Origin of the sequence: Paenibacillus thiaminolyticus (assembly GCF_007066085.1) — a bacterium.
GTDB lineage: Bacteria > Bacillota > Bacilli > Paenibacillales > Paenibacillaceae > Paenibacillus_B > Paenibacillus_B thiaminolyticus.
On sequence record NZ_CP041405.1, the window covers coordinates 1,441,789 to 1,499,459 of the forward strand.

The 57,671-nt window shown below is 53.4% G+C and carries 46 protein-coding genes (2 of these 46 only partly in view); 14 read left to right on the plus strand and 32 right to left on the minus strand.

All coding sequences use genetic code 11. The features are described 5' to 3' along the window. From FLT43_RS06490 to FLT43_RS06520, 7 genes are all read right to left on the minus strand, one after another. Positions 1–145, minus strand: the 5' portion of a protein-coding gene (locus FLT43_RS06490; RefSeq protein ID WP_087442478.1) for a helix-turn-helix domain-containing protein. The gene continues 1,574 nt to the left of window position 1, outside the view; the window shows 145 of its 1,719 coding nt (coding positions 1–145); the start codon lies at positions 143–145; its stop codon lies off the left edge, out of view. Between the two features lie 24 nt (positions 146–169). Next, positions 170–1,963 carry a cache domain-containing sensor histidine kinase gene (locus FLT43_RS06495; RefSeq protein ID WP_087442477.1) on the minus strand — a complete coding sequence of 598 codons (1,794 nt, stop codon included), beginning with the start codon at positions 1,961–1,963 and terminating at the stop codon, positions 170–172. A gap of 265 nt (positions 1,964–2,228) precedes the next feature. Further along, complete coding sequence (locus FLT43_RS06500) at positions 2,229–3,014, minus strand: response regulator transcription factor (RefSeq protein WP_087442476.1); 786 nt, start codon at positions 3,012–3,014, stop codon at positions 2,229–2,231. Further along, positions 3,007–4,665, minus strand: a complete 1,659-nt coding sequence (locus tag FLT43_RS06505) for a sensor histidine kinase (protein ID WP_164776482.1) — start codon at positions 4,663–4,665, stop codon at positions 3,007–3,009. Before FLT43_RS06505 ends, FLT43_RS06500 begins: the two co-directional genes overlap by 8 nt. A gap of 120 nt (positions 4,666–4,785) precedes the next feature. Beyond that, complete coding sequence (locus FLT43_RS06510; RefSeq protein ID WP_087442474.1) at positions 4,786–6,450, minus strand: ABC transporter permease; 1,665 nt, start codon at positions 6,448–6,450, stop codon at positions 4,786–4,788. After that, positions 6,437–7,546, minus strand: a complete 1,110-nt coding sequence (locus FLT43_RS06515; RefSeq protein WP_087442473.1) for an ABC transporter ATP-binding protein — start codon at positions 7,544–7,546, stop codon at positions 6,437–6,439. Before FLT43_RS06515 ends, FLT43_RS06510 begins: the two co-directional genes overlap by 14 nt. A gap of 42 nt (positions 7,547–7,588) precedes the next feature. Next, complete coding sequence (locus FLT43_RS06520) at positions 7,589–8,644, minus strand: ABC transporter substrate-binding protein (protein WP_087442472.1); 1,056 nt, start codon at positions 8,642–8,644, stop codon at positions 7,589–7,591. 380 nt (positions 8,645–9,024) lie between these two features. Here FLT43_RS06520 and FLT43_RS06525 point away from each other — a divergent pair, with 380 nt between their 5' ends. The 10 genes from FLT43_RS06525 (at position 9,025) to FLT43_RS06565 (ending at position 17,720) form a co-directional block, all read left to right on the plus strand. Next, positions 9,025–9,669, plus strand: a complete 645-nt coding sequence (locus FLT43_RS06525) for a helix-turn-helix transcriptional regulator (RefSeq protein WP_087442471.1) — start codon at positions 9,025–9,027, stop codon at positions 9,667–9,669. 24 nt (positions 9,670–9,693) lie between these two features. Then, positions 9,694–10,854: an alanine racemase gene (locus FLT43_RS06530; RefSeq protein WP_087442470.1), complete on the plus strand. Its 1,161-nt coding sequence runs from the start codon at positions 9,694–9,696 to the stop codon at positions 10,852–10,854. Positions 10,855–10,912: 58 nt separating this feature from the next. Beyond that, positions 10,913–11,383 carry a RidA family protein gene (locus FLT43_RS06535; RefSeq protein WP_087442667.1) on the plus strand — a complete coding sequence of 157 codons (471 nt, stop codon included), beginning with the start codon at positions 10,913–10,915 and terminating at the stop codon, positions 11,381–11,383. A 350-nt stretch (positions 11,384–11,733) separates the two neighbouring features. Beyond that, positions 11,734–13,173: a Na+/H+ antiporter NhaC gene (gene nhaC, locus FLT43_RS06540; RefSeq protein ID WP_087442469.1), complete on the plus strand. Its 1,440-nt coding sequence runs from the start codon at positions 11,734–11,736 to the stop codon at positions 13,171–13,173. Positions 13,174–13,269: 96 nt separating this feature from the next. Continuing rightward, complete coding sequence (locus tag FLT43_RS06545; RefSeq protein WP_087442468.1) at positions 13,270–13,629, plus strand: hypothetical protein; 360 nt, start codon at positions 13,270–13,272, stop codon at positions 13,627–13,629. Between the two features lie 54 nt (positions 13,630–13,683). Beyond that, positions 13,684–13,848 carry a hypothetical protein gene (locus FLT43_RS29250; protein ID WP_164776484.1) on the plus strand — a complete coding sequence of 55 codons (165 nt, stop codon included), beginning with the start codon at positions 13,684–13,686 and terminating at the stop codon, positions 13,846–13,848. A 227-nt stretch (positions 13,849–14,075) separates the two neighbouring features. Then, the gene (kduI, locus tag FLT43_RS06550; protein ID WP_087442467.1) at positions 14,076–14,909 is read left to right on the plus strand and encodes a 5-dehydro-4-deoxy-D-glucuronate isomerase; all 834 of its coding nucleotides are present in this window, start codon (positions 14,076–14,078) and stop codon (positions 14,907–14,909) included. A gap of 28 nt (positions 14,910–14,937) precedes the next feature. Continuing rightward, positions 14,938–15,690: a DeoR/GlpR family DNA-binding transcription regulator gene (locus FLT43_RS06555; RefSeq protein ID WP_087442466.1), complete on the plus strand. Its 753-nt coding sequence runs from the start codon at positions 14,938–14,940 to the stop codon at positions 15,688–15,690. A 69-nt stretch (positions 15,691–15,759) separates the two neighbouring features. Further along, complete coding sequence (kduD, locus tag FLT43_RS06560; protein WP_087442465.1) at positions 15,760–16,518, plus strand: 2-dehydro-3-deoxy-D-gluconate 5-dehydrogenase KduD; 759 nt, start codon at positions 15,760–15,762, stop codon at positions 16,516–16,518. 62 nt (positions 16,519–16,580) lie between these two features. Then, positions 16,581–17,720, plus strand: a complete 1,140-nt coding sequence (locus FLT43_RS06565) for a glycoside hydrolase family 88 protein (protein ID WP_087442464.1) — start codon at positions 16,581–16,583, stop codon at positions 17,718–17,720. 235 nt (positions 17,721–17,955) lie between these two features. Here the strand turns inward: FLT43_RS06565 and FLT43_RS06570 are convergent, their stop codons facing one another. Then, positions 17,956–18,828 (minus strand): AraC family transcriptional regulator, encoded by an 873-nt coding sequence (locus FLT43_RS06570; RefSeq protein WP_087442463.1) that lies wholly within the window; start codon positions 18,826–18,828, stop codon positions 17,956–17,958. A 174-nt stretch (positions 18,829–19,002) separates the two neighbouring features. On the opposite strand from FLT43_RS06570, the gene melA reads away from it, so the two are divergent. Further along, complete coding sequence (gene melA / locus FLT43_RS06575; protein ID WP_087442462.1) at positions 19,003–20,301, plus strand: alpha-glucosidase/alpha-galactosidase; 1,299 nt, start codon at positions 19,003–19,005, stop codon at positions 20,299–20,301. Between the two features lie 100 nt (positions 20,302–20,401). Here melA and FLT43_RS06580 read toward each other — a convergent pair whose 3' ends face one another. Next, entirely contained in the window at positions 20,402–21,454 is a 1,053-nt protein-coding gene (locus FLT43_RS06580) for a YeiH family protein (protein WP_087442666.1), read from the minus strand. Between the two features lie 421 nt (positions 21,455–21,875). Between FLT43_RS06580 and FLT43_RS06585 the strand changes: the two genes are divergently transcribed. Beyond that, the gene (locus FLT43_RS06585; protein ID WP_087442461.1) at positions 21,876–22,760 is read left to right on the plus strand and encodes a LysR family transcriptional regulator; all 885 of its coding nucleotides are present in this window, start codon (positions 21,876–21,878) and stop codon (positions 22,758–22,760) included. Positions 22,761–22,928: 168 nt separating this feature from the next. Here the strand turns inward: FLT43_RS06585 and FLT43_RS06590 are convergent, their stop codons facing one another. Beyond that, positions 22,929–23,648 (minus strand): TerC family protein, encoded by a 720-nt coding sequence (locus tag FLT43_RS06590; RefSeq protein ID WP_087442460.1) that lies wholly within the window; start codon positions 23,646–23,648, stop codon positions 22,929–22,931. Between the two features lie 371 nt (positions 23,649–24,019). On the opposite strand from FLT43_RS06590, the gene msrB reads away from it, so the two are divergent. After that, a complete protein-coding gene (gene msrB, locus FLT43_RS06595) occupies positions 24,020–24,994 on the plus strand; it encodes a peptide-methionine (R)-S-oxide reductase MsrB (protein ID WP_087442459.1) in 975 nt (324 codons plus the stop codon). Positions 24,995–25,112: 118 nt separating this feature from the next. Here the strand turns inward: msrB and FLT43_RS06600 are convergent, their stop codons facing one another. The 14 genes from FLT43_RS06600 to FLT43_RS06665 all read right to left on the minus strand — a co-directional run bounded on the left by FLT43_RS06600 (position 25,113) and on the right by FLT43_RS06665 (position 43,873). Continuing rightward, the gene (locus FLT43_RS06600; RefSeq protein WP_244194185.1) at positions 25,113–26,207 is read right to left on the minus strand and encodes a DUF4261 domain-containing protein; all 1,095 of its coding nucleotides are present in this window, start codon (positions 26,205–26,207) and stop codon (positions 25,113–25,115) included. A gap of 151 nt (positions 26,208–26,358) precedes the next feature. After that, positions 26,359–27,396 (minus strand): Gfo/Idh/MocA family protein, encoded by a 1,038-nt coding sequence (locus FLT43_RS06605; protein WP_087442458.1) that lies wholly within the window; start codon positions 27,394–27,396, stop codon positions 26,359–26,361. 1,197 nt (positions 27,397–28,593) lie between these two features. Continuing rightward, positions 28,594–29,169 carry a hypothetical protein gene (locus tag FLT43_RS06610; RefSeq protein WP_087442456.1) on the minus strand — a complete coding sequence of 192 codons (576 nt, stop codon included), beginning with the start codon at positions 29,167–29,169 and terminating at the stop codon, positions 28,594–28,596. 505 nt (positions 29,170–29,674) lie between these two features. Then, positions 29,675–30,172 (minus strand): signal peptidase I, encoded by a 498-nt coding sequence (gene lepB / locus FLT43_RS06615; RefSeq protein WP_087442455.1) that lies wholly within the window; start codon positions 30,170–30,172, stop codon positions 29,675–29,677. 55 nt (positions 30,173–30,227) lie between these two features. Further along, positions 30,228–30,818, minus strand: coding sequence for a hypothetical protein (locus FLT43_RS06620; RefSeq protein ID WP_087442454.1), 591 nt, complete (start codon positions 30,816–30,818; stop codon positions 30,228–30,230). Between the two features lie 91 nt (positions 30,819–30,909). Next, a complete protein-coding gene (locus FLT43_RS06625; protein WP_087442664.1) occupies positions 30,910–32,646 on the minus strand; it encodes a sensor histidine kinase in 1,737 nt (578 codons plus the stop codon). Positions 32,647–32,661: 15 nt separating this feature from the next. Beyond that, entirely contained in the window at positions 32,662–34,242 is a 1,581-nt protein-coding gene (locus FLT43_RS06630) for a response regulator (protein ID WP_087442453.1), read from the minus strand. Between the two features lie 173 nt (positions 34,243–34,415). After that, entirely contained in the window at positions 34,416–36,104 is a 1,689-nt protein-coding gene (locus FLT43_RS06635; RefSeq protein WP_087442452.1) for an extracellular solute-binding protein, read from the minus strand. A gap of 88 nt (positions 36,105–36,192) precedes the next feature. Continuing rightward, positions 36,193–37,089: a carbohydrate ABC transporter permease gene (locus FLT43_RS06640; protein ID WP_087442451.1), complete on the minus strand. Its 897-nt coding sequence runs from the start codon at positions 37,087–37,089 to the stop codon at positions 36,193–36,195. A gap of 31 nt (positions 37,090–37,120) precedes the next feature. Beyond that, entirely contained in the window at positions 37,121–38,089 is a 969-nt protein-coding gene (locus FLT43_RS06645; protein WP_087442450.1) for an ABC transporter permease, read from the minus strand. A 462-nt stretch (positions 38,090–38,551) separates the two neighbouring features. Further along, positions 38,552–38,932, minus strand: a complete 381-nt coding sequence (locus FLT43_RS06650) for an ATP-binding cassette domain-containing protein (RefSeq protein WP_164776485.1) — start codon at positions 38,930–38,932, stop codon at positions 38,552–38,554. A gap of 162 nt (positions 38,933–39,094) precedes the next feature. Further along, the gene (locus FLT43_RS06655) at positions 39,095–40,330 is read right to left on the minus strand and encodes a metallophosphoesterase family protein (RefSeq protein ID WP_087442448.1); all 1,236 of its coding nucleotides are present in this window, start codon (positions 40,328–40,330) and stop codon (positions 39,095–39,097) included. A 917-nt stretch (positions 40,331–41,247) separates the two neighbouring features. Next, on the minus strand, positions 41,248–43,134 hold the full coding sequence (locus tag FLT43_RS06660; RefSeq protein WP_087442447.1) for an ABC transporter permease: 1,887 nt from the start codon (positions 43,132–43,134) through the stop codon (positions 41,248–41,250). Continuing rightward, positions 43,109–43,873 carry an ABC transporter ATP-binding protein gene (locus FLT43_RS06665; protein ID WP_087442446.1) on the minus strand — a complete coding sequence of 255 codons (765 nt, stop codon included), beginning with the start codon at positions 43,871–43,873 and terminating at the stop codon, positions 43,109–43,111. The genes FLT43_RS06660 and FLT43_RS06665 overlap by 26 nt, the downstream gene beginning before the upstream one ends. Before the next feature lie 578 nt (positions 43,874–44,451). On the opposite strand from FLT43_RS06665, the gene FLT43_RS06675 reads away from it, so the two are divergent. Continuing rightward, positions 44,452–46,626 carry a HelD family protein gene (locus FLT43_RS06675; protein WP_087442445.1) on the plus strand — a complete coding sequence of 725 codons (2,175 nt, stop codon included), beginning with the start codon at positions 44,452–44,454 and terminating at the stop codon, positions 46,624–46,626. Positions 46,627–46,748: 122 nt separating this feature from the next. On the opposite strand, the gene FLT43_RS06680 is transcribed toward FLT43_RS06675, so the two are convergent. The 8 genes from FLT43_RS06680 to FLT43_RS06715 all read right to left on the minus strand — a co-directional run. Further along, complete coding sequence (locus tag FLT43_RS06680; RefSeq protein ID WP_244951372.1) at positions 46,749–48,047, minus strand: sensor histidine kinase; 1,299 nt, start codon at positions 48,045–48,047, stop codon at positions 46,749–46,751. Positions 48,048–48,069: 22 nt separating this feature from the next. Then, on the minus strand, positions 48,070–49,713 hold the full coding sequence (locus tag FLT43_RS06685) for a hydroxysqualene dehydroxylase (RefSeq protein ID WP_087442444.1): 1,644 nt from the start codon (positions 49,711–49,713) through the stop codon (positions 48,070–48,072). Positions 49,714–50,336: 623 nt separating this feature from the next. Continuing rightward, positions 50,337–52,706 carry an ABC transporter permease gene (locus FLT43_RS06690; RefSeq protein ID WP_087442443.1) on the minus strand — a complete coding sequence of 790 codons (2,370 nt, stop codon included), beginning with the start codon at positions 52,704–52,706 and terminating at the stop codon, positions 50,337–50,339. A gap of 24 nt (positions 52,707–52,730) precedes the next feature. Continuing rightward, positions 52,731–53,435: an ABC transporter ATP-binding protein gene (locus tag FLT43_RS06695; protein WP_087442442.1), complete on the minus strand. Its 705-nt coding sequence runs from the start codon at positions 53,433–53,435 to the stop codon at positions 52,731–52,733. A 4-nt stretch (positions 53,436–53,439) separates the two neighbouring features. Further along, a complete protein-coding gene (locus FLT43_RS06700; protein WP_087442441.1) occupies positions 53,440–54,693 on the minus strand; it encodes an MFS transporter in 1,254 nt (417 codons plus the stop codon). A gap of 22 nt (positions 54,694–54,715) precedes the next feature. Next, positions 54,716–55,966, minus strand: a complete 1,251-nt coding sequence (locus FLT43_RS06705; RefSeq protein WP_087442440.1) for an MFS transporter — start codon at positions 55,964–55,966, stop codon at positions 54,716–54,718. Positions 55,967–55,983: 17 nt separating this feature from the next. Next, positions 55,984–56,793, minus strand: coding sequence for a methyltransferase domain-containing protein (locus tag FLT43_RS06710; protein ID WP_087442439.1), 810 nt, complete (start codon positions 56,791–56,793; stop codon positions 55,984–55,986). Positions 56,794–56,807: 14 nt separating this feature from the next. Further along, positions 56,808–57,671, minus strand: the 3' end of a protein-coding gene (locus tag FLT43_RS06715; RefSeq protein ID WP_087442438.1) for a non-ribosomal peptide synthetase. 4,899 nt of this gene lie beyond the right edge of the window; the window shows 864 of its 5,763 coding nt (coding positions 4,900–5,763); its start codon lies beyond the right edge, outside the window; it ends in the stop codon at positions 56,808–56,810.

Sequence of the window (57,671 nt, forward strand, 5' to 3'; positions counted from 1 at the left end):
GCGGCTTCTCCGTTCCGATTACCTCCATCGCCTCCTCGGCGGAGGCGCAGGGCGGCAGCACCTCGAAGCCAAGCTCGTTCCATGGAATGACCTGGGCCAGCCCCGTCCGGATGATGACTTCATCGTCAACAATCAATACTTTCACGGATATCTCCCCTTTGCGCGTAATTCATCTCGTGCTTCGGTCCGCCGGGATGGAAAAGGAGACCGCTGTCCCTTCCCCTGGCTGGCTCTCAATATGCAGCTCCGCTCCGGTTCCGTAATGGAGAAGCAAGCGGCGCTGAACGTTGAACAGACCATATCCGCTGCCTCCCGAACGGGATGCTTCGGCATTCGCTGCGGCCGGCTCCGGGGCGCATAGCCGCTCCCTGACCCGCTCCAGCTCTTCCGGGCCGATACCGCCGCCGTTATCCTGCACCGTGAAGCGGACCCGGCCGCTGTCAACCATGACAATCGCAATGAGCAGGCGGCCTCCCGATGCCGGATAGGCCGGAAGCAGACCATGGGTGATAGCGTTTTCAACGAGAGGCTGCAGCAGCAGCTTGAGCATCCTAAATGCCTTCAGCTCCTCCGGCAAATGAATGCGATAATCGAAACGTCCGGGATAACGTACCGATTGGATCTCCAAGTAATTCGCCACATGCGCGGTCTCCTGCTCCAGCGAACAGGTCTCCAGGCCCCGGTTCAGGCTGAAGCGCAGGAAATCTCCAAGCGCGCCGACGAGACTGGCAATGCGGCCGTTCCCTTCCATGTAGGCCATCCATTGAACCGATGACAAGGTGTTGTACAAAAAATGCGGATGGATTTGCGCCTGGAGGGCCAGCAGATCCGCTTCCTTTTTCCGGGCCTCGTTCTCCTTCACCTGCTCGGTCAGGCGGCGGATATTGTCGCTCAATTGGTTGTAGCTGTGCACAAGCATTCCGATCTCGTCGCTGGACGTCTGGGGCAGCGGCCGGAACGGCCGTTCCGGCTGCACGGCGCCGATCGATCGGGCGAGCCGGATGATTGGCTTCGTCACCCGCTTGACGACATAAGCGGCCACGGCGGCAATCACCGCAATCACAATCGCCACCGTCACGGCCGTGAATTGGAGCAGATAGCTGTTCTGGGCGCTGAAAGTCTGATAGGGTATGAGCGCATATACGCTCCACGGGGCGATCGGCACGGACATCGACACGACAAAGTGGCGATCGCGGCCCTCGCCCATCTCCGAGAAGCGCGCGGCGCCGCCAGGCGCCTCCTGCCCGGCAAGGGCCCTCAGCTTCACGGGCCACTGCTCAGCCGCGTCCGGATCGGCGTTGGCGGCGACGATATTGCCGTCCGCATCCAGCAAGAACAGGCTGCCCCCGCCATCCACCGCCGCCTCGCGCAGCCGCTCGGCAAGCGCGTCACCGTCAATGCCGATCGACAGCATGCCGAGCTTGTCGAAATTATTCATATTGCGGATCGGACGCACAAGCGAGACGGTCCGCTTCTGGCCCAGCGTCGTGTCGCTGAGCGCCGGCGGCGACCACCAGACCGGGTGTTCCTGCCAATACGCCTCGTCGGACGGGGCCTGCCCGAACAGATGAGAGGACAGCACCGTCGTATTGGACAGCTCCGGGTTGCCGTTCAGCGGGATGATGCGGATGTCTGCGATGTAGCTTTTGGAAAAGGCAAGGTTCGTCAAAAAACCGACCATGCGCAAATAATCGTTGGCGCTTGCCCGGTCCTTAGCCAAATATTGCTGGACATCATGCTGTCCGATCAAAAATACCGACATGTTCTCCACGTCCTGGGCGATCGTCTCCAAAATAGCGCTGATCTGCCGCAACGTATTGACGCTGGCCTGCTTGCTCTTCTCTTCGCTAATCGACCATGCCGTCCGGTAGGAGACGTAGCCGAGCAGCAGCACAGGGATGATGATGCAGGCGATCAGCAGGATCGATAATTTGCGGTGCAGCGATCGGGTCATCCAGCGCATAACATTCCCCCTCTCTCGGGTTAAGCTCAGCAATAGATGCGATTCACAGCTGCAGTCAGAGCTTGACGAAATCAATGGCGAGATAATATGGAAAAGCATCTGCCAATCCATAAAAGGAAAGGCAGATGCCCGTTCAGTATATCAACGATGTGAACGATTTGCCAAGCCGAATATCTGTACCGATCCCGGATTCATTGGGACGAGCAGCGGAAGACGGCCGGCTGGCACGGAGTGCAATAGAAATGAAGGTTGTCACACAGGGGGACTACATCGATTGCTCCAAAAAGCTTGTTGGAGAGTGCCCAATATATTTCTTGAACACCTGACTAAAATATTTATAATCTTGGAAACCAACCCGTTCCGCGATTTCATAGACTAAGAGATCCCCTTGCTTCAGCAATTCAATGGCCTTGAGCATCCTGTATCTGTTAAGAAAATCATTGAACGTATAGCTTGTTTCCTCTTTAAATTTGGAGTATAGATACACCGTTGAAATGTGAAGGCTGGCGCTAAGATCATTGACAGAAATTTTTTGTGAATAATGCAGCTTGATATATTCAATCATGCTGTCTACATATTTCGTTTTATTGCTTCGAACTTCAAGGTATTGAATATCCAATAATTCATTGTACAAACTTAGCTCTTCAAAGGACTTTTTCTCGTTATGGCGCTGTCGTTTTAATTGTATTTTGGCGATAATCTTGACCATCGCCGCATTTAATTTGTCGAAGTCAATCGGCTTCAACAGATATTCGCTTACGGATAGCGAAATCGCTTGCTGGGCATATTCGAACTCGCTATATCCGGAGATAATGATTGCTTCATAGTCATGCTCTGCTTTACTTTGCTTTAACATTTGGATTCCATCCTGAAAAGGCATTCTCACGTCGGTAATGACAATATCCGGCTGCAGCTCCTTGATTTTGGCCAAGCCCTCGATTCCGTCGGCCGCTCTTCCAACAACGATACAATTCAGCTTCGGCCAGTCCACCATATAGGTCAGACCATTTCGAATAATATCCTCATCTTCAACGATTAATACCTTATACATTGCTCACATCTCCTATATAAGGGATTCTCGCGATCACTGTTGTCCCGGCGCCTTGTGTGCTTCGTATGGAAAGCCCGTAAGCCGGTCCGTATAAAAGCTGCATCACTCGATGGGAGTTGTATAATCCGACATGCTCTGGCATGGCATCCTTATCGTCTAATAACCTTCGTATATAATCGAGCCTGTCCTCCTCCATCCCTTGTCCGTCATCCTCGACTGCGATTTCAATGTCATCCCCGACTTGTCTAATCGTAATCCGGATCAGTAAATGCTTCGTATGCTCAATTCCATGCTTGATGCTGTTTTCAATGATGGGCTGCAATAATAATTTCGGTATTTTATAGTCCAAAAGGGCCGGATCGATATCCGTTTCATAATCTAATCTTGTATTAAATCTCATTTTTTGCAGCCGCAAATAGTCTTCCATGTAGCCTATATCGGTGTGGAGCGCGACCTCTCCATTGCCATAATGGATATAATATCTCATTAAATTAGCAAACATCACTACAATATTGGATGCGTTCTTGGCATCAAATACCATCTCATACCTCAGCATTTCCAACACATTAAACACAAAATGCGGATTAAACTGATTTTCTAAATGCTTAATCTCCATTTTTCTCTTTCTCTCAGCGATTTCATCATTATGCTTCATCAACAGCTGTATCTTGGACATCATGTTATTGAATTCATCATAAATGGTTTGAAATTCATCGAAGGTTCTCGCTTCAAGCCTGTAGTCCATGTTCCCCTGCTTATATTGATCCACGGCGGAGATGAAGGAATCAAAGGATTGCAGATTACGCTTCATGAGCTTCGGCACGACTAAATGGATCAAGGCGAGCAGAATCAGGCCTGAACCCAATAAAATGACGATTCCTATCACCAGAAACTGCTTGAAACTGTTCATGGAGGTCATCGTCAGAATATGAAAGTTCCCATTCCCTGCTTCATTCGCCGTCATATAGTAATAGGAATCATGAAAAGCGATTATTTTTTGATCGGTCCCGTACGGAATCGTTGATTTGCCCATGCCGTTTCTTAACGATTCATGAGAGGTATAGATAATGTTGTCAAAGCGATCCGCCACCACCACCATATCCGCATCCCGGGTATGAATGCAGGCGCCCAGGTCAGCGAGAAAAAACAGGAGATAACCGCGTACTTCATCGCCGCTCGTTATCGGCTTGGCCAACAAGTACGGTGAGTTCCGAAATTGCTCGAAGGATATTTTATTTATGCCGCCGTAAACTCCCTTTTCCTGTTCCTGAAGCTTCAACAACAAATCCTTGAGCACATAACTATTGGATAAAATCTCTTGGTCGCTTTGATAAAAATTCGTGGAGACGATATGCTGATTGTGATCCAAAAGAACAAAGTTTGCTTTAATTTTTCTATCCTTAACAAACCGGTAAAGGAATTGATTCGCTTCAATGAGTACGTTTTTCTTTTCGAAAACAGATCGTATCGTTTTGTCCTCGGCCAGCCTGTCCAGTCCCTCCGAGTATTGCTGAACCTCTTTCTCTATGAGCTGGCTAAGCCCCGCATTATACGATCGATTCGTCTGAACGATGGTTTCCCTAAACGTGAGAAGCAAGGAAAGGATAAACAATGCAAAAATCAATAACACAAGAATGGCCCCGGAACGCACAAACGTCTTCCTGATATAGTCTTTGAACTTATTGGATTTTTGCATCATTCACATCACCTGACGTTTCTTAGAATGATCATTTCTCTCCACCCTATCTGCTGTATGGCTTGCTATGGGTTGCTATACACTAATGTCTTTCTTCCCTGTCAGCTTAAAGAACAGGATCAGCGAGAGGATCGAGGTCAGCGTTAAGATGGTCGAATAAGCTGATGCGTTTCCATAGTTACCTCGAATCACCTCTGTATATACAGATACTGTTAGCGTTTGGGTCTTGCTCGTGTACAGGATGATCGATGCGCTTAATTCACTAATGACGGTAATCCAGCTCATTATCGCGCCGGCGATAACGCCCGGCATCATCATGGGCACAATCACCCTTGTAAACGCTTTCGACTCAGATGCCCCCAAGCTGATGGCCGCTTCTTCGATACTGGGACTGATCTGGCTGATAATCGCCGTACTTGAACGAATCGTATACGGCATTCTCCGAATCGCAAAAGCCATAATCATAATGAACATCGTCCCGCTTAACAGAAGCGGCGATTGACTGAACGCAAAGAGAAAGGCAATCCCCAGCACCGAGCCCGGAATGATAAACGGAAACATCGAGATCGTATCCAAGGTGGAGGTCAGGGCATTTCTTTTTCTTACTGTCAAATAGGAAATCATGATACCGCAAACCACAATAATCAGGATCGCCGCGATACCAATCAGGTACGTATTGAAAATAACCGAAGTATCTTTGTTAAATAGGATGTCCCGGTAGCTGTTCAACGAAAATCCGGACGTAAATACCTGGCCTCCCCTCGTGGCCAGGAAGGAGGTAAAGATAACCACGCATTGCGGGAGGATGGCCAAGAGAACCGTAAAGTAGACCGCTCCGTGCGCTATTATATTTTTCATACCATGACTTTGCTCAGGAACCATCGGCTTTAATGCGCTCATCGAATAGGAGTAGTATCTGGCAAGAATACGCTGAACCATAAATAAGCAGATGGTTAACAAAATAATAAGGACACACAGCGCGGCGGCAAATCCGTCATCTCCCCCCACCTCGCTCATAAATTGAGTATAAATGAGGACGGGCATGGTTCTGAATCCTTCCCCAATCAGCATCGGCGTCCCGAAGTCCGCAATGACACGCATAAAGACCAATAACGCGCTCGCCAAGACCGTAGGCATAATTAACGGAATAATAATTTTGAACACGCGCTGTACCGCCGAATACCCGAGACTCTCAGCGGCTTCATTCAGTGAATTGTCCAGATTCTGCAAGGCCCCCGAAATATAAATATAGATCAAAGGAAAGGATTGCAGCGTCATGACGAGCACGATGCCCGGAAAGCCGTAAATTCCATTCAGTTGAACATGGAACAAATCATTTATGAATTGCGTAATCACGCCATTCCTGCCGAGCAATTGAATCCAGGCGTAAGCCCCGATAAATGGCGGCGACAGATACGAAATAATAATTAAAATTTGGAGGTATTTGCTTCCCCTAATTTTCACTTTCCTCATGACATAGGCGATGGGCAAGCCGATGGCTACAGACAGCGCCGTCGTTACGAGCGTGACTTTAAAGCTGTTCACTAAGGTGATCCAGTAAAATTTTCGCTCAAAAAATTTGCTAAAGTAACTTAGAGTCAGTTCACCCGTGTGAGGATCAAAGATACTTTTTTTCAGGACCAGGACCAGCGGAAACAGAATAAAGAGAAGGAAAACAGCTAAAATGAGGATGGAAGAAAGGTTCCAGACGCTAAATAACCGCTTCTTATTTGCCGCCATATTCGCCACCCGCTTTGATCAAACTTTCCTGGTTTTCGATATCAAAAATATTAATTTTGTTCGCTTTCACGCGCAGATAGATTTCGCTTCCGTTCGCAATAATGTCCGAGATATCGGCATCCTGGATCACTTCTACCGTCTCGCCGTGCGCCAGCTCGGCAAAATAATGCGTATTTACGCCCAAAAACATGCTGCTTCTCACAACTGCTTTAAGACCTTGTTGATCCGAACCGATAACAAACTCCTGTGGTCTTACGGATACGAAAACCTGTGTCCCGTCTGCCAGATGATCGGACAGGTTATGCATGCTCTCTCTATAGCGATTTCCGAAGTTGATCCACTTTTGCCCATCCTCTATTTCTACCTTTGCTTTTATTAAATTGGAAGTCCCGATAAACTTCGATACGAACACATTGGCCGGACGTTCATAGATCTGCTTCGGAGTGCCGATTTGCTGAATCACGCCGCCGTTCATGACCGCAATTCGATCCGAGATCGCCAATGCTTCCTCCTGATCATGAGTGACGTATACCGTGGTAATGCCTACCCGCTGCTGGATGCTTTTGATCGCGTTTCTCATTTCAATTCTTAATTTGGCATCCAGATTGGACAGCGGCTCGTCCATAAGCAGTACTTGAGGATGAATGACCAAGGCTCTGGCTAAGGCCACGCGCTGCTGCTGTCCGCCAGACAGCTTGTCCGGCATTCTATCTTTATATTCTTCTATTTTAACCACGTTTAAAATATCCTGAATTCTATTTTCGATTTCAGCTTTGGGCAGCTTCCTATGCTTCAAGCCAAAAGCGACATTGTCCTTCACAGACATATGCGGAAAGATGGCGTAATTTTGAAAAACCATTCCCATGTTGCGCTTATTGACGGGAATATGGTTTACGACCTGGTCGTCAATTTTAATGACTCCATCATCAATCGAGTTAAAACCGATGATCATACGGAGTAACGTTGTTTTCCCGCATCCCGAGGGTCCCAAAAGGGTAAAGAGTTCACCTTCCTTTATATTAAGCGATAAGCCGTTGATGATAGTTTTATCCTCAAAGCGTTTGACTACGTTGTCAACCTGAATTCCAACGCTCAATCTGCTCCCCTCCTCAATCCCTTGCTTCATCCAACACACAAGTTAATCTAGCGATCTTTCAAGCAGTTCGTTGAACTTAGCCGTAATCTCATCCTTATGATCGGATACCCAGCTTTCATCAAAATTTTGGGCTAAGACAATCTGTTCTGTCGGCACCATGTAAGAAGCAAGCTCTGCTCCTTCTCTAAGCGGTCTGACCGTAAGCTCACTACCTACTAAATTTTGGATTTTTTCAGACAGCATATAATCTACAAATTTTTGGGCGTTTTCAAGATTCTTTGCCCCTTTGATAATCTGGACCGATTCACCCGGGAACACGGCCCCTTCCTTCGGGAAGACAATATCTACGGGCGCCCCATTCTTCATATAACTGGCCACAGGATCCTCCCAAGTCAAGCCGATGGGATACTCGCCATCAGCCACACTTTTGTGCAGTTGTCCGGAGCTGGAGGACATTTTTCCATCCAGATTGGCAATAAACTTTTCAACAAATTCCCAAGCTTGCTCAGACATCGGATCGCCATTCCCCATGGCATATAGCATAGCGGTCAGCGACTGGAAAGCAGAGCTGGAAGCCGCCGGATCACCGAATGCGATTTTCCCCTTCAACTCGGGATTTAACAGATCCTCAAACCCTTCCACCTTGATATCCCCAATTAAATTGGTATTCACGATAAAAACGGTTGGATCCGCAAATGCCGGGGAAAAATAACCAGTCTTATTTCTGAATTCCTCAATCATATTCTTATCCTCGGGAGAAACGTATTGCTCGAACAAATCTGCTTTACTTTTGAGCATCGTTTCATCTGCCGCCCACAGAATGTCGCCCACCGGATTGTTTTTCTCGGACTCGACACGCTTTACCAGCTCTCCGGTACCTGCTACGATAACTTCGACTTTAATTCCGGTATCTTGTTCAAAGTTAGGGATAACGGCATTGTTCAAGCTTTCACTGCGCGCCGTATAGACGGTCAAAACATTTCCGTCCTTTACTTTACTAGAATCTTTGCTAGAGCTATCCTGTGACGAGCATCCGGCAAAAAGACTGACCAATAGAGCTCCGGCAGCAACGATAGTAAACGCTTTCAATTTCTTCATTCGTTCTTTCCCCCTCTTGTTATGATGAGAATAGTTGTAATTCGTATCATCATTATAGGAGCTATCCGTTGCATCGGGTATCCAATAATCCTAAATATATATCCTAAAATACTCAACCTCCGAAATAGAAAAGCATCTGCTAATCCTCTGTTATTGCAAGCACGAACAAGTTCAGAAGGAATAGACAGATGCAGCCTCAGTATAGCAATGAAATGATGAACCTGCCAGATTTAGAACTATGCCAAATTTTACTGCAAACCCAAGTCCAAATTATTTGTTAGGTCACCAAACTTTTTGTGTGAACATGGAATAAATTGTGTTACGATAGAGGCAGCCTCGTGAACGTTTCCTGCGGGGCGATGCTTGGAAGGAGGAACGATGTGGAGTCGGTACAAGACGAATTTCCTTTTTTACACATGCTGGTCAAGGGCCTCGCCGCCCAATTCGGCGATCAATGCGAGGTCGTGCTGCATGATCTGACGCTGCCCTATGACCGGACCATCGTCGCCATCGCGAACGGGCACATCACCGGACGGAAGGTCGGCGATCCCGGCACCAACCTCGGGCTGGAGCTGCTGCGCGGCAGCACCGAGGACGGCAATAAGTTCAATTACATCACGCAGACGCGGGACGGCCGCCTGCTGCGTTCAACGTCGCTGTATATGCGCAACCGCGAAGGGCGTATCATCGGGTCGCTATGCATCAATTATGATATTACGGAGTTGACATTGGCGGAGAAAGCGCTTAAGTCGCTAACAATGACCGGACTGCAGCCGAAAGTGAAGGAATCGTTCGTCTCCAATGTGAACGATCTGCTCGATACGCTGATCCAGGAGGCGCAAGAACGAATCGACAAGCCGGTGGCCGTCATGACGAAGGAGGACAAAATGCGCATGATCGCTCTGCTGGAGGAGAAGGGCGCCTTCCTCATCAAAAAGTCGGGCGAGAAAATTTGTGCTTATTTGGGCATCTCGAAGTATACGCTGTATAACTATTTAGATGAAGTGAAGAACTCATCGAACTAACGTGACGTAAGGAGGCTAGCACGCATGTCCAACGAGATTACACGCCGCGAACGGCGAATTGCGTCCGCCTGGAGCGCCCGTGCCGGAGAGCTTCGCGAGGCGGAAACTCCCTTTTTGCTCATCGATGCGGAACGCACGAAGCAGAACATCCGCCATATGGCAGACATCGCCGCCAAGAATGGCGTCCAGCTGCGTCCCCATGCCAAGACGCACAAAATGCCGCATATCGCCCGTCTGCAGCAGCAGCATGGCGCCGTCGGCATTACGGTGGCCAAGGTATCCGAGGCCGAAGTGATGGTGAAGAACGGCATTCGCGACATCTTCATCGCTTATCCTCTTGTCGTGCCATCCAAGATTCGGCGCGCTCTCGCCTTGACGGCCGACGCCCGCATTATCGCGGGCGTGGACAGCGCGGCCGGAGCGCGCGCCCTGGAGGCGGAGGCCCGGCAATTCGGCGGCGTCCTGGAGGTGCGTCTGGAGATCGATACCGGACTGAAGCGATCCGGGGTACGCACGGCGAATATCAAGGCGGTGGCGGAAGCGATCGCCGGTTGTCCGCATTTGCGCTTGACTGGCATCTATACGTTCCGCGGCGCGCTGATCCACGGGGAGACGACGCTGGATGTCCGCAGCGCCGGTGTCGACGAAGGCATGCGGATGGCCGGCATCGCCGAAGGGCTGCGCGAAGCCGGCTATGACATTCAGGATGTCAGCGTCGGGTCGACCCCGACGGGCGCGTATGCGGCTGCCGTGCCGGGCGTGACGGAGATTCGGCCGGGCACGTACGTATTCCAGGATCGGATGCAGGCCGCCTTCGGCGGCTGTAGTCTCAAGGATTGCGCGGGAGCCGTCGTCGTCACGGTCGTGAGCTGCCCCGAGGAGGATACCGTCATCGTCGACGGCGGGAGCAAAGCGTTCGCGACCGACGTTCAGCCGAATACCGCGCCTCTCTATCTGCGCGGCTTCGGGCATGTGCTCGAAGCGCCCGAAGCGGTGCTGGAACGGCTGACGGAAGAGCATGGCATGATACGGATCGCGCCGGGACACGGCCTGGAGGCCGGAGATCGGCTGCACATCGTGCCGAATCATATTTGCAGTACGTTGAACTTATACAATTCGGTCCAGTATATCACCCCTGACGGGGTAACGCCGGTGTCTGTCGAGGCGCGCGGCTGCAGCTGGTAACGGGAGAAGGAGCAAGCACTCATGCTTGCGTCATCATATGGAAGGAGAAATGAACGATATGGGACAAATCGAACAACGTTTGCAGCAATTGGGGATTGAACTGCCGGTAATCGGGGAACCGAGGTTCTCCTATATTCCATCCCGGCGCACGGGGAATCTTGTCTATACGTCCGGCATGGACTGCCGGATTAACGGTGTCTTGATGTATGAAGGCAAGCTCGGAACCGATCTGACGATCGAACAAGGCCAGGAAGCGGCGCGCCAAGTCATTATCAATGCGCTCGCCGTCATCAGGCATGAGCTGGGCACGCTGGATAATGTATCGAAGGTGATCAAAATGCTCGCCTTCGTGAACAGCGCTCCGGGCTTCGCGGATCAGCCCTATGTCATTAACGGGGCTTCCGACCTGCTGATCGAAGTATTCGGCGATGCGGGCCGCCATGCCCGCTCCGCTATCGGAACGAGCGGCCTGCCGTTCCATACACCGGTGGAGATCGAGCTTATCGTAGAAGTGAAAGACGGAGCATAATCAGGATAGACGCCAAAGATTAGGCGGCGCGTTCTTCGGAACGTGCTGCTTGTCTAGTGCCGGGCCGGACCTTTTCCTTACCGCTGGAAGAAATTATCCGCTGATATTCACTCGTTCATGCCGTTAACAGGAGAGTTCGTTGAGCAGCTGCCCTTCTTTTATGGAAATAAATTCCGTTGACCATCCGGACAACCCCCGATAAAGTAGGTTATGTATTCTTATTTTGCTTTATTGCGGTCAAGCGTGTAAGCGACCATGCGAAAATGCGTTCTCGCACGATAATGCCATTGCCTTTTCGTAGCGATCATACGCTAAGCTTGTTCTGCCTATCAATCGAGGAGTTGTCAATTATGAATTCATCAACGAACACTGCCGAGCAGGAGATGCTTCGGTTCGGGCAGAGCGTTACAATCTTCATTGCCATTCTGCTTATTCTTATCGTTCCGATTCTCGGATGGCGGGTAGAGCCGCATATTCCGCTGATTGCCGCCTCGGTCGCGGCGGGAGGACTCCTGCTGCTGTTCGGACGGTCTTGGGACGAAGTGGAGCGAGCCTTCGTTCGCGGATTGCAGGCATCGGTCCAGCCTGCGCTCCTGCTGACGCTGATCGGCATTCTTATCGGGGTCTGGATGATGAGCGGAACGGTGGCGACCTTGCTCTTCTACGGCACGTCCCTGTTCCAGCCGCAATGGTTCACCCTGAGCGCGCTGATGCTCACCGTAATTGTCTCGATGTTCGTCGGGAGCTCGCTTACGACGGTCGGCACGTTCGGGGTCGCCCTTGTCGGCATGGCCGCCTCCATGGGTGTCCATCCCGCAATCGCGGCGGGAGCGGTCGTGTCCGGCGCCTGCTTCGGAGACAAAATGTCCCCGTTGTCCGACACGACCAACTTCGCCTCTGCGGTTACCCGGGTATCGATCCCCGATCATATCCGCAACATGACGAAGACGACCGTGCCGGCATTCATTCTTACTTGTATCGCCTTCGCCTTGATCGGCTCCTCTTCCGCGCCCGATATGGAGGCGTTGGAAGCATTACAGCGCGATATCGGACAGAGCTTCCATATTACGCCGTGGGCGCTGCTCCCGCTGGCCGTCGTGCTCATCGCTGCGTTCAAGCGGGTGCCTGTCGCGCTGACGATGCTGCTGGGCATCGGCTCCGGCCTGGCCGTGGCCGCGCTGCTTCAGCATGCGTTCGATATCCGGCAGTGGATCAGCGTGATGCACTATGGATTCTCGGGCAGCTTCGCCCTGGAGGATACCGCCCGCATTATGAACCGGGGCGGCTTGCAATCGATGGCCGGCACGATCGCGCTCATCGCCATCGCGTTCGGCATGGGCGGGCTGCTGCAGCATGGCGGAGTCATTCCAGCCTTGTTCCGGCGCCTCATCGCCCCAATTCGGAAGAAGGAATCGCTCGTCATCGCAAGCGGTCTGAGCTCCATCGGCGTGAATGTCATTACCGGCGAGCAGTACATGTCCATCCTGCTTCCGGGCCAACTATTCGCCGACGAGTATGACAAGCGGAGCATTCCGCGGAAGACGCTGTCACGGACACTGGAGGATTGCGGCACGCTGGTCAATCCGTTAATCCCGTGGGGCGTCAGCGGCGCGATGATGACCGGCGCCATCGGATTGCCGGTGCTGGACTACGCGCCCTATGCTTTCTTTCTCTGGCTGTCGCCGCTCGTCACCTTCGCCTTCGTGCTGCTGCCGGGGCTGAAGGGCGGCGCGCTCGGCCTCGGGCCCGCCACATCGGCGCGTGGAGATGCCAAGAATGCCGGACTGTAGGCCGGATGTTGTCCCTTCCATGACAATATGGTAATCTCATAGCAGAGAGCGCCCGGGGCCATACGAAGGTGGCGGGGCATGGAGAGGAGGACGGCAGTGATTCAGCATAAGTACCCATCGTGGATCCGCTACGCGGTTATCATCATCTCGGTAATCGCCCTGTTCGCCTCTTCCCTGCTGCCCTCCGCGCCCGAGGAACCGTTGCAGTTGGATGACAGAAGCGCCTATTATCAGCATGACCGGCATTACCAGTCCGTTGTCGGCTCTCTTCACCATTATGTGGTGAAGATCCATAAGTTCGTGACGTGGAAGATTCTGTTCATGCTCTACCTGCTTCTGCTTCTCGCCAGAAGCGCCGTTCCGCGCTTCCGGTTCCGCGTGCCGTATCTGATTTTGCACCGCAGGCTTCTCTTGCGGCCGTTGAAGTACACCTCGCGCTTCGTCTTCGCCGATTAGATTGCGAGCGTCCGAATCCGGACCTGCAGCCTAAGCGGCGAGGAGGTGTGGCAGATGAAGGCAACCGGTTCAGATCAAGCCAAGCCTGCGGCGAACAGCGGCAAGCAAGGCCAGCCAATGAAGACCGATATGAAGGTCATTAATCGGGATGTCCGTAATATCCTGGTGTTCACGGCGGCATCGCTCGTGCTCATTGTCGCCCTATACTATTTGATGTAGTTGGCAGCATTGGCCCTAATACCTTTGCCCGTCGGGGGTTCATCCCCTGCGGGCAAAGGTTTTTTTGTGTCTCCGTTCTATTCAAGGTTCATTTTTCGCTAAAACGAACATATAATCTGCTATTAAATAAACCAATATGAACATTTAATTGAACTAAAATGAACATTGAGCTATACTATGAACGATAGCTCTCATCATTTTACTTATCTTAAGGAGGAAATCGTATCATGGAAATCCGTTACGCTTGTCATCCCGAAGGCGCGAAAGGCTATGACACTTCCCGTCTGCGCGAGGAATTTCTTATCGAGAAGCTGTTCATCGACAATGAGATTCAAATGGTGTACAGTCATGTTGACCGATACATTACCGGGGGCGTTCTGCCGACGACGAAGACGGTGAAGCTGGAGGCGGACGCGAAAGAAATGGGCGCCGATTATTTCCTGGAGCGGCGGGAGATCGGAATTATTAATGTCGGCGGAGAGGGTGTCATCACCGTGGACGGCGTTGCCTATGACATGGAGCCGCGCGACTGTCTCTATATCGGCATGGGAAGCAAGGATGTGACATTCGCCAGCAAAGAGGCTGCCCGCCCGGCGCGCTTCTACTTCAACTCGACGCCGGCGCACAAAACGTATCCGACGGAGAAGGTCGCCATCAGCAAGGCAACGCCGCAGCATCTCGGCAGTCTGTCGAGCTCCAACGAGCGCACCATTTATAAATATATCCATAGAGACGGCGTGCAAAGCTGCCAGCTCGTCATGGGCATGACGCTGCTGAAGCCGAACAATATGTGGAATACGATGCCTTGCCATACCCATAATCGCCGCTCCGAAGTCTATTTCTATTTCGACATGCCGGAGGACGGTGTCGTCTTCCATTTGATGGGCGAGCCGCAAGAGACGCGCCATGTCGTCGTTCGGAACGAGCAAGCCATTATTTCCCCTAGCTGGTCGATACATAGCGGCGTCGGCACGAGCAACTATACGTTCATCTGGGGCATGGCCGGGGAGAACCAGACATTCGAAGACATGGATATGGTCGGTATGAAGGATTTGAAGTAAAGGATACGATGTAAAGGATTTGAAGAAAATGTCCAATGTAAAACGCCATCAACAAATTATGGAGCTTCTCATTCAGCAGGGTGAAGTCAAAGTGAACGAACTGAGCGAGCAGCTGGAAGTGACCGGCAAGACGATCCGCGCCGATCTCGAAGCGCTTGAAGCGCAAGGCCTGCTTACCCGCGTTCACGGCGGCGCCGTGTTGAAGAATATGTCCGATCTCGGGCTGCTGCCGGTGCAGGCGCCGAACCGCCGGCATCTGAGCGAGAAGGCCGAGATTGCAGAGAAAGCCGTACGCCTCATCGAGCCCGACGACATCATTGCGCTTGATGGCGGAAGCACGACGCTGGAAATGGCGAAACGTCTGGATCATGAATCGTTAACGGTCGTGACCAACGATTTGTTCATCATCGCCGAGCTGATCCGGAAGCCCGACATCCGCCTCGTCGTTCCCGGCGGGTACCGCAACCGCAATCTGCTCGTCAGCAGCGAGGCGGTGCAGTTGGTCCGCAAGCTTAATATCCAGAAAGCGTTCGTCTCTTCCACCGGAATTCATACCGATAACGGCCTGACGATCTACACGAGCGAGCTGTATGATCTGAAGCGCGCCTGGATCGAGACGGCCAAGCATTCCTACGGAGTCGTCGATCATACCAAGTTCGGCAAATCGGCGCTTCTGACCTTCGCCTCCTTATCGGACATGACCGCCGTCATCACCGACGGCGGCCTGAACGAGGAAGCGAAGGCGACCTATATAGCGGCAGGAGTCCCGGACATCTTGTGAGCGTGCAGCCGGGACCTGTCCTCTAGTCAACCATCGATCGAATATGTCAGTTACCAAGGAGGAAGGGGTATGGAATCCATCTTCGATTTACGGGGCCGCACCGCCGTCGTCACGGGCGGGGGCATCGGCCTCGGTTACGGCATCGCCGAGGGTCTGGCCCGTGCGGGCGCTGATCTGATTCTCGTCTCTCACAACGTTCGCGAGGAGCCGCTGCAGAAGCTGCAGGATCTCGGGATCAAGGCCGCCTTCATTCAGGCCGATCTGCAAGATCTGAACGGAATTGAAAGCGTTGTCGCACAATGCCTGGAGGCTGCCGGAGGCAAGGTCGATATCTTGGTGAACAATTCCGGCATTATCCGCCGGACGCCCGCAGCGGACCATCCGTTATCGGACTGGCATGAGGTGCTGCAATTAAATCTGCATGCCGTCTTCTATTTGTGCCAGTCCTTCGGCAAGCTGATGATTCAGCGCGGTTCCGGCAAAATCATCAACATCGCCTCAATGCTCTCCTTCCAGGGCGGCATCAATGTGCCCGGGTATACCGCAGCGAAGCATGGGGTCGCCGGCATCACGAAGGCGCTCGCGAATGAATGGGCGAAGCACGGCGTCAACGTCAACGCGATCGCTCCAGGTTATATGGCGACCGACAACACGCAGCAGCTCCGCGACGACGAGAAGCGCAGCGCGGAGATTCTGGGCCGGATTCCGGCTGGACGCTGGGGGACGCCGGAGGATTTGGCCGGTCCTGCCGTGTTCCTCGCCTCCTCCGCCTCGGATTACGTGAATGGTCATATTTTGTGCGTGGACGGCGGCTGGATGAACCGCTAATAGAGGTTGTTCAAGTAGCCCGCTTTTAATCATGTTCCTATACGAGAAAGGGGCAATGAACGATGAAAACGCTATGGGCGCAAGCCATTGATGACGCGGTATCGAAGACGAGAGCCAATATCGGGCGCTTCGGGGAGCGGTTCCCCCATGTCGGCCGGGATGGGGGAGCATATCTTTTGAACGATAATACGGACTGGACCGACGGCTTCTGGAGCGGCATCTTGTGGCTCTGCTATGAGTATACGAAGGATGAGGCCTTCGGCGAGGCGGCCCGCCGAACGGTGCGAAGCTTCGATGAGCGGCTGCGGCGGGATATTGCACTTGATCATCACGACATCGGATTTCTGTATTCGCTCTCTTCCAAGGCGCAGTGGATTATCGAGCAGGATCCGGCGGCGCGTGACTTGACTATCCGTGCGGCGGATAAGCTCTTGAACCGCTGGCGAGAGAAGGGACGCTATATTCAGGCGTGGGGTCCGAAGGGCGATCCGAACAACGGCGGCCGCATCATCATCGACTGTCTGATGAATCTGCCGCTCCTGTTCTGGGCGACGGAAATGACCGGAGACAACCGTTATGCCGAAGTGGCGCGCATTCATGCCGAGCTAAGCAGACGCTATCTCGTGCGCGGCGATGATTCCTCGTACCATACGTTTCATTTCGAGCCCGAGAGCGGCCAGCCAATCGGCGGGTCGACGCATCAAGGGTTCACGAACGGATCGACCTGGACGCGCGGCCAGGCCTGGGGCATATACGGCTTCGCCCTCGCCTACCGCTACACGCACGACGATCATTTCCTGGAGACATCCCGGCGCATGGCCCGCTACTTCCTGGAACGGCTGCCGGAGGATCATGTCGTCTACTGGGATTTCGATGTGACGGCAGAAGACTCGACCCCAAGGGACAGCTCCGCCTCCGCGATTACCGCCGCCGGGCTGCAGGAGCTGCTGGCGCATCTGCCGGCCGATCACCCGGAGCGCGCCTGGCTGGAGAGCGGCCTGGAGAAGATGATGGAAGCGCTCGTCCGCCGCTACTCGACGATGCAGCTCCCGGAGGAAGACGGCTTGCTCCGGCGCGGCTCCTATGCCGTGCGGCTCGGCCACAGCCCGGACGACTATGTCATCTGGGGCGATTATTATTACTTGGAGGCCTTGATGCGCCTCGAACGCGGCGTGCCCGGCTACTGGTATAACCGCGCCTGACGTGCTTAACTGATTGCTCACTCGACAACAGTTATTATGTGAAATATCTTCAACTGCTCCAGTTACGCGGCTATTTGCAGAATGATGTGGCGGCAAGGATAGTGCTCAAGTACAAGCACTATCCTTTTTGTCATTGCGGTATCCGGCCATCGGCGGTATCGCCTTGAACCTTACAGGGGTCCCGCCCCATCGCCGCCTTGGCACCGGTAACCCCGGTTACGCGCGGAACTACTCTTTACCGATAAGCGCATTCGGTGACCTGGTTCCTTTGCATTTCCGCACGGTGGGCGGTTGGGGAGCGCTTGTACCATTTTTTATACAGCTTCGAAAAATACAAGGCATCCTCATAGCCGACGGAAGCGGCAATCTGCTCCATCGTCAGCTTCGTCGTCAGCAACAGCGTCCGCGCCCGCTCCATCCGGATGCGCAGCAGAAATTGCATCGGGGATTCCCCCATCTGCTTGCGGAACATTTTCGATAAATAGGTCCGGTGGTAGCCGAGCTTTTGCGCCAGCTCGTCGATCGATATCGATTTGTCATGCTGCAGCGTCAGCCATCGGGCTGCCTGTTCCACCTGCCGTTCGATATCGGTTCGGGTGTCTTCCTTCCCGGAACGCAGCGAGGCGCCTGCGGCCCGCGCATATTCAGACAGGATCAGGCGAAAATACCCCTCCGCCTCCATATCCCCCGCATGGCCGCCGCGGTGAAGCGCTTTCGTTACATTGCGAAGCAGCGCGTTCAAGCGATGGTGGCGGTAGCCCTGCAAGACAGGCACATGCGGCCCGACCCCGATCTCAGCCAGAATCCGGTCTGCCTCTTGTCCGCGAAATCCGACCCAGCTATATTGCCACGGTTCCTCGCCATCCGATTCATACCGCACCATTTCCCCCGGAAAAATAAAGAAGCTGTCGCCGCTGCGAAGCTGGTACTCCTGCCCGCGAATGACGAAGGTGCCCTTCCCGGACAAAATACTGTGCACCAAATAGTATTCATGCACCGTGGGACCGATGCGGTGATGGGGCTCGGTCTTCGCCTGCCCGCTGAAAAGAATCGTCAATTCCCCGCGAGACGGGTACTCGTTAATCGTGATATGCGCTGTCTCCGCCATCGGCATATCCTCCTCATCAGAATACAATATTCCATACTGTCGACCAAAATAACCATACTCATCTCTTGTCAAATCAGATATATTGATTGTAACGCATCTGCGTGCAAGTTGCATCAGACCATGAAAAAATTATTTAAGATCTTATTCCCACTCCATCGAAAGGATGATCTTGTAATGGGTAAAATTACGTTTCTCGGTGCCGGAAGCACGGTATTCGCCAAAAATGTGTTAGGCGACTGCATGCTGACGCCTGCGCTGCAATCGTTCGAGCTGGCCTTGTTCGACATCGATCACGAACGCCTCCGGGATTCCGAGCGGATGTTGAATAATCTGGTCACATCGCTCGGGAGCAAGTGCCGGGTCGTCGCTTATCACGACCGTAAGGAGGCGCTTCGGGGCGCCAAGTATGTCGTCAACGCGATTCAAGTCGGCGGGTATGATCCATGTACAATTACCGATTTCGAGATTCCGAAAAAATACGGCTTGCGCCAAACGATCGCCGATACGGTCGGCATCGGCGGAATTTTCCGCAATCTGCGCACCATCCCGGTCATGCTCGACTTCGCAAGAGACATGCAGGAGGTCTGTCCGGATGCTTGGTTCCTCAATTATACGAATCCGATGGCGGTATTGACTAACGTTATGATTACGCATGGCGGCGTGAAGACGGTTGGCCTGTGCCACAGCGTGCAGGTATGCATGCCCTGGCTGTTCGACCATCTCGGCATGGATTCTACGGGGGTACAGGCGAAAATCGCCGGCATCAACCATATGGCCTGGCTATTGGAAGTGACGAAGGACGGTCAAGATCTGTATCCGGAGATTAAGCGCCGGGCGGCGGAGAAGCAGAAGGAAAAGCATCATGATATGGTACGCTACGAGCTGATGTTCAAGTTCGGCTATTATGTCACCGAGTCATCCGAGCATAATGCCGAATATCATCCGTATTTCATCAAGCGGGCCTATCCGGAATTGATCGACAAGCTGAACATTCCGCTGGATGAATACCCGCGCCGCTGCGTGAATCAGATCGCCAACTGGAAGGAGATGCGCGACAAGTTGGTGAACGATACGAGGCTAGAGCATGCCCGTTCGCATGAATATGCTTCCTATATCTTCGAAGCAATGGAGACGGGGGTGCCGTTCAAGATTGGCGGCAACGTCATGAATACGGGACTGATTCCGAATCTTCCGGCGGAAGCCTGTGTCGAGGTGCCTTGTCTCGTCGATCGCAGCGGCGTGACGCCAACCTATGTCGGCAATCTGCCGCCGCAGTTGGCCGCGCTGAACCGGACCAATATCAACACGCAGCTCCTGACGATTGAAGCGGCTATCACTGGCAAGAAGGAGCATATTTATCATGCTGCGATGCTCGATCCGCATACATCCGCTGAGCTCAGCCTCGACGATATCGTAGCGCTATGCGACGATATGATTGAAGCGCATGGCAGCTGGCTGCCAGCGTTCCGCTAACCCTGCGGCCCGTCTGCAACGGCGCAGACGAACAGACAGACCGTATCTCCTTCGGCGAGGAGATACGGTCTGTTGTCGTCCGCCGCCCGTTCAAGCGGCATTAGGCCAGCCCGAGCAGATGGACCAGGGCGAAGCCGAGACCCGACAGCAGCACCGAACCGATAAGCCCAGCCGCGAACGAGGTCAGGCCAAGCCGGCGGAATGCGACCAGATCGACGTTCAGGCCAAGACCGGCCATCGCCATCGCGATCAGCATATAAGCCAGCGTCACAATGCCGGAAGCGATATCGGCCGAGATGATGCCCAATGAATTGATGCCGCTCACGATCAGGAAGCCAAGGATGAACCAAGGAATCGGTATCGTGCGCCAGGACAGCTTCGTGCTGTTCCCCTTCTCCCGCTGCTCGGCCCGATTCGCCCAGATGCCGATGAGGATCGCTACCGGAACGAGAAGCGCCACCCGGGTTAGCTTCACGATGACTGCCATATCGACCGCGCCGTCGCCTCCAGGCGCTGCGGCCGCAATGACATGCGCAATCTCATGCAGCGTTGCGCCCGCGAAGATGCCGTACCCATTCTGCGTCAGCCCGAGCACCGGATACAAAAAGGTATATAAAAGCGTAAAGATCGTGCCCAATATCGCGACCATGGCCGCGCCAATGGCCGTCTCCTCGTCCTTGGCCTTAATCTGCGGCGAAATCGCGACAACTGCAGCCGCCCCGCAAATGGCCGTGCCGCATGCCGTCAGAATGCCAAGCCGCTTCTCGACCTTGAACAGCCTTGCCAATCCATAGACGACACTAATGGCGAATATAATGACAATGACCGCAATCAGAAATACTTTTGGCCCCGCCTGGACAATATCCATCAGATTCAGTCTCATCCCGAGCAGGATAATCCCGAGCCGAAGCAGCTTCTTGCTTGAAAAGTTCGTGCCCGCCACAATCTGATCGGGCACGCCGATCGTGGCACGCCACAGAATGCCGATCAAGATAGCGATAACAAGCTGACCCATAATGCTAAGGAACGGAAGCCCGGCTAAATACTTGGCAGCCAGCGCGATGACAAGCGTCAACCCGATTCCAAGCGCAAATCCAAGTCTGTTCCGCTGCTTGCGGGCCTTACTTGCGCCAAGTCCTTCTCCCTGACTCATGTTTTTCCCCCAATTCTGTCTATTTGCATTCTCACATTGCAGCGTTGAGGCGATAAAGCATCGTACCGCAGCATAGTCCAGCACTTTCCTGCAGCTCCTTCCTGCAGCTCCTTCCTGCAGCTCCCGATATGAGGATGGCGCCTCCTGCTCTCTGCTCACCTTTTCAATGCCCGTCAGTCCCGAACTTCTTCCCGCCCGCCTGCATGTGAATCCTGATTCCATAATCAACTATAAGACGAAATGAGCTTAATGTGAAATACCAATATGCTATCTGCACGATTAGGAAAACTTATGCTTGCCTGAACGGCGGCATCCGGATTGTTCCATTCGGGATAAAGGGATACAATGGGAGAGGATACAAGCAAGCGATTCCATCAACAGAATTGTCTGCCCAACTTGATGGGTACCGGAGGATTCGTACATGATTGTCGACACGTTGAAAGTTTATGTAACCGTTGTGGAGCAGTGCAATTTTTCCAGAGCCGCCAAACTACTCAATCTGTCCCAGCCGGGCGTAAGCATGCATATCCGGAACCTGGAGAACGAATTCGGCATCAAGCTGATTCATCGCTCTCCCCGGCATGTGAAGACGACGGACGCCGGACATATCCTATACCAGCGGGCCAAGCAAATGCTTGCTCTGTATGATAACGCCAAGGAAGAAATCCATCTGTTGCGGGATGAAGTGACCGGTTCGCTGAAGGTGGGAGCCAGCTTCACGATCGGGGAGTATATTTTGCCGCGGCTGATCGCGGATTTTGCCCGTCAATATCCGCAGGTCGATATCCAGGTGATGATTGCCAACACGGAAGAAATCGCGCAAGCCGTGCGGGCGAATGAGCTCGATATCGGGCTCGTCGAAGGCAAGGTCGATTATGCCGATATTTTGGTGGATCATCCGTTCATGGAGGACGAGATGATTCTCGTCGCCCCCCCGGATCACGAGCTGACGGCGCTGCTGAAGCTGGAGGCGTCCATGCTTCAGGATCAAATTTGGATTCTGCGCGAGAGCGGTTCGGGAACCCGCTCCTACAGCGAGCAATTTATTCGCGATCTCGGCGTGGAGCCGAAGCGCACCTATGTGTTCAACAGCAGCCAAGGGGTAAAGGAGGCCGTTCTCGCCGGTCTTGGCATCGCTCTGCTCTCCCGTTGGGTCATTCATAAGGAATTGGAAGCAGGCGAACTGCGCCGCATTCATGTTAAGGGAGGCCGCGTCATTCGCCCGTTCTTCATCCTGCAGGATACGAAGGCAGCGTCGACCATGGCTATGAAAATGCTGATTCAGCAGGTTCGGCAGCTGTCCTGAACGATTCATGCGGGAGGAATGGCACCACTCGGCGCCTCCCTTCATAGAATATCACTGGACACTCTGTATAGGGATTTAGGCATCACTCCCTATCGCGGCTCTCCGTGTATGTTCCTCCATGACACCAGCCGAAGGCAGAGCCTTCGGCTGGTGTCATGCCCCAGACGATTACTCGCCCTGGGCACGGTGATGATGGAATTCCGGATGATCGTCCGCTTCCTGTGCTCGCTGCGCCCGATTCCGCTTTATGATAAGCCCTGCAGCGACGACACCCAGCACGACGATCGCCTCGAATCCGTATTTGATGAACGGATTGGTGAAGTACGGGGCGACAAATTTTTCAGCCACGAGCATTTTCGAGGCGGTCCAAGCCAGCACGGCGGAGCCCAGTACGATAATAACCGGATAACGCTCGATAAATTTAAGTACAATCGTACTTCCCCAGACAACAATCGGAAGCGAGATCATCAATCCGAGAACGACCAGGAACGGATGTCCCTTGGCGGCGCCCGCCACAGCCAGCACATTATCGAGCCCCATAGCCGCGTCAGCGACGATGATGGTGCCAACGGCCGCCCCGATGCTGCTGCCGGCCTTAATGTTATGCTCCTTCTCTTCAATCATCAGCTTCACTGCTATCCAGAGCAGAAGAAGACCGCCGAACAATTGAAGTCCGGGAACCATCAGCAGGTAGACGACCAGCAAGGTGGCGATCGCCCGAATCACAATCGCTCCGCCAGTCCCCAAAATAATTACTTTTTTCTGATCCTGCTTCGGAACATTGCGTGCGGCAAGGCCAATAACGATGGCATTGTCCCCTGCCAGCACGAGGTCGATGACTACGATCGACAACAATGCCGTCCAGAATTCAATTGAGAATAGTTCCACAATGACTGCCTCCCAAACTGTAGTATGCTTGATGCTACGAAAAATAAAACAAGCCGTCACCACGAGGCGACGGCTCTAAATGATCAAAAAAGACCTTCACCATCGCAACCCGTGGCAAAGGTCTCGCAAACAACGTGTACGTTGCCAGTACCGCCGGGGACGAGGCGACTCGATCCCGTAATGACGACGAATACTGTGCTAGCTACTCCCCTTTGTGGAGTATCGTTTTCGATACATTCATACTAGCACGGATCGGCAGCATATACAACCCTCATCTTTCAGGGGGGGGCCGCCCATTTTTGCGTGCCGCCTTTGTTGTCTCACGGCCTCCATTTGGTTATGATATGGCTATGCAAAGGAGTTGATATCCAATGAGCGACCATACTCAACCTTCTCTGGAAAAAGCGACATTCGCAGGCGGCTGCTTCTGGTGCATGGTGACTCCGTTCGAGGAGCTGCCCGGGATCCGCTCGATCGTCTCCGGATATACCGGCGGCCATACGGAAGATCCGACCTATGAAGAAGTGTGCACCGACCGGACCGGCCATGCGGAGGCCGTGCAGATTACGTTCGATCCCGCCGTATTTCCTTATAAGAAGCTGCTGGAGCTGTTCTGGCAGCAGATCGATCCGACCGATCCGGGCGGACAATTCTACGATCGGGGCTCCTCATACCGGACTGCGATCTTCTACCATAACGAGAAGCAGCGGGAGGAAGCGGAGCAATCCAAGCGAGAGCTGGAGCGCAGCGGCCGCTTCGACAAGCCGCTCGCAACCGAGATTGTCCCGGCGTCCGCCTTCTACCCTGCTGAGGAGCACCACCAGGACTATCATCGGAAGCAGCCGGCCCATTACAAGCGGTACCGTACGGGCTCCGGGCGCGATGCCTTCATCGCCAAGCATTGGAGCGTAAGCGAGCAGGACAAGGCCCGGCTGAAGGAAGAGCTCACCCCGATGCAGTTCCATGTCACACAAAATAATGGAACAGAGCCCCCGTTCCAGAACGAATTCTGGAATCATACGGGAGACGGCATCTATGTCGACATCGTCTCGGGCGAACCTCTGTTCAGCTCGAGCGACAAATATGATGCAGGGTGCGGATGGCCAAGCTTCACGAGACCGCTTCGCTCTTATCATATCGAAGAGAAGCTTGACCTCTCCCACGGCATGGTCCGCACCGAAGTGCGCAGCCGCTACGGCGACTCTCATCTCGGGCATGTGTTCGACGACGGTCCCGGCCCGAACGGACTGCGCTACTGCATCAATTCCGCCGCCCTGCGCTTCATTCCGAAGGAGAAGCTGGAAGAGGAAGGCTATGGCGAATATGCCGACTTATTTGCCGATTGATGGACTTGCCGGCCCTTGGTCCAGCGCGACAGAGCGCTTCGGATCAAGGGCCGGCGGCCGCTTGGCTGAAGCAGTGGCGGCCGATCTGAAGTCATTACGGCACTTTTAAGACGCCAGGCTATTCCGGACGTTGCTCCCGGCCATGATGCTGGATGCCCGCATAGTGCTCCGGGCCGGGGTTCAGATCAAGCACATACCGCATCGGCCCCGCCAAAGCAAGCTGATGCTCGCACTGCCAGCGAATCTCCTCCGAGCCAACCGTCTCGCCGTCTTGGATAATATCCCCGTGATCGTGCAAATAGTACCCGATATCGCTAACCCACGAGGCCACTTCATTCGCCTCCATCCCCCTAAAATGACACTGGACATCGGGCAAGCCGAGCGCCGCCAGGCCGCAGGTATCCATAATCATCTCGTCTCTGCCATGCACGTGATAGAAGCGGAGATTCATCGCCCCGTATAAGTGCTGGCCGGCTTCGAGAGCGGCCGCATAGGCTTGGGGATGAACGATCTTGTCGCTGGCCTGGAAATAGATCGCTTCACAAGGCGCCGTCTCCAGCAAAGCCCGAAGCGCACCGCCAATGAGCTGCAGCCGCTGCTTATACTCCAGGCCGCGCGCGCAGAAATCGGTCAGCAGCAGGGAGTGGCGGCAGCCGGCAACGGCTTCTCTCGCTTCCGGCCAATGCCAGGCTTGCTGCAGCGCCGTCTCGAAGGCTGCCTCCTCCACCGGCTTATCCGAAGTCAAGATACATGTCTGTGCCGGCAGCGCTCCCTCCTGATACTCAATCATGTGATTCAGATGGAAGAAGTGCATGATGCCGCCTGCTTCCGTAACTTCGCTCTCATTAGACTCCCATACTGCCAGCGACTCCTCCGGCTCCCCAGTTCCTTCCTCGTCCTCCGCGCAGTGAATCTCTCCAGTATACTGCTGCATTTTGCCGTACAGCATCTCCCGGTCCAGCTCTGGCTTATCCTTGTACAGCACTTGAATGGCGTAAACATCGGCAAATCCGGATTGATCTAGCTCATCTTGATCATGTTGCTCATGTTGTTCATCCTGCCCATGTTGATCATCTTGCCCATCTTGCTCATCGTGCTCTTGTTGATCATCGTACTCTTGTTGATCATCGTACTCTTGTTGATCATCTTGTTCATGTTGCTCTCCAAGCCCATTCATTGCTTCTTCGTTCCGAGTCTCTCCCTTGTTTGTCATGCCCCACACTCCTTATGAATTCGAATCGTCGAGCCGTGCCGTGCTTCCCTTTCCGGCCTTTCGGGGGCACTGCTTCCTGGCCTATGCTCCCGGGCACAGCTTCCTGGCCAAGGCTTCCCGGGGCCTGCTTCTCGGCACCGCTACCGCTCTATTACAGTTCCCGATAGGAAGCGTATTCCTGGAGCAGCGGGGCCATCCGCACCGTCGCTTGCCGGCGGGAGCTTTCCATGGCGCCGAACACCATCGCCATGCTCTTCACGTTGTCGGCGGCGCAAGTCTCTGCCGGCCGGCCTTCGGCCATCGCAGCGAAGATATCATCGAGGCAGCCGGCATGCCCCTCCCGGCCGCTCCAATCCATCGATGCCTCCGTCCGCATTGCTTCCCCGGCATCATTGAACGATTCGGCTTCGATCCGGTCTTCGCCGTCCCATATCGCGGTGCCCCGGCTTCCCGCAACTCGCCAAGCCGCCTCCCATGACGTCGGGAATCCTTGGGCGCTCCAGGAGCCGCGGTAGTTGAACAAGGACCCGTCACTCATCTCGAAGGTGCAGACAGCGCTGGCATGACCTTTATACCAGGAGCCGGGAAGATTCCACTCATGACAGGTAACGGATACCGGATCGGCCCCGGTGATGAAGCGCGCTTGATCGAACGTATGGATGGCCATGTCCAGAATCAGCGGACTCGCCATCTGCTCCCGGAAGCCTCCGAACCGGGGCGCCAGGAAGAAATCCGCCCCGACGAAGCCCATCGGGCCGATGACGCCCGACTGCACCAGGTCGCGGAACGCCCGAATCCGGCGCAAGTAACGGCGGTTCTGCATTATAGACAGGGACAACCCTGTCTTCCGAGACAGCTCGGCTAACTCTATCGCCGCGGTGAGGCTGGATGCCATCGGCTTTTCCGCTATCACATGACAGCCCATCTCCAATGCCGTTCCCGAGGTTGCGCGATGCGCATCCGGCGTTGTCACGTCGAACACGAGATTGGCCCCGCTGCGCCGGATCGCTTCCCGCAGATCCGAATACAACCCGCACGATAGGCCGTGCCTGTCCGCCATCTGCAAGGCGGCTTCCGGCCAAATATCGACGAGGCCGACGATCTCCGTATCCTCGCGCTCCCTGGCATACTCGATCCACGTATTGGCCATTTGGCCGCATCCGGCCACAACGACCTTCCATGTTGTCATAATGCGCCACGCTCCTTATTCCATAGGATTTGATATGATTATACCCCAATCCCCTTCCGTAGCGAATAGATTCATGGATCCGCTTTCACTGCAATGTCGTCGAAATGTGCAAATCCCCCATTTAGCGGTCATCGTTCAATGCTCTTGAACGGATTGGTACTGGTTCGGCCGCCATGCTCGAGAAGGGATTGGAACTGCGAAGCTTTTGGCACTGCAGGTTATGGCACTGCGGAACTTTTGGCACAGCGGGGCTTTTGGCACTGCGAAGCTTATGGCACTGCGAAGCTTATGGCACTGCGAAGCTTATGGCACTGCGGGGCCCTTGAGCCTTTGATGTCTCTTCTTATGTAGCTCTTCTTCTGTTTCTTCTGATGTCTCTTCGTCGTCGCAGCGATGCCGCATGCTTCCACCTGCACCCCTACGCGCGCCTTCCCTGTCCTGCGAAGGTTCCCATCCTCCCGGCATTGAGGGCGCATTTTTCCACGCAGCACCCGAGTTCTCGACAGTCTGAAATACTGCAAATCTGCATTATTTCTCCTGAGTTGCTTTCTGTCAAAAATCAATCCTGCAAAAATGCAGGAATTTCGCCCTTGATCACCCGAAACAAAGGAAAAACAGGGAAAATGCTGCACTTTTGCAGGAATCCTGCCACAAACCCTTGCTCGCATCGAAAATTACTGCACGCCTGCAGCATTTTTAAAATAAAGGCCCTCCCGATGTCCTCTGGAGCCGTCTCTTAACGCGAGCAGCCTAGTAGCCCGCCACGCCGCCCCCGCCTCGGGCCACCAGCCGGCTATAGCAACCCAATAGCCCCAAGCCCGGGCACAGCCGAGTGCTTGACCATATCAGCGACTCTTGATCATGCCAGTGATTCTCGACCTATCAGCTACTCTTAACCATGTCAGCAACTTTTGCCCGTATCAGCGACTCTTGATCATTTCAGCAACTCTTGACCGTGCCAGCAACTCTTGACCTTACTAGCTACTCTTGCCATATCAGCGACTCTTGATCATGTCAGCGACTCCTGCCCATAACAGTGACTCTTACCTATACCCAGCGACTCCTGCCCATAACAGTGACTCTTGCCCATATCAACGACTCTTGCACATAGAGCAAGGCTTGCCTCCCCTTGACAACAAAAGACAGACGAACTCTTCGCCTGTCTTTGCTTGCCGCTCACGGGCTAATTCAATGTTGTTATGCCACGCTTCCGCGCATCTCATCCGTTCGCTTCGCCGCCTGCCCGAACAAGCCCATCAGCATAATGACGACAATAATATAGAGCAGGAAGAACGGCACAGCCATCGCGTCGAACAGCATCGGCGACGCCAAGGCAAAGCCAATCATGCTCAACGAGCATCCGAGCGCGACAATGAAATAGATCAGCCGCCGGCGCGCCATATGCGCGAGCGCGGGCTGTCCGTTCCGCAGCATGAACGAGCGGAGGCCGCCGCACAGCAAAGCCATCAGCGCGATATTCAATCCGGTCTCCAGCACGGATCGCCCTACTCCGTACCAGGCCAATATCCCCCGCGGGATCGCTTGAATGATGAACGGCTGCAAAATCTCAATGACAGCCAGCACCATCAGCGGGATAACCACGGCCTTCGCGCGCCGGAACGGGGGCTCGACCCCTTCCAGATCGCGAATCGCCGTAAAGATGAGGAACAATCCGACGATATCCGGCAGCAGATCTACGCCGCCCACCGAGTAATCAATAAAAAACAGCAGTCCCCATTGGATTCGTCTAAACGCTTTCTTCTCTGTCAACATCGTGGTGAATTCGAGTCCTTTCGCTGCTCCATCCCGACAGGGACAAATGCCTTAGTTCATCGTGTTCAAGTATAGCGCGCCGCCCACCGGCATGCAACTTGAGAGATATGGTCGGGCATGCGACTTGAGTGGTAAGGACAGGCATACACCTTCGAGGGGCGTTACCTTACTACCATAACCCGCGGACAAGGCAGAACGTGCTTCATTCCGCTACTGACGTGGTCGACCGGACTCCCCCGAACGCGCCTCATTCCGCTATCTGACGCGCTCGACCGGACTCCCCCGAACGCGCCTCATTCCGCTATCTGACGTGCTCGACCGGACTCGCCTGAACGCGCTTCATTCCGCTATCCAACGCGCTCGACCGGACTCGCCTGAACGCGCTTCCCCCGCTTACAGACGTGCTCGACCAGACTCGACCGAGCGCGCTTCATTACCTTTACTGGCGTGCTCGCGCAAACATGAGGAAGCGGAGAGCGATATCGCTCCCCGCTTCCTGCTTCCGCTACCACCAAGGCCAGACTTTGAATTCTACCTTGCCTTCCAGATATTCCACCGGAACAGGCCCGTAAGTCCGGCTGTCTATGCTGACGGCCCGGTTATCCCCCATGACGAACACATGGCCTTCCGGCACCACAATCGGCAAGTCAAGCTGCTTCGGGAGTGTGCTTCCCTCGGCGAACGGTTCGTCGACGAGCCGGCCGTTCACTTCCAGCTTCCCGTCGCGGGCATCGATCGTATCGCCTGCCACGCCGACGACGCGCTTAATGTACCGTTCTCCCTGGAACGCCGGAGCGATGATGACAACATCGCCGTACGCAGGCTCGAACCAATGATACACCCATTTGTTCTCGATAAGCCGATCCCCGGGATTATACGTATGCTGCATGGAATGCTGCTGCACGACGACTTGCGCATAGGCGACCTGCTGAATCAATAGACTGATGCCGAACGCGATGATCACTGGAATAACATAACCTTTGATAAAATGAGACATTCGCATCGTTCAATTCCTCCTTCGAAGGCGTTACCTCCACCATTGTCGGCGCTGTCCCCATTCAGGATGAGGACGAACGCGTGAAGTACCGGGTCAGTCCGCCGGCCCCAATCGCCAGACAGAGACCGAGCAGCATCTTCACGATGACTTGCACGAAGTTCGCGCTTAATTCGCGCTGCATATGATCCGGGTACATGTGCGTATCGACATAGGTAATCGTCATCAACATATGTATGAAGTCCGGAATGCCATTAATGAGCAGAATCAGGCCGGAAATGCCGAGGCCCGTCTGCAGCAGCGGCTTGGTCAGCGCCGCCAGCTCCTGCGATCTCGATCGCCGCGGAAGCTCTTCCCTCTCCGACGCTTCTGCTGCCGCAGCTTCTTCCCGCGGCGGCACGGCCGGGGTCAGCAGTCCTGAGATGCGGTAGGCAGCCGTCCATAATACGAAGGCGCTAAGCAGCATAATGATCGACGGGAGCAGGACCACCACCAACAGAACAATCTGATCTGGCCTGCTGACGGCTGCATCCTTGATTGACATCAGATTCGGCAAGCTGACCTGCACCACGTTAGACACATGGACAATGGCAGTAATGAAAAAATACAGCGCCAGCAACCGCACCGCCACATAGGCCAGCGATCGGGTATTCAATCCAGTTCCCCCCACTCCGATTCAGAAATACATAATCTATGAATGCGTATAGTGCAACCTCTATTATACAAGATTAGGGGGTTCGTGGGAATCAGCTATGCTTCGCCGGAATCCGGATGGACACCGATGTCCCGATCCCGAGCCGGCTGTCGATGCTTACGCCATACTCTGATCCGTAATGCAGCTTGATTCGCTGATCGACATTGCGAATGCCATAGCCTGCATTAACATGATCCCGGCCATGGAAAATCTCGCTCACCCGTTCCGGAGTCATTCCGACCCCATCATCGATGACGCGGAACAACAGATTCTCTCCCTCCTCGGACGCCACGATACGAATATGGATCCGATCTCCGCACCAGGCGTGCTCCAGCACGTTTTCAATAAATGGCTGCAAAATGAGCTTGACGGTGCTGTACGGCCAAATGACGGGATCGATATCGAACGTGACATCAAGCCTTTCGCCGTATTTGATCTTCTGGATATCGACATACGCCTGCGCCTGATCCAGTTCTTGCGGGACCCGGATCATCAGCTTGCCGTTGTTCAGAGCCAAGCGGTAAAATTTGGCCAACCCCATCACCATTTGCTGCAGCTTGTCATTTTCGCCGAATTTGGCGAGACGGCTGATCGAAGACAGCGTGTTATAGAGAAAATGCGGATTAATTTGCGACTGAAGCATTTCCAGTTCCGCTTCCTTCTTCTGCAGCTGAGTCAGATACACTTCCTTGATTAGAGACTCGATATTCTCGCCCATATTGTTAAGCGCGGTCGCAATCTGCGAGAATTCGTCATTGCCCCGGTAGGAGATGCGCTTGTGGAGATCTCCTTCGCGAAATGCATTCAGCACGGAGACAAACTTATGTATCCGGACCGAGAAGAAGCGGGATATAAAGCCGCCTGCGAAAGATAAGACGACAGCGCAAATCAAACATGCAAAAATAATAAAAAGCCTGACCTTCAGCGCATCCTGCTGGATGAGCGCGACCGGAACGAGTGCGACCAGCTTCCACGATTGCCGGCCGACCGTCTCCTGGATCGTCAAGTAATCATTGTCCAATTGGTCCTGGCCTTCCGAGTAAGCGTCCGGAAGCTGTCCCGATTGATACATGATGCGTCCGGACTCATCCTGAAGATAGAGTACGCTCCCGCTGCCTATTTTGGAGTAATCCAGACTGTCGAACAACTCTGAAATGGCCACATTGATGCGAAGGAATCCGACTTCCTGCAGCTGATTCGGATTGTAGGTATCAATCAGTCTCCGCAGCAGGGAAATCCGCTGCAGCGCGCTGTCATTTTCGATCTGGCTCCACTGCATCGTGACGCCATACTTTTCAGGTGGGAATTGCTTGTACCATTCCTTGTCCTTAATGCGGCTAAGATGATAAATATCGTAGGACCAGTTGTTGTCCTCAATCCCGATCTTATATACTTCATAGATCGATTCATTGCCGAAGTAGACCGAGGTCCACAGCTTCATGCCGGTTGACTTGGTCGCGGCTTCTATTTTGGGCAGAACGTCCTTGGTCATGCGGTCATAGTTCTCCCACCCCTCCTCATAGCTTCGCAAATGCCGGTACAATTCATAATCATTATAGAAAAGGGAGGAAATGCGGACGACATCCTGCATCTTATATTCGATATTATCGCGTATCTGCAGCAAGGTTCCCTGAACATTCATCCTGGTGTGCTTCCGGATCGATTCGTCGTACATGGAGTGGGATACATAGCCGATGACTGACACGGCACTTACGATGAACAGCATATAAGTAAGCATTAATTTATATCCAATCGGCAAGTACCTTCGCCTCGCCTGCTGTGCTTTCATTTCCGCCATCCCCTGTCACGTTTCTCGCTTGCGGTACTCCATCGGCGTCATGCCGTAAGCTTCCTTGAATTGTCTGCTGAAATACGGCAGGTAACGGTAACCGACCTGGTTCGCGATTTCATAGATCTTCATTGAAGGATCGTGCAGCAATTCGCGCGCTCGCTCCATCCGCAGTTGAATCAGCACTTCACTGAACGACTTGCCCGTTTCTTCCTTGAACATATAGCCGAGATAGTTGGGAGAAAAAGAAAATTGATGCGCCACATCCTTGAGGGTGATATTGTCAATCATTCGCTCCTTCATCATTTGCATCATTTCCCGAATCAGTTTATTGTTCTTGGAGCTTGATTTGCTTCGCAAGTGCTCGGATATTTCGAATGTTCTCCGCACGAGCCAAGAGCGAATATCGCTAATCGTATCGAATTGCAGCAAAATATCGAGATTATGAAGCTCCATTCCGAGCATATCGAACAAGTTCTCGCCTCTTGCCTTCAACTGCTGATCCAGCTTCCATATAATAAACATGGCCAGATTATGCACCGTGAATTTGGATCTCAGCATGCTTACGGATTCGAACAATCGCTCGATCTCGTCATAGATACGGACGAGCTCGTATTCGGTCAGGGCATGAAATAAGGCTTCCACGCGCGCATCGAGCTTCCGGGCATCGACCATGCCCGGTTCCCGGCTCACTTCTTCATACATAATCAGCTTGCCCTTGCCCAGGAACATTTTGCCGTCCACAGCTTCCATGGCCTGCTTGCACGATACGTGTAGCTGTTCGAGCGCATGCACCGGCTCGCCGACACCAACCGTCATCGTGAACGGGAAATTGGCTTGGATCGCCTCATACAAGTCATGAATCAGCGCATCCATCCGCTGGCCGTCAATCAACAGCGCGATCCGGTGCGAGGACAGCTTGCAGACATGGCGCATGCCGTGCTTTTGTCCAATCTCGCTCACCTCATAGAGGAAGTTCTTCGACATCATCTGCTGGGACAGGCTGACGGCCTCTTGCGTCCAATTCATGTCATCCAGCTCCATGACGGCGGCACGCACGGGCCATTCCAACTGATCCAGCCCGTTGGACTGAATCACCTTCCTCATTTCCTGCAAATAATCCTGCTCGCATTCCCCTTCCAGCAGCCTGACCAACAGGTCGTTTTTGGCCATCGGAATCATGCGCTGGTACGCCTCTTCCACGTCACGGCGCTTCCGCTCGTTCTCCAGATCCTGCTTCACCTTCTGCAGCGCTGCAATCAGCTCGTTATCATCCATCGGCTTCAGCACATAGCTATAAGCCTTCAATGACAATGCCTGCTTCACATAGCTGAAATCCTGGTAACCGCTTACAAAAATAACACGAATGTCCGCTCTTTTTTCGATTGCTCTCCGAGCCAGCTCCAATCCCGACATATTGGGCATATTGATGTCGCTAACCATAATGTCTATTGGAAGCTGTTCGATAATCTCGCATGCGTCAAAGGCGTTGTTCACCGCCGCGGCCACTTTCATGCCTAAATCTCCCCATGGAATAAATTGCTTCATCCCTTCGAGATCAAGCATCTCATCATCCACCAATAACACGTTGTACATGAAAGATCTCCCTTCAGGACATGCGGTCAATCGTTACTGCAGCCTAATCATTTCCATCCCAAGTATAGCAATGAACCGTCCCGTTTGAACAGTATGAGGCTGCCAGTTCCGCCCCCGCGGCAGCGAACAAAAACGAAGGCCCGCCGGTACAGCGAGCCTTCGTTCCAATTTCCTTATTTACCCAATGCTTTCTTGTTTTCCGTCCACACGTTGGTTACATGCTCAAGGAACTTATCATAGCCCAGCTTCATCGAGTCTTCGTGAGCCTTATCCAGAATTTGCAGTGCTTCCTCGTCGGACTTGGCATACATCGATTTCGCTCTCGCGGTCAGCCAGGTATCTCTGATGCTCTGTCTAATGATGCCGACTTCGCTGTCAGGAGCCGGCTCCCAACCGAGGAACTCCGTGAAATCGCCCTGCGTGCCCCATGTAATTTCCATTTGCCAACGGTTGCTGAAGTCGATTTGATCGGCCGGAACGTTGGACAACATCTGCTTCTTCGTGTTATCGAGGAACATCGTGTTGCCCACCCATACCAGATCGCCGGCTTTTCCGTTAATTTCCGCAAGCGTATCCGGGTCATTCAAATACTTCTCTTCATTGAACTTCGGCGTCACGCCGTCCGCATCGAAGCCGTCCCAATATCCGTCCGATCCAGGAGGACCCCAGTTCAGCACCATGCTGCCTTCCGCCCCTGTCATCCAATCAAGAAGCGCGAACACGGCTTCCGGATTTTTTGCGTTCTTCGTAATGAGAGCCACGTTCCAACCTAACTGATTATAGGTTCCCGGGTAGATTTTGGTCCGATCGAGACCCTCCTTGGCGATCGGCTGGATGAACATGTATCCGTCTTCCGGATCCTTCTTCTTCAGCTCGGCGTCAGCGGTCGCCAGCATCTTCATCGGATCAAAGGTGGCGATAACGGCAAATTTGCCATTCATCGCTTTTTCTCTTACCTGGTCCTCGGTCTGCGTATTCGCATCCTGCGTCATCAGCTTCTCGCGCATCAGCTTCGCCGTGAAGACGACGGATTCGCGGAATCCCGGATCTTTATAGATCGAGACGATTTTGTCGCCGTCAGGGACGCCGAAGAAACGCGTGAAGGAGAGGTTGTTTTCCTTGAAGGAAGAGAATATCTGGTCAATGCCATGACCGTCTTTGGCCAATCCCGTCTCGAACGGAATGACATCCGGGAATTTTTCTTTGACCGCTTTAAGATAATTGTACAAGTCGTCGGTCGTCTCCAGCTTCGGAGAGCCGAGCGCTTTATAGATCTTTTTATTGATTGCATATCCGGCGTTGCCGTTCGGCTGCTGCGTATAATAGTTCGGAAGCTGATAGATCTTGCCGTCCGGGGACCGGAGCAGCGCCAGATGCTGTTCGGACAGAGACTTTTTGAAATTTGGATATTTCTCGATGTACTCGTCCAGCGGCACGAGCATGCCTGCTTCGCGGAGCCGCTCAACGTCCGGGCCTCTGTCTGTCCAAATAATATCCGGAAGCTCATCGCCGGCGATCATCGTCTGCAGCTTCTGCGCATTGTTCCCGCCCGAGCTGACAGCCGTAACCGTTACCTTAAGATTGTCCTGAACCCATTTGGAAGCGGGATCCTTGCCCCATTTCGGCATCTGGTACCAGCCATAGTTGCCGTAGAACGAGACATTCAGCTCTTCCTTGCCCAATTCGTACAGATCGCTCTTCGGTGATTCACCAGAAGGTTCTTGCCCTTCGCTCCCTTCCTGCTTCGCCGGTTCATTGGCTGGAGGCGCGCTTGTGTTTCCGCCGCCGCCGCACCCGACCACCAAGGTGAACACCATAAAGACAGAGAGCACGCTAAGAAGGAGGTTTCTCTTGTTCTTCACTGGATATTTTCCCCTTTCAATTTGTAATCTATGTTTAAAGCATGGATGCTCTAAACGCCAGCGAATCTTCCCGTATTGCTCCAAGTAACTACTCTTTCAGCGATCCAATCAATACGCCCTTGACGAAGTATTTCTGCAGGAACGGATAGACGCATACGATAGGAACCGTCGCAACCATAATCGTCGCCATTGTCAAGGCTTTGGACGTAATTTTTTTGGCGGCATTCATATGTGCAATCGCGCTCATATCGACATTGGCCATCTGTTCCGAGGCGATATTCGAGAACAGTATTTGGCGCAGCACCGTCTGGATAGGCAGCAGATCTTCATTCGTGATATAGATACTGGCCACGAACCATTCGTTCCAGTGCGCCACGGCCGTGAACAGCGACAGCGTGGCCATGACGGGGCCGGATAAGGGCAGCACAATCCGGAAGAACGTTCCCCAGTTGCCGCAGCCATCAATCTTCGCCGATTCCTCCAAGCCTGCCGGGAGCCCCTGGAAGAACGTGCGGAATATAATCATGTTCCATACGCTGATCAGAGCCGGAATAATGAACACCCAGAATGAGTTGAACAAGCCAAGGCTGCGGATAAGCATATAGGTCGGAATGAGCCCTCCGCCGAAATACATCGTAATAATGCACATGATCATGTAATATTTGCGGCCCATCAGCTCTCGCTTCGACATGCCGTAGGCAAAGATCGATGTGGCCAGTATCGCGGATAGGGTTCCGATGACCGTCCGCAGGGCGGCAATGACGAAGCCGTTCATCAACCGCGAGTCCTCGAAGACGATGCGGTAGTTCTCCAGCGTGAATTCCCGCGGCCAGAACGTAATCCCGCCCTTCGCGGTATCCAACCCTTCATTGAAGGAAATGACGAGCGAGTTCCAAAACGGATAAAAAGTAGAAAACGCCAGCAGCGCTAAAAATACATAGATAAAGGCGATAAAGATGCGGTCTCCTATACTGTCTCGTATCATCGTTCAGTCCTCCTGTCTCTGGAAAGATTCATCACCACAAGCTATTTCCCGTTTTTCTGGCGATGAAGTTCGCAAATGTAAGCAGCGTGACGCTGACCACGGCCTTGAACAGACCGATTGCCGTCGCATAGGAGTACCTGTAGTTGTCGATACCGACCCGAACCACGTAGACATCCAGTGAATCCGACACTTCGCGCAATGCCGGGTTGGAGGCCAGAATCAAAATATCTTCGAAGCCGGCACTCGTCAGATTGCCGATAGCCAATATCATAAAAATGATGACGACAGGCATAATGCACGGGAGCGTAATCAGCCACATCTGCTTGAAGCGGCTGGCGCCGTCGATGGAGGCCGCCTCATATAAATGAGGATCGATCCCGGCAATCGCCGCCAAATAGACAATGGAAGCGAATCCAATTTCTTTCCACACATTGGTCGTGACGAGTATCGTCCAGAAATATTCCGACATGGACAGGAAATTGACAGGCTCGTCGATAAGTTTCAATTTCTCGAGCAGCATATTGACACTGCCGTTGTCCACGGACAGCAACGAAGTCACCATCGACCCGATGACGACCCAGGACAGGAAATGCGGCAAATACGTGACGGTCTGTACCACCCGTTTGAAGAACATTTTGCGCACTTCATTCAGCATGAGCGCCAAAAGAATCGGCGCCGGGAACCCGAAAATAAACTTTAAAAAGCTGATGACAATCGTGTTGCGCATGACGGGATAAAATTCCGGAGCATTGAAAAATGCGACAAAGTGCTTGAAGCCTACCCAATTGTTGTTCAATAAGTTCGAACCCATCTTGTAGTCCTGAAAAGCGATCAGAACGCCATACATGGGAATATAGGAAAAAATAAAGATAAACACGAGCGCAGGCAGTACCATCAGTTGAATATCTATTTGCATGAAAAACCGTTTAAACGCGCTTTTACGATGCTTATCGAGATTCAAGCGTGATTCCGTGTCCAGCCCAGCAGATGCTTTCGCCATATGTGAATCCCTCCTCCTTACCTATGCCGCCAAATGTAAAGCGGTTTAATTTATAGTGGCAGAGCGGATGCTCCGCCTCGCATCAGCTCTCTATATCTGGCCTGATGCCGTGTCCTTCTCCATGTTCTCCCTCCATATTTGTCTTTTCCTTCATTCTACATTCGAAACGCTTTCACGAATATATGACAAAACAACGATTATTGATACTTTAAGATGTTCTTGAACTATCCGCAGGAAGAAGCCCACCCCAAATTCAAGCGGTGTAGCGCTTCGCTTGCGAAGTGAACATTTGGGCGTAATCGCCCTCCCTGCGGATTAACTCCTCATGGCTTCCTCCTCAATAATCGTGCCGTCTCGGAGCACAATGATTCGATCGGCATGGCGGCAGCTGCTCAGACGATGAGAAATCATGATGGTTGTCTTCCCTTCGTACAATCTCGTGAAATTATCGTAGACCTCGGCTTATGCCTTCGGATCAAGAGCCGCAGTCGGTTCATCTAAAATAACAACTTGCGCATCCTTCAAAAAGGCGCGGCTCAAGGCAACTTTTTGCCACTGTCCTCCCGATAGTTCATAACCATTGTCGAACAAAGGCCCCAGTTCCGTCTCAATGCCATGCGGCAGCCGCCGGATCACTTCGCCCGCACCTGCTTTGTCCGCTGCCTCCAAGATCGCTTCGCCATCACTTATTTTGCTTACCTGTCCCATGGCGATATTTTCACGTGCCGTAAGCTGGTAGCTAATGAAATCTTGAAATACGGCCGACATATTGGCCCTCATGCTGTCCTTCTCCATATCGCGGATGTCTATGCCTTTCCGCTGCGCCGGCGTATGCAGTATCATTTGCATGAACTTCCGCTGGCCGAAGTATGCGTTCACCCACAGATATGTGAAAACAACGATATTTGATACTTTTCCATGTTCGTTGAACCAAAAATAAAAAAGATGCCCCCGTCATCATTGATAACCGCAGGGACATCCTAAGCTCAATGTTATTCTTCTAAATCATACAAGGGTTGACACCGTTTTCGTTCTGCCGTGCGTACACAATGCTTGTTCACTCATATTGCCGAAGGCATCCATTGCACGAACTTCGATTGAATAGGTCCGATCCGGATCCAGTTCCGCCAATATTAGTTGAAGCTTCTCCGGCATTGGATAAAGATAAAATTCCGAATAAGCTAAGTAACGCGTTACCTCCGCCCCGGTCTCTGCATCCTTCAGCGTAATCCGGTAGGAATGAACCAGTTCATTATCTTGAGCCTGATCGAAGACGATCGTAATCGAATCCCATGCCGCAAGCTCCGCTTCGACATGAGCTTCCGCATTCGCCGGGAACCGGGGCGGTTCCTGATCGCGCTCATTTGTATAGATGAAAGCCGCTGGGGTTACCGGCACCGGCACGACCCAGGCTTCCCCGATCTCTCGCTGATGCGCAAAATCCAGCCGCCTAATCGCAACCTTGTCCGCGTACACTTCAACAAGACAACCTTGGCTGAACTTCTCATGTCCCGGCGGGAGATTGCCTTGAAGCTTGCCGCGCTCTACTTCCATATAACTAACGGAAGCGGTGCCCACGGATGTGAAGCGCTTCTGATGGATGCTGCGCGGATCGTTCAACGGGTAATGAGAATGCCCGGAGAACGTAATGACCTGAGGATACGGATCCAGTGCGGCCATCAGTTCGCCGATATTTTCCTGGATGCCCCATTCTTCGCTTCCGTACACCGTATCCTTCAGATGCTGATGCAGGAAGACAAAGATTGGCCGTTCAGGCGCATCGGCGGCCGCTTCCTCCAGTTGCCGCTTGAGCCATTCGATCTGGTCCAGGGAGAAGTAGCCGTGGGTCGGCTTATCCTCTGTCGCCAGTATGATAAAATGATAGCCTTGGATGACGCGGTGATAATACATCGCTTCCATGCCCGTCATCTCCAAAAAGCGCGCTTGTGCTTCCTTCGCCGGCAGATCGTTCCAGTAATCATGATTCCCAATCGCAATGAGCAGTTCCGCGCCGCCCTGCTTATGCTTGCGAAGCGTATTCATATGGCGCTCATATTCCGCAATGGTGCCATTATTCGTCAGGTCGCCCACGATAACGAAGGCGTCCTGCCGCGGCGCGCGCGCATTCAAGTGCCGCAGCGCTTGCTCGTACTTATGGATAGACTCCTCGCCCGTTGGCGCAATATGCACGTCACTTATCACCGGGAAGACGAGACGGGGGATAGATTGCTCAGCTACCATCAGACATTCAGCTCCTTTTTATTCAACACTGGTTCAGCTTCAGTCTACTCCTTTCTTGTCCGGTTGAATATAAATTTTTGCTGCCTAATGCCTAGAAATATCGAAACTTCGACTGCCATAAGGCAGCAAAAAAGAGGCAGTCCCATAGGCAGAGCGCGCAACGACGAGGGACAACACGGATGACCGAAAATATAAAGACGGGAAAAAAGGCGGAATATGGACAAGCAGTGAAACGAGGCGCTGAAAAGAGGCAGTGAAACAAAGCGCTGCGACGAGGCAGTGAAACGAGGCGCTGCGAAGGCTAGTCAAATAATCTCCTGGGGTTTTAACGTGTGGAGGGAATTGCTGCTATTTTACAGGAATTTCGGCTCAATGAGTCCACATTTCGAGGTATTGCTGCACAGCTACATCATTTTAGGCCCTTTTGAGCGAAGTCGAAGAGAAACGGGTGAAATTACTGCAGTTTTACTGGATTCCCTTTCTGGTGAATTCGTCCCTATCGAATTGCTGTATTTATGCAGGATTTTGCCTACCGAATCAACGTGTCTTGAGAAACCGTGCAGTTTTGAGGACTTCGCCTATCGGATAGACATTTCATTGTGCAGTTTTCAGGCACTTCGATCAGAGCGATTGAAATCAAAATTTTTCTACTGAGAGATAAGTCCTAATGAAGTGTCCAAAAAATCCTTGGACTTTCTCAACAGCCTGAAAAGCGCATTATTTTCTTCGATTTTTCGCTTTATATCTATTGCGTAGGAGAAAATTGATGCCGTTGTGCAGGATTTCCTGCAACGAAATAAACGCCGTATGGGAATACTGCAATTTTGCAGTTTTTCGGCAAGTCTAGCTTGGAAAATATGAGGGGCTGTCTCACTATAGCTAAAAAATGCTTCGGAGACGGCCCCTTGCGGATAGGATTAGATCACTTTTTTAAGCTTGCGCACGTAATTCGCGCGGATAAAGATAAAGTAGATAATCTGAATCGCCAGGAACGAGCCAAGGACAATCGCGGATTCCTTCACCAGACTCATGCTGAACGTGTTCTGCAGCGAGTTCAACGCGACCGCGCCGTGTACGATAGCGACGACAATCGGAACGAAGAACAATAACCCAATCTGGGTGGACACAATCTTCGACAGTTCCCCTTCCGTCAATCCCAGCTTGCTGATGGCGCGATACTGCACCGTATCCTGATCCAGATCGGAGTATAACCGCAGGTACAGGAAGCTGCCGGCTGCGACGAAGAATACGGCGCCGATGAATAGTCCGGACAAATAAATCTGGCCGAAGCCCTGATTCACATCGTTCAGCATCAGCGCTCTGGCGCCGAATAAATAATTGCCGTCCGGGTCACCCAATTGCTTGTTCAGCTGCTTCGCCACGGCCAGCGTCGACTTCCAGTCCTCGATCAAATACGTATAGATCATGTCGTCTCTCTCGGACCCAGGCAAGCCCTGGAACGCCGCGTCGGACAAGACGATGACTTTGCGTCCGCCCACATTCTGGGTGATCTCTTCCGGCATCGCTTCGTTGGCTGTCACCGCGAACGTCTTGTCCGCAGCGAGAGCAACCGATGTCTCCTCGCTTTTCTCCTGCTCAATGTTCATCGGATTGACCTGATAGAATAGATGCGCTTCGTCGTCACGCAGGCCCAGATTCGTCTTCATCAGTTGATTGTAATCAGAGACGCTAATCACCTGATAGGACTTCTCCGTCTTCGCATCCTCCACGAACTTCGCCGGGAAGACGACAGCCTCATAGCTTATCCCCGCCTTGTTCAGAGACTGCTCAATCAGCTCGGCATGCTTCGCCTCCAGCTTGTTGCCCGAATGTGATTCATATCTCATGACCGGAGAGCCGGATGTAGACATATTGGTGAACACGGCTTTCAGGCCAACGAGCGTGCCGATTGCCGTGAACGCGACCGTCGAGATAATGGCGACGAGGAAGAACATGCGGGCATTGTCCTTCATTCGATAGGCCAGGTCCGACAATGTAATCAGATTGGTGCCGCGGCGATACAATTTTTTCGTCTTTAGTCTGTTAATGATGTACACGCTAAGCTGCGTGAACAGGAAGTAAGTTCCGATACTTACGACCGTGGCGACAGGCAGCAGCGCGAAAATAACGAGAACACCTTTGACCCAGAATGCAACGCCGTAGCCTAACGCCAGCAGGAAGACCGCCAGGAAGGCAAGCCAGCGGGACGCCTTCGGCTCCGGCTTCGGCTTCACCGAACCCTTCAACAGGTCGATAAGCGAGCTGCTGCGCAAAATCGACGCGGTGAACAGCGAGATGATCAGGAACAGCAGCACGAACGCCCCGCCTGACATCGCGATCGCCTTCACCGGGAAGTAGAAGGACAGCGGCTGCTCCAGCGTAAGGACCGAAGAGCTCATCAAGAGCAGCCATTTCGATAGGGCGAGTCCCGCTCCGATGCCAGATACGGTTGCGCCTAAGCCGATAACAATATTTTCCGTAAAGACGAGCCGTCTCAGCTGCATATCGGACATGCCGTGCATAATGCAGATGCCGAATTCTTTTTTGCGAGATTTCAGGAACGAACTCATCGAATATAAAATGAAGAAAAATGTAAAGAGATAGATGATGTATTGGGCCACATCCATCCCCGCTTGCGCGCCTCGGCCGTAATTGCCGTTGCCGCTGAAATCGAGCGCCGGATGCAGCGCCAGCATCGAATAGACGAAAAAGATCATGACGGAGAACGCGCAGCTGAAAAAATAGCCGGCGTACAACCGTTTGTTGCGAAATACGTTTTTAAGCGCGAACTGGCGAATATTCATCCTGCGTGCCTCCTATTGACGACAAGATTTCCATGATGCCTTGGAAAAAGATCTGGCGGCTTCCCGTCTTGTGCAGTTCCTGATACAGCGTGCCGTCCTTGATGAAGATGACCCGGTCGCAGTAGCTCGCCGCCTGCGCGTCATGCGTAACCATCATCATCGTCACGCCTTCTTCCTTGTTCAATCTTTCCAGCGTCTGCAGCACGTCCTGGGCGGATTTGGAGTCGAGGTTCCCTGTCGGCTCATCGGCCAGAATCAGCCTCGGCTGGTGAATGACCGCCCGCGCGATCGCTGTGCGCTGGCATTGTCCCCCGGAAATCTCGTAGGTCCGCTTATTGAGGATGCTAGTAATCCCCAGCTTCTCGGCAATCGCATGTACCCGTGCATCCTGCTCCTTGATGCCGATGCCGTCCAGGGCGAGCGGGAAAATAATGTTCTCCTTGACCGTCAGCGTCTGCAGCAGGTTGAAATCCTGGAAGACGAAGCCAAGCTCGCGCCGGCGGAACAGCGCCAGCTTCCGCTTGCTCAGCTTGTTCATCTGCTCGTTGCCGACATAGACTTCGCCGGAGGTCGGCTTGTCTATCGTGGAGACGACATTCATCAGGGTCGTCTTGCCGCTGCCGGACGGCCCCATCACGCCGACGAATTCACCCGTGTTCACCTTCAGATTCAAATTGGTCAGCGCCTGATAAGACTGCTTCCCTTCATATACTTTGGATACGTTCCGTACTTCCAGCATGTGTAACTTGCACGCTCCTTCGCAATCGTTTTGTTACTGTTACTGTAAGCCGAAATAGGGAATCGAGCCATTCTTCTTCCTTACGCCAAGCTTTCGTTATTGTAACAATTGGCTTTCATCCGTCTTTATGAGCAAAAAGGAGCATGTCTCCGCATGGACATGCTCCGTCTGGCATCGCTATATGAATCCGAATCGTTCAAAAAGCAGTCGTTGTCATCTATCCTTCCGCTTCGAGCGGCTAAGCGACAAGCCCCCGAATCCGCCGAGCAGGGCAAGATAGAAGCCGAGATCATACCACCACCCTGTGTTGTACCCTTCATAGATGCGATATTCGCCGTTGATCGCGCCGAGGATAAGCGAGAACAGAGCAATCCAGCCGTGCCAAATGCCCCAGAAGAATCCCGCCGGGGGGCAGTCGAATCAATCGTATCGGATGACCTTCTCCGCCGAATCTGGCTGTTGGACCCGGGGTGCCGCCAATCGCAAAAAGCGTTCCTGTCATTGCTTTTACTCCTAGCGTATGGTATGATAGGTTCCCATTTTCCAGAAATACCATCATTCTTAGGAGGTAACTGAAAGTGACTGACACGTTTCAAAGTGCCTATCAAGAAGAGCAGCACCATCTTGATGCGACACTCCGGGATATCCGGAAGCAGTATGAAGCACTGCGGCAAATTCCCGTCTATACGGGAGATGATTTTACCGAGCAAGTGTTGGAAGATGCTCGCGAGCAGCGCCGGCAGCGTCTGCAGCGGGCGGCGAGAGAGCCGTATTTCGGCCGCCTCGATGTCCGGGAAGGAAGCCGCGAACAGGTACTCCCGCTCTACATCGGGAAGCAGGGGGTCGATGCCAGCGAGAGGCGGGAGCAGCAAGCCTCCAAGCCGGGCGCGGATCCTTACCCGCTCGTCATCGATTGGCGCGCTCCCGTCGCCAGCCTGTTCTACTCCTTCACGGGCGGATTGGAGCCCGCCGCCTACGACGCGCCAGAGGGGACGCTGACAGCGGAGGTCCACTTGAAGCGGAACCTCGTGATCCGCAATGAGCAGCTTCTGCGGGTGGTCGATACGTTCGACCGCGAGCAGGGAGAAGAGAGCGTGACCGACGAATTCCTCGTCTATCGCTTGGGCGAGAACAAGGACAACAAGCTGCGCGACATTGTCTCGACCATCCAATCGGAGCAGGATGCGATCATCCGCGCGCCGAAGAACAAGGCGCTGTTCATCCAAGGGGTCGCCGGCAGCGGCAAGACGACCGTCGCACTGCATCGCCTCGCCTACTTGCTCTATCAATATCAAGATCAGATTCATGCCGAGCGCATGATTATTTTTGCGCCGAACCGCATGTTCCTTGACTATATCGGGGAAGTGCTGCCCGAGCTGGGCGTCGGCAATATCCAGCAGCGCACCTTCGCCGATTGGGCGCTGGAGCTGACCGGGCTGGAGGAGCGCGTACAGCTCGCCTCGCCGATGGACGAGATCGAGCAATGGTACGGCTCCCTCGCGGAGCGGCCGCTCGATAGCAGCGGCAGCCCGGGACGCTTCAAGGGCTCGCTGGAATGGATGCGGCTGCTGGACGAGTTCGTCCAGCATTGGGTGGAGCGTGCTATACCGGAGGAAGATTTCGTCCCTTGGGACGGCAGCTTGCTGCCGCACGCGACGATCGCGCACTGGTTCCAGCAGGAATACCGCTCCTATGAGCCAGCCAAGCGGCTGGAGCGCGTGTCCGCCCGCATGCAGCGCTGGCTGGAGATGGAGCTGAAGCAGGAGCTGAGCAAGTCCCGCCTGCAGGAGAAGAAGCGCAAAGGCTCCGCCAAATTAAAATCGTATCTGAAGCGCTGGTCCAAAGCCGAGGTTATGGAAGTCTACAAGCAGCTGCTGCAGGACGATGCCTATGCCGGGCACCTCCCGGCATCCGTAAGGAAGCAGACGTTGGCGGGCTTGAAGCGCGGCATCGTGAAGCAGGAGGATGTGGCCACCCTCGTCTGCCTGCACCTGCTGCTTCATGGCGTAACCTCCGCCCAGCGGTTCGATCACATCGTCATCGACGAAGCGCAGGACTTCTCCCCGCTTCAAGTCGCCCTGCTCGATCGGCTCGCGAAGAGCCACTCGTTCACGATATTGGGCGACCTGTCGCAAGGCATTCATGCCTATGCCGGCATCGAAGACTGGCAGGAGATGCGCGACGCCTTCGCCGGCGAAGACACGGCATATCACGCCTTGACGCGAAGCTACCGTTCGACGATGGAGATTATCCACTTCGCCAACGCGATCCTGAAGCGCGGCGTGAAGAAGACCATGCTCGCCGAGCCGGTATTCCGCAGCGGGAACAAGGTCCGCATACGCTACGAAGCCCCTGAGCAGGCCGCTTCCTGGGTCGCCAGCGAACTGGATCGCCACCGGAAGCAGGGCTATCAGACGACGGCCATTCTGACCCGCACGACAGAGGAAGCGCGCGAATGGCATGAGAGGCTCCGAGCGCTGGGCACCGCAGCGCATCTCATCGACGGCCGGCAGCAGCAATATTCGGGCGGCATCTCGGTCCTTCCGGTCTATCTGTCGAAAGGGCTTGAGTTCGACGCCGTCATTCTGCTCCATGCCAATGACACGCATTACGGCATGAGCCCGCTGGAAGCGCGGCTGATGTATGTCGGCTGCACGCGCGCGCTTCATCAGCTGACCCTGTGCGTAGACGGCGCCATCAGCCCGCTGCTCCCGCAGTCAGATGATGAATGGACCGTGCACGAGCATTCATAAATAGCACAAAGGCCGTCCCGAAAGAAGGAAGATTCTCTCATCGGGACGGCCTTCACACAGCCAAGAGCTATCCAAAGCTCTTGGCTGTTTTGCGTTAAGCGGAGCCGGGCACAAAATCGGCGCTACCGGAACAGCCGCACCTGCTTGAATTGCAGCACGCAGGTCGTCCCTTCGTCCGGCCGGCTGTAATAGGAGACCTTGCCGTTCATCGCCTTCATCAATCCGATGACGACCATCAGGCCCAAGCCGGTCCCCTTCTCCTTCGTCGTGTAGAACGGCATGCCGATGCGCTTGATCTGACTCTCGCTCATGCCGACCCCAGTATCCTTGATATGGATATGGACGCCTTCGTTGTCGGACCATGTCGTCACGGTCAGTTCGCCGCCGCTTGGCATCGATTCAACGGCGTTCTTCATAATGTTCAACAGGCATTGCTGCAGCTTCTTCGACTCCCCCGACACGTAACGCGGACATTTGGTCAGATGCTGGGTGTTCACCTTCACCTCGGACAAGGCGCACAGCGGCGCGATCATGGCGACGACATCATCCACCTCCTTCTGAACGTGAAGCGGCTGTGCCAGCTCGACGACAGGCTTGGCATAGTTCAAATAATCGGTGATGATTGCATTGGCCTGCTCGATTCCCGCTACGGCATGGCGGTGATAGTTCTCGAATTGCCCGGGGGTGAGATTCTCCTTCTTCATCAGTTGGAGAAAGCCTTGGGATGTGGTAAGAGGGTTGCGAATCTCATGGGAGATGGATGCGGCCAGCTGCCCTACGACCTGATACTTCTCGGCGCGGAACAGCTCCTCCCGCATTTTTTCCTGGTTTTTGACATGATGATAAATATAACTGACGTACATCGCCGACAAATACGTGCCGACCACCGCCACTCCCGCATCGATGCCAGTCAGATGCTCCCACTGGGTGAAGCATAGCAAATACCCAAGCAAATAGGTCGTCGTCAAGGTGACGGCCAGCAGGCAAATCTGCCAATAGGTGCTCTGAAGCATATGCCGGTAATGGAAAAAAAGGCCCATCACGAGCAGCAGCGTCGAGCCGACAGCGGTCGCCAGCACATTCTCGCCCAGCAGCAGCACGGTGATCACATTGAAGGCAAGCCAGGTGACGATCCCGGGCAAAAAACCTTCGAACAGCGCCGCCAGCGTCAGCGAGATCGGCGTCAGATGAATGCCGTACACGAACGGATGTATCTTTTCATAGCGAATATAGAAATACGTCAGCACCAGAAGGATGCCGATGAACAGCATCTTTCTCCGGTAATTGGCGAACATGAACTGCGGCGTGATCAGCAAGAACATCAGACAGGCGGACATAATATACAGCAGTCCCTTGAATTCCTGGGATAGTATCGAATCGATCAAAGTTAACCGTTCCTTTCCGAACGTATTAGCTGCCATTCGCCGTACGCGCGAAAGCGACTTAACCGATTATTTTCCCGTTCCAGGGCAAGCCTTTGTGGAAGCGGGCTCGATCGTTGGAACGCCAAGCCGACAGAATCGGGTAGTCATACATGTCCCATATTTTGCAGGGGGGCGCATCGGAGCCGGCGCGCTCCAAAATGCAGTTGACGGCCCGGCGGGCGGCTTCGTTCGCGCTTTCCATCGTAGCCAGATCCGTATTCGTCCGGACATAGTCGGAGGCCAGGAACAAATTCGGAATCGCCGTGTAGGCGTTCGGCCGCAGATTCCAGGTGTTCACGTGGTTCACGAGCAGCGGCTCCGCATTGGTCGCCCGCCCTTCTTCATATTGAATGTCTTCATCCAGATTCCACTCCACGAGCATATCGTCGGACAGCACGATCTTGTCCTGATTCAGACTGCGCTTGATCTGTTCCCACACCTCGGCCTTAATCTCCTCCCGCGTGCATTCCATCGCCGGCTTCCCGTACAGGATACCCGGGACCTTCCAATCGGACACATCGATCGAGATAATCCCCCGCACCTGACCGTTGCCATAATCGCTTAGCCGGTATTCGGGCCAGAACTGGGCCTGCGAGACCGAGGTCAGCGCCCAAGGGCTGTCCATGTAGATGACATGACCGTGAATGATCGGAACATCTTCCTTGAGATAAAATTGAACGCCGTTCATCCATTCCACATGCGTGGCCAGCTCGATTAACCCGCCCAGAAGCGGATCGCCGGCAAGCAGCCCTTCATTGAGAAGTCCGGCCATCACTTCCACAGGCAGCGCGGCAATGTAATAATCCGCGGTCACCCGTCTGGACTGGCCGTTCTCAGTTACCGTGACGCCCTGGATCCTGCTGTCTTCGCAGTGAATATGCTCCACCTGGGCGCCGAAGCGGTAATCGACGCCCCTCTGGCGCAAATAGTCCAGCCACGGGGTAATCCATACATCATTCGTCGGCCCGTTCAAGAGCCGATCGGCACTGCCTCCCGGCAGCACCATGTCCAGCATAATCGTCGCTCCGACCGTGCCGACGGTGCAAGCGTTTACTTCTCTGGCTCTCGCCGCGACCAGAATGCGCGTCAAGCCGGTAAAGATGTGCCGGAATTCCGGGGACTGCTTCTCCGCCTGCAGGAAATCCCACCAGGAGACGCGCTGATAATCGAGCAATCTGCGCTCGTCACAGCTGGTCAACACCTTCCATAGCGCAGACACATAGTGGTCGATATCATGCTCGCTGAGTCTGAGATTGTTCCTGAAGAGAGATTTGAGTAAAGTTCTCCATCCGCTGATGGACTGGGGGAATTCGGTCAGAAATGGCTGCATTGGCCGGTCGAAAAACGCAAGTCCCAGATTCGTTCCTTCGATGAGGTTATCATAGACGCTGCGGCGCCCCCCCTGATACGGGATGCGCTTCATCGTGTCCGTGACATGCTTGTAGAACTTGGGGAAGAAGCGGAATCCGTGTTCAGCCGGCAAATCCCGGCGTCCCTCTGTTCCCGTTCCCGGCACGGGCATGCTGCGCGCCTTCCCTCCGGGAATGCGGCGCGACTCCAATACCGTAACGTGAAATCCGCGCTCCATTAGCTCCTGCGCGGCACTCATGCCGGCGATCCCGCCGCCCAGCACGACAACTGAAGGATGTACTGATGCTACCATCTCAGCGCCTGCACTCCTGTTCTCTATGAAGTTTAGGAAAAACAACTAATATCATCTTACTATAGAAAGCTTATTTTTCAACATATTTCCACATTTTTGCTAGAGTAAAAGGCATAAATAAATTCAGCACCTCCTGATCAAACTGGACGTGAGGTTTTCCGTCATGTTCCCATGTTCGTCCTTCATGCGCATGCAACTCACAATCCATGCATATGACAGCTTCACTTCGCGTTCGGAACTGCGCTAGCGTTTGGCGTTTCTTTGCATATCAGTTCGTCAGACGTTGCCGGAAATACCGGTCAATTTGAATCATTCATTTGGGTACGCCGCAGAAATAAGCGCCGCTCCTCTTCCATCAGCGGAAGTGGGCGGCGCTATAGCTTAATGATGTAGCGAACCGATGGACAATACACGAGTACGAATATCGGTACTTGCTCAACATGCTGAAGGAGAAAAAATGACTTCCGGGAAGCATGTCTGTGCTGCACCCTGCCGAACTATGTCGATCCCACTCGCACAAAATAGGATGGAGATATCTATATAGTCCTCTGTTCCGCCAAGAACAATGAGTGCCTGACACCTACTGCTCCTAGTTCTCCTGTTACTCTGCTGATAAGTTTTTGTCACATGTTAGTCGGCGACGCGCCGAAGGTATGCACATACATCCGCCTAACGGCGAAGAGCACGGCATAATAAATGGCTACAATGATGACCAGCACCAAAACAAATGTATAAATACTGTAGATTAACGGAATAAAATCGTTCGTATTAAGCGAAACCATGTTGAGTATATATCTCACAACCAATAAAGAGATCGGCGTAAACACGCAATATGAAACGGTCACAATAGCAATATATATATTCAACAACATATTGGCTATCTCCCTATCGCTGTACCCGATCATGCGGAGTACCGCCATGTTAGCTTTGTTCTCTTCTACCGTTATCAAAGCGACGAGCCACACCATGATGACCGCAATGACACCGCCGATGACCTGATTCAGGACAGCGCTCAGTTGCGAGGAGGACGCCTGATCCTGCATTTCCTTGCGCATGCTCTCGGTGGATATGACTTTGCTGCCCTCTTCCTGCCGCGCATCAGCCCCAAGCGAATGCGTGAACGAAGCGTTATAAATATCCGGTGAAATGCCGAGAGCCTTCGTCAACTGCAGCTTATCCATATAAACGGCCGCCGGATCTCCATTAGAACAGAAGGCCGCAATCGGAACGGCAACTTCCTTGCCGCCGAAAAGGAGCTTGATGGTCGAGCCGATTTGCAAGCCGTATAATTGCGCCTTGGAAACATGCACGATGGCTCCTTCCTTCAGCTTGGCATTCATCTCCCGTCCGCTTCCGTCCGACAATGTCAGCCACTGATCGTCGCCATCGAATGCCAGCAGATTGACCGTCGCTCCCGCCCGCTTGCCGCTGCCTTCGTCCCACGCCATGCGCTTGTTCTTCTGCAAATAGTAATCATTGCGGCTCCCATCATGCTGGGAAATCCTTGCTTCCGCATAATGAATATCGTATTGGTAGTGAACTCCGCGGAATCTCTGTTCTACCGCAATGGAGCTCGACTGATTCAATGACAAGCCCATAATAAACAGGATCGACGACAGCAGTACCGTAATGCCAAGCATAACGATCATTTTCAGACTTCTTACAGACATTTGCAATTTAACTCGCCAAATGAAAGGCAGACCAGCCGTTGCGCGGCTTACCCACCTGGTAAGGAAATTAACGTGTTCCTGCTTCTGCCTGGCGTGAAGCATCGCAGCCGCGTCGCCGTTCATGATCCGAGCCAGCATCCAATAGGATGCCGCATTGAAGCCGATCATGATGACGAGCACACCCGTCAGCAAGGAAGAAGCATCAAGCTTCTTCGGAAAGGCGGGCATCACATATTGGGCCTGAAACTGCTGGAGGAGCAAGTCGCTGGCAAAATACGCGAGAAGCAGACCCAGAATAACTCCAGCCGCACATAGCGCCGCATGAATGGCGACGTAGGCCTTACGGAGCTGGGCGCGCGGATAACCTAGCGCAATCAGACATCCCAGTGATTTCTGTTGCTGCCGCAAGCGGCGATTCAGAAAGATGAGAAATACCCCTGTGCATAACAGCGTCAAGATAATCAAAAATATGACCGCCATCCCGGAATTGGAAGCCGCGCCCTTCGCCAGTTCCGTCGCCTCGGGATTATCTTGAGCAGGCAGGAAGGAAGCAAAGCGTACGTCCTCTGCCATTTGACGGATTACGTCTTCTTTATATACTCCATCTCGGAAACGTCCGCAAAAATAATGAAATTCCTTGCCGTTAATCCTTTCATATTGCTTCGCGGACACGATAATATGGACAGGACGTTCTGCGTCAGCCGCATATCGCCGCATTTGTTCGGGAAGTATGACAGTTCCAGTAACGGCGTATGTCTGATCCCCGATTGTCAGCCGATCGCCGACCTTCCACGGCTGCCCCGTACCGGCATGTAAGGCAACGGCAATTTCGCCGTTGTCTGCGGGCATCCGCCCTTCTACGACATGAATCCGATTCACGCTCCGCTCGCTGACATCATCGTACCAGCGATAGAGAATTCCTTGATCGACGTTCTCTTTATATTTCACCTCCGCTGCATCGAATCGATATTCCTCGCTCAAGCGCACAGCTGCCGCAGCTTCTTCATCCGGCAGTCGCAGCATGCCGGTATCGATCAGGTTCTCCAGTCCAAGCGAGTCTAACTCTTGCTGGGATATGGATGCCCTCCGTGCAAGCTGCCGCAGCTTCTCTCCCTCCAGCAGCACGGCCAGATTTGGGCGGAAAGCAAAATGCTCCTGGCCGCTTGCTCCGGCAAAGCGTTCGTATTCCGTGCGGATTCCGTCCGAAGCATATTGAATAAAGAAATAAATAAAGGATGTAGCCACGATGAGGAGAAGCATAAGCCATACCTGCAGCCGATGCTTCAACAAATCGCGCCACACTAACCTCATTACGTTTCTCATGAATACACATCCCCTGCAATGATGTTACCCCCAACTGATTTCCTCGGCCGAAAGCGGATGATCGTTCACTTCTTCGGCAATCAGTCGGCCGCTATTCAGCCTGATAATGTGCCGGGCCATTTTCGCGATTCCGAGATGATGCGTGACGAAGACAATCGTAATACCGTATTTTCGCTGCATATTTTGCAAGCAGTTCAGCACCTGCTTTCCGTTCGCTTCATCCAGAGCGCCCGTCGCTTCGTCGCAAAACAGCACCTCGGGCTTTTTGATCAATGCCCTGGCAATCGCTACCCGCTGCTGCTGGCCCCCGGACAGTTCATACGGGAACCGGCTTTTCAGATGATGGATATTCAATTCCTTCGTGAGTTCATCCAAGTTGAGACTATCCACGTTCAGATATTGCCCGATCTCAATATTTTCTTGAACCGTCAAATTCGAAATCAAATGATACTGTTGAAAAATATACCCTGTATGCTTCCGTCGAAATTCGACCAATTGCTTATCCCCATACCGGGAAATAGGCTGTTCGGCAAAATAAATTTCTCCCGCATCCGCCTGCTCCAGGCCGGACATCACGTTCAGCAAAGTAGACTTGCCGGAGCCGCTCGGACCAAGCAAAGCGACAAAATCGCCTTTTGTAATGCGGACGGTAATCCCGTCGAGCGCCCGAACCCGGCTTTCCTTTTCGCCATATGTCTTGCTGACATTGTTGACTGTTATTAAGTCCATTTGATTATCCCCCTTCGTAACCATCGACCGCCGCGTGCTTGGTCTTGCTGTCTGTCAGGTACAACGCCACAAGAGCCGCGCTCGTCAATACGAGCAGGCCGCTAACGACGAAGAAAATGGGGAACACGCCGTATAAGTCGATCAACACCCCGCCCATCAAAGGGCCAACGATCGTGGCAAATGTGCTGAGGCTGCCGATAACTCCGAACACGCGGCTCGTATAAGACTCCGGCGTCAGCTTCTGAGCCATCGATTGGAAAGGAACAAATACGAGCGCCGCAAAACAACCGCCGAACAGTCCTAACGCAGGATACCATATCCACTTCCCTGACAATTCCCATTGCGTGAACAGGGTAATCAACACAAAAGCGACGCCTGCCCCGAGGCACCCCAGGGACATATAGGCAATTGCGCCGTTTATTTTCGCTTTGGACAAGTAAGCGGCGACCGCCAGCGTTCCGAGGCCGATCGCTCCCATGACGATGCCGAACAAGGACGCCGGAACGTCGGACATTTCGCGCATCAGCACGACGAGTTGGGTATCCGTCAAGGTCAGCACAAGCATGGCGACGCTGAATGCAATGGAGCTATATAGCAGAGCCGGCGTGTTCCGTATGAACGTTAATCCGTTTTTGAACAAAGAGACGAACGATTCCTCGCCCTTTCCGTCCTGTTCCTCCGGGATCGACCGCTTTGATAATCCCAGCAGCAGCAAGGCCGAAATGAGGAAAGACGCGGCGTCAATATAAAAGGCAAGCTTCACGCCCGTCACCGCCACCAGCACCCCTCCGACCGCAGGCCCGACAATTTTGGATCCGTAGTCGATGATCGTCGTGATGCCGACCACCTGATCCATCTGCTCGTTAGGGACATATTCCTTCACCTTTCCGTTCTTGGCCGGAGTAAACATCGATTCGAAGGTTCCTTTCAGGAAGAACAAGCTGTACAACACCCAGATTTGATCCGTGAATGCAATCGCGAGCATGATGACGCAGCGAGCAATATCCGAAAATATCATGATTTTCTTGCGGTCGAATTTATCTGCCAACACGCCCGTGAGGGGACCGAAGAGAACAAATGGAAGCCCTAAAGACAACGTGACATATGCCATTTCCATCGGGGAGGCTTCCATTTGAAAGCCGAACAAGGCCAGTATAGCGAGCAGGGATATTCCGTCTCCCAAAGCGGAAAATAGCTGTGCGGATAATAAATACACTACATTTTTATTGCCGAACAAACTCTGTTTCGCTGCTTCCATGCAGACCGCTTCCCCCCTTTTCTCATTTCGCTTCCTTCACTGGATGGGATGAGCGCTGAGCCGATTTGCGCAGCTTTGCCAGAATCGCGGCATACCCCGCACTGGCCGCAAGGCCGAAGACAAATATGCACACTCCCGCCCACAAGAACGTCGCGCCGATTCCGAGCCATGCCACGCCCATTCCTCCGAAGAGGGGCCCCAAAATATACGTAAGCGCCATGACCGTGCCGAATTGCACCATTTTTGCGCGAGCGGCAGCCAATTGACCGAGCTTTTTCAGATAAAGGGAGAAGCCGATTTGCCAACATACGCCGCCGGCAAAAAACAGTCCCAATAGCCAGGCCACGTCCATGTGCCGGCTCATGGCCCACGTAACGGCAAGAAATACGAGCGCCAACCCTGCCGAGGACAGGCTTATCGCCTTGAAGGAGGGCTGGACTCCGGATGTTGCCACCCGCATCCGAACCAACAGCGTGCCGAGACCTGCGGCAGCCATCACATAAGCCACGATCGCGGCATTATCCCATTGGTAGATGTCGCGGAACAACACGACCAATTGTGAATCGCCGACCGTGACGAAGAAGGACATCGCCGCAAGGATAATGAGCCCCGACATCAGGTATGCGCGAACGGATGCGTCCGGCGCCTCGCCTGGATGCTGCACGTTCCCGTTGTCCTGGGCCGGCTCCTCCCTGCTCGCTTCCCCCGCTCGCGCAGGTCTGGACAGAAAGGCTGCGGGAATGGCAGTAACGGCATAGGTAACGGCGGCTATCCACACGGTCACCTGCGGTTGCCATACCATCACGCTTAATCCGGCAGCCAGCGGCCCGGCGCACTTGACGATCGCCACCAGCCATTCGAACCGATTGTCAAGCGCCGCATATAGCTGCGGAGAGGTCATCCTCCGCAGCAATACCTCCTGTCCGTTAACAAAGCATCCGATGAGCAAGCCTTTGATGAGGATCAGCGCGATTGCCGCGGCAAAAGACGCCACGTATAAATGAAGGACCATGATCATCCCGCTCCCCCAAGCAGCTCCCATCATAACCAGTACATTCCGCTTCTGAATCCGTCCGCTTCCCATTGCTGTCGCCAGGGCCATGGAACCCGAAAAGCTCATGATAAGAATCCCGAGCTGGATGGGCGTGGCGGCATGGTAAAAGCCCCAGTAATTCAGCATCGACACCAGATCGATCCACACGGCCACGTTAAAGATAACAGCCGACCAGAACAGGATGCGGGCAACGGCAGACGGCGTATCGTTTGTTCCCATAAAGACACGCTCCCCTTCTATGAGTTAGGTCTTACACCGCAGACGGCCATCATGATGAGCATGGCGTATGGGTGCTCACTGGCGAGAAAGGAAGAGACGCCTTTCTGCACGGCCGCCACTTCTTCTTCCGTTGCAAATCCGCTGTCCACCATCGTTCGCATCTCCTCGGCATCTACTTGCGGCAGGAAGGCTTCGATGCCGAGCTCGTCGCTATGTGAAGCGAGCAGCTTCAGCTGCAAATCGGCATAGCCGGCCTGCTGCAGCATATGCCAGAGCTGGCGGCCAATGAACCGGTTGCCTCCTTGCGAAGCCTGCTCCTTGGCATGCTGATTCAACACGTGCAGCAGCTCCGGAATAACCGGATCGACCATGCCCCAGATGGCGTCATCCACATCCAAAATAATCAGCTTTCCTCCCGGTTTCAGCAGATCGAATATGTTCCTTGCGGCTTGTGCCGGATCCGGCACATGCTGAAACACAAGTCTGGCGATGGCGACATCGAATTGACCGAGCGGAAGGCCATGTTCCAGAATGTCTCCATGCACGACGCTTACCCGTCCATCATCTCCGGGCGCAATGCGCTGCCGTGCATATTGGACGTAATAATCTTCGATTTCAATGGAAGTAATGCGGCTCGAAGGGAACATTCGCGAGAGCTGCTCCGTTACGAATCCGGGACCGCTGCCAACCTCCAGAATGGAATCGCCGTCCTTGACGCCGAACTGTCCGAGAACCTGTTCTTCCTTGGACCAACTGATGTTCATTTGCCCCTTCATCCGTTCTAACAACCGCTTCAGCTTTCCTTCATCCATCATCAGCTTGTTCATGTTCATCCTCCTCTTTACACGGAAATTGGTTCGAAATAACCGCTGGCAGCAAAATAATCGATATACATGGCCAATCTGTCTGCATCCATTTGGGGGCACTCTAGCTTACGGTCTTTCAGGAAGGAGAACACTTTGTCCGCGTCAAAGACGGGTGTATCGCCTTCACTGATGGACATTTCTTCAATGAACGGCACGATCGAGATGTCGAGCCCACCCGCATTGCCTGCATCAGTACCTGCTTCCAGGCTCTGCGACACTCTCGCCTTCCAATCCATCCAAGGCAGTTGCGCAAATGAATATCCTCGCTTCGCGAGTATGCGGGTGATATCCTTGAATGAGCAATCGTGATCATTCATCACGTGAAATGTCTGATTCGAGAATTGAGAGGAGGCTAGCCGAACGATGATGTCTGCGGCAAAGTCGGCCGGAATCAAGTTGAATCGGAAATCGATATCCGGGAATGCGCCAAGCTGGAGACAGAAGCGGATGATTTTCCAGAAGAAGTCACTGTCTTGGCACGCCCCAGTTCGGCTGTCGCCCGAAATCCGGCCAAGACGGTACATGCTGACGGGGATTCCGCGTGTTCTGCCTTCCCGCATTACTCCTTCCGCCACCCATTTGCTTTGCGTGTACCCCAATTTTAAAGCATCGCTACAAACAGGCACATCATCCTCTAGAATGATTTTCTTGATTTTGGCATCTTTTTCAGAGAATACATATAAAGTGGAGATATAATGGATCGGCTTCACGGCTCCGGCCGCGGCAAACCGCAATATCTCCTCGCACCCCTTGACATTGACTGCCTCCAAAGCCAAATAAGGTTGGGCAAAATTCACGATGGCTCCGTTGTGAAAAATGGACGTGATCTGCTTGGTCAA

Excerpts from the sequence above, each read along its gene's own strand:
- FLT43_RS06495 (WP_087442477.1), bottom strand. The coding sequence starts at position 1,963 with ATGCGCTGGATGACCCGATCGCTGCACCGCAAATTATCGATCCTGCTG.
- FLT43_RS06500 (WP_087442476.1), bottom strand. The coding sequence starts at position 3,014 with ATGTATAAGGTATTAATCGTTGAAGATGAGGATATTATTCGAAATGGT.
- FLT43_RS06510 (WP_087442474.1), bottom strand. The coding sequence starts at position 6,450 with ATGGCGGCAAATAAGAAGCGGTTATTTAGCGTCTGGAACCTTTCTTCC.
- FLT43_RS06520 (WP_087442472.1), bottom strand. The coding sequence starts at position 8,644 with ATGAAGAAATTGAAAGCGTTTACTATCGTTGCTGCCGGAGCTCTATTG.
- FLT43_RS06530 (WP_087442470.1), top strand. The coding sequence starts at position 9,694 with ATGTCCAACGAGATTACACGCCGCGAACGGCGAATTGCGTCCGCCTGG.
- FLT43_RS06535 (WP_087442667.1), top strand. The coding sequence starts at position 10,913 with ATGGGACAAATCGAACAACGTTTGCAGCAATTGGGGATTGAACTGCCG.
- nhaC (WP_087442469.1), top strand. The coding sequence starts at position 11,734 with ATGAATTCATCAACGAACACTGCCGAGCAGGAGATGCTTCGGTTCGGG.
- FLT43_RS29250 (WP_164776484.1), top strand. The coding sequence starts at position 13,684 with ATGAAGGCAACCGGTTCAGATCAAGCCAAGCCTGCGGCGAACAGCGGC.
- kduI (WP_087442467.1), top strand. The coding sequence starts at position 14,076 with ATGGAAATCCGTTACGCTTGTCATCCCGAAGGCGCGAAAGGCTATGAC.
- FLT43_RS06555 (WP_087442466.1), top strand. The coding sequence starts at position 14,938 with ATGTCCAATGTAAAACGCCATCAACAAATTATGGAGCTTCTCATTCAG.
- kduD (WP_087442465.1), top strand. The coding sequence starts at position 15,760 with ATGGAATCCATCTTCGATTTACGGGGCCGCACCGCCGTCGTCACGGGC.
- FLT43_RS06565 (WP_087442464.1), top strand. The coding sequence starts at position 16,581 with ATGAAAACGCTATGGGCGCAAGCCATTGATGACGCGGTATCGAAGACG.
- FLT43_RS06570 (WP_087442463.1), bottom strand. The coding sequence starts at position 18,828 with ATGGCGGAGACAGCGCATATCACGATTAACGAGTACCCGTCTCGCGGG.
- melA (WP_087442462.1), top strand. The coding sequence starts at position 19,003 with ATGGGTAAAATTACGTTTCTCGGTGCCGGAAGCACGGTATTCGCCAAA.
- FLT43_RS06580 (WP_087442666.1), bottom strand. The coding sequence starts at position 21,454 with ATGAGTCAGGGAGAAGGACTTGGCGCAAGTAAGGCCCGCAAGCAGCGG.
- FLT43_RS06585 (WP_087442461.1), top strand. The coding sequence starts at position 21,876 with ATGATTGTCGACACGTTGAAAGTTTATGTAACCGTTGTGGAGCAGTGC.
- msrB (WP_087442459.1), top strand. The coding sequence starts at position 24,020 with ATGAGCGACCATACTCAACCTTCTCTGGAAAAAGCGACATTCGCAGGC.
- FLT43_RS06600 (WP_244194185.1), bottom strand. The coding sequence starts at position 26,207 with ATGACAAACAAGGGAGAGACTCGGAACGAAGAAGCAATGAATGGGCTT.
- FLT43_RS06605 (WP_087442458.1), bottom strand. The coding sequence starts at position 27,396 with ATGACAACATGGAAGGTCGTTGTGGCCGGATGCGGCCAAATGGCCAAT.
- FLT43_RS06610 (WP_087442456.1), bottom strand. The coding sequence starts at position 29,169 with ATGTTGACAGAGAAGAAAGCGTTTAGACGAATCCAATGGGGACTGCTG.
- lepB (WP_087442455.1), bottom strand. The coding sequence starts at position 30,172 with ATGCGAATGTCTCATTTTATCAAAGGTTATGTTATTCCAGTGATCATC.
- FLT43_RS06625 (WP_087442664.1), bottom strand. The coding sequence starts at position 32,646 with ATGAAAGCACAGCAGGCGAGGCGAAGGTACTTGCCGATTGGATATAAA.
- FLT43_RS06630 (WP_087442453.1), bottom strand. The coding sequence starts at position 34,242 with ATGTACAACGTGTTATTGGTGGATGATGAGATGCTTGATCTCGAAGGG.
- FLT43_RS06640 (WP_087442451.1), bottom strand. The coding sequence starts at position 37,089 with ATGATACGAGACAGTATAGGAGACCGCATCTTTATCGCCTTTATCTAT.
- FLT43_RS06645 (WP_087442450.1), bottom strand. The coding sequence starts at position 38,089 with ATGGCGAAAGCATCTGCTGGGCTGGACACGGAATCACGCTTGAATCTC.
- FLT43_RS06650 (WP_164776485.1), bottom strand. The coding sequence starts at position 38,932 with ATGATACTGCATACGCCGGCGCAGCGGAAAGGCATAGACATCCGCGAT.
- FLT43_RS06655 (WP_087442448.1), bottom strand. The coding sequence starts at position 40,330 with ATGGTAGCTGAGCAATCTATCCCCCGTCTCGTCTTCCCGGTGATAAGT.
- FLT43_RS06660 (WP_087442447.1), bottom strand. The coding sequence starts at position 43,134 with ATGAATATTCGCCAGTTCGCGCTTAAAAACGTATTTCGCAACAAACGG.
- FLT43_RS06665 (WP_087442446.1), bottom strand. The coding sequence starts at position 43,873 with ATGCTGGAAGTACGGAACGTATCCAAAGTATATGAAGGGAAGCAGTCT.
- FLT43_RS06680 (WP_244951372.1), bottom strand. The coding sequence starts at position 48,047 with ATGGCAGCTAATACGTTCGGAAAGGAACGGTTAACTTTGATCGATTCG.
- FLT43_RS06685 (WP_087442444.1), bottom strand. The coding sequence starts at position 49,713 with ATGGTAGCATCAGTACATCCTTCAGTTGTCGTGCTGGGCGGCGGGATC.
- FLT43_RS06690 (WP_087442443.1), bottom strand. The coding sequence starts at position 52,706 with ATGAGAAACGTAATGAGGTTAGTGTGGCGCGATTTGTTGAAGCATCGG.
- FLT43_RS06695 (WP_087442442.1), bottom strand. The coding sequence starts at position 53,435 with ATGGACTTAATAACAGTCAACAATGTCAGCAAGACATATGGCGAAAAG.
- FLT43_RS06700 (WP_087442441.1), bottom strand. The coding sequence starts at position 54,693 with ATGGAAGCAGCGAAACAGAGTTTGTTCGGCAATAAAAATGTAGTGTAT.
- FLT43_RS06705 (WP_087442440.1), bottom strand. The coding sequence starts at position 55,966 with ATGGGAACAAACGATACGCCGTCTGCCGTTGCCCGCATCCTGTTCTGG.
- FLT43_RS06710 (WP_087442439.1), bottom strand. The coding sequence starts at position 56,793 with ATGAACAAGCTGATGATGGATGAAGGAAAGCTGAAGCGGTTGTTAGAA.